The 57,671-nt window shown below is 35.6% G+C and carries 54 protein-coding genes, 1 riboswitch and 1 other annotated feature (1 of these 56 only partly in view); of the genes, 35 read left to right on the forward strand and 19 right to left on the reverse strand.

What is annotated here, in order from left to right; all coding sequences use genetic code 11:
• Window positions 1-189 precede the first annotated feature (189 nt).
• From JNUCC52_RS01660 to JNUCC52_RS01670, 3 genes are all read left to right on the forward strand, one after another.
• Window positions 190-879 (forward strand): FadR/GntR family transcriptional regulator, encoded by a 690-nt coding sequence (locus JNUCC52_RS01660; RefSeq protein WP_337981162.1) that lies wholly within the window; start codon window positions 190-192, stop codon window positions 877-879.
• A gap of 4 nt (window positions 880-883) precedes the next feature.
• On the forward strand, window positions 884-2,104 hold the full coding sequence (locus JNUCC52_RS01665; protein WP_337981163.1) for a CynX/NimT family MFS transporter: 1,221 nt from the start codon (window positions 884-886) through the stop codon (window positions 2,102-2,104).
• A gap of 572 nt (window positions 2,105-2,676) precedes the next feature.
• On the forward strand, window positions 2,677-4,164 hold the full coding sequence (locus JNUCC52_RS01670; protein ID WP_337981164.1) for an MFS transporter: 1,488 nt from the start codon (window positions 2,677-2,679) through the stop codon (window positions 4,162-4,164).
• 222 nt (window positions 4,165-4,386) lie between these two features.
• On the opposite strand, the gene JNUCC52_RS01675 is transcribed toward JNUCC52_RS01670, so the two are convergent.
• Complete coding sequence (locus JNUCC52_RS01675; protein WP_337981165.1) at window positions 4,387-5,007, reverse strand: flavin reductase family protein; 621 nt, start codon at window positions 5,005-5,007, stop codon at window positions 4,387-4,389.
• A gap of 200 nt (window positions 5,008-5,207) precedes the next feature.
• Between JNUCC52_RS01675 and JNUCC52_RS01680 the strand changes: the two genes are divergently transcribed.
• The 4 genes from JNUCC52_RS01680 to JNUCC52_RS01695 all read left to right on the forward strand — a co-directional run bounded on the left by JNUCC52_RS01680 (window position 5,208) and on the right by JNUCC52_RS01695 (window position 7,222).
• A complete protein-coding gene (locus JNUCC52_RS01680) occupies window positions 5,208-5,531 on the forward strand; it encodes a nucleoside triphosphate pyrophosphohydrolase (protein WP_172771569.1) in 324 nt (107 codons plus the stop codon).
• Window positions 5,532-5,612: 81 nt separating this feature from the next.
• Window positions 5,613-5,933, forward strand: coding sequence for a hypothetical protein (locus tag JNUCC52_RS01685; protein WP_172771568.1), 321 nt, complete (start codon window positions 5,613-5,615; stop codon window positions 5,931-5,933).
• A 393-nt stretch (window positions 5,934-6,326) separates the two neighbouring features.
• On the forward strand, window positions 6,327-6,581 hold the full coding sequence (locus tag JNUCC52_RS01690) for a hypothetical protein (RefSeq protein ID WP_172771567.1): 255 nt from the start codon (window positions 6,327-6,329) through the stop codon (window positions 6,579-6,581).
• Window positions 6,582-6,682: 101 nt separating this feature from the next.
• A complete protein-coding gene (locus JNUCC52_RS01695) occupies window positions 6,683-7,222 on the forward strand; it encodes a hypothetical protein (RefSeq protein WP_172771566.1) in 540 nt (179 codons plus the stop codon).
• A 272-nt stretch (window positions 7,223-7,494) separates the two neighbouring features.
• Here the strand turns inward: JNUCC52_RS01695 and JNUCC52_RS01700 are convergent, their stop codons facing one another.
• From JNUCC52_RS01700 to JNUCC52_RS01715, 4 genes are all read right to left on the reverse strand, one after another.
• Window positions 7,495-7,956 carry a nucleoside deaminase gene (locus tag JNUCC52_RS01700; RefSeq protein ID WP_337981166.1) on the reverse strand — a complete coding sequence of 154 codons (462 nt, stop codon included), beginning with the start codon at window positions 7,954-7,956 and terminating at the stop codon, window positions 7,495-7,497.
• Window positions 7,957-8,556: 600 nt separating this feature from the next.
• Window positions 8,557-8,721, reverse strand: coding sequence for a hypothetical protein (locus JNUCC52_RS01705; RefSeq protein WP_337981167.1), 165 nt, complete (start codon window positions 8,719-8,721; stop codon window positions 8,557-8,559).
• Between the two features lie 198 nt (window positions 8,722-8,919).
• The gene (locus tag JNUCC52_RS01710) at window positions 8,920-9,114 is read right to left on the reverse strand and encodes a hypothetical protein (protein WP_337981168.1); all 195 of its coding nucleotides are present in this window, start codon (window positions 9,112-9,114) and stop codon (window positions 8,920-8,922) included.
• Between the two features lie 86 nt (window positions 9,115-9,200).
• Complete coding sequence (locus JNUCC52_RS01715) at window positions 9,201-9,500, reverse strand: hypothetical protein (protein ID WP_228134052.1); 300 nt, start codon at window positions 9,498-9,500, stop codon at window positions 9,201-9,203.
• A 741-nt stretch (window positions 9,501-10,241) separates the two neighbouring features.
• Here JNUCC52_RS01715 and JNUCC52_RS01720 point away from each other — a divergent pair.
• From JNUCC52_RS01720 to JNUCC52_RS01750, 7 genes are all read left to right on the forward strand, one after another.
• Entirely contained in the window at window positions 10,242-10,982 is a 741-nt protein-coding gene (locus tag JNUCC52_RS01720) for an N-acetylmuramoyl-L-alanine amidase (protein WP_337981169.1), read from the forward strand.
• Window positions 10,983-11,348: 366 nt separating this feature from the next.
• Window positions 11,349-12,863, forward strand: coding sequence for a lmo1851 family serine protease (locus tag JNUCC52_RS01725; protein WP_337981170.1), 1,515 nt, complete (start codon window positions 11,349-11,351; stop codon window positions 12,861-12,863).
• Window positions 12,864-12,931: 68 nt separating this feature from the next.
• Window positions 12,932-13,834: a CobW family GTP-binding protein gene (locus JNUCC52_RS01730; RefSeq protein WP_172771559.1), complete on the forward strand. Its 903-nt coding sequence runs from the start codon at window positions 12,932-12,934 to the stop codon at window positions 13,832-13,834.
• A 378-nt stretch (window positions 13,835-14,212) separates the two neighbouring features.
• A complete protein-coding gene (locus JNUCC52_RS01735) occupies window positions 14,213-14,914 on the forward strand; it encodes a CAP domain-containing protein (protein ID WP_337981171.1) in 702 nt (233 codons plus the stop codon).
• 170 nt (window positions 14,915-15,084) lie between these two features.
• Window positions 15,085-16,518, forward strand: a complete 1,434-nt coding sequence (locus tag JNUCC52_RS01740; RefSeq protein WP_337981172.1) for a spore germination protein — start codon at window positions 15,085-15,087, stop codon at window positions 16,516-16,518.
• Window positions 16,515-17,552: a GerAB/ArcD/ProY family transporter gene (locus JNUCC52_RS01745; protein WP_337981173.1), complete on the forward strand. Its 1,038-nt coding sequence runs from the start codon at window positions 16,515-16,517 to the stop codon at window positions 17,550-17,552. Before JNUCC52_RS01740 ends, JNUCC52_RS01745 begins: the two co-directional genes overlap by 4 nt.
• On the forward strand, window positions 17,534-18,613 hold the full coding sequence (locus JNUCC52_RS01750; RefSeq protein ID WP_337981174.1) for a Ger(x)C family spore germination protein: 1,080 nt from the start codon (window positions 17,534-17,536) through the stop codon (window positions 18,611-18,613). The genes JNUCC52_RS01745 and JNUCC52_RS01750 overlap by 19 nt, the downstream gene beginning before the upstream one ends.
• 69 nt (window positions 18,614-18,682) lie before the next feature.
• Here the strand turns inward: JNUCC52_RS01750 and JNUCC52_RS01755 are convergent, their stop codons facing one another.
• Window positions 18,683-20,032 carry an MATE family efflux transporter gene (locus JNUCC52_RS01755; RefSeq protein WP_172771554.1) on the reverse strand — a complete coding sequence of 450 codons (1,350 nt, stop codon included), beginning with the start codon at window positions 20,030-20,032 and terminating at the stop codon, window positions 18,683-18,685.
• A 175-nt stretch (window positions 20,033-20,207) separates the two neighbouring features.
• On the opposite strand from JNUCC52_RS01755, the gene murG reads away from it, so the two are divergent.
• Window positions 20,208-21,284, forward strand: coding sequence for an undecaprenyldiphospho-muramoylpentapeptide beta-N-acetylglucosaminyltransferase (gene murG / locus JNUCC52_RS01760; protein ID WP_337981175.1), 1,077 nt, complete (start codon window positions 20,208-20,210; stop codon window positions 21,282-21,284).
• 53 nt (window positions 21,285-21,337) lie between these two features.
• On the opposite strand, the gene JNUCC52_RS01765 is transcribed toward murG, so the two are convergent.
• Window positions 21,338-21,886, reverse strand: a complete 549-nt coding sequence (locus JNUCC52_RS01765; RefSeq protein ID WP_337981176.1) for a GNAT family N-acetyltransferase — start codon at window positions 21,884-21,886, stop codon at window positions 21,338-21,340.
• A gap of 550 nt (window positions 21,887-22,436) precedes the next feature.
• Here JNUCC52_RS01765 and JNUCC52_RS01770 point away from each other — a divergent pair.
• The 9 genes from JNUCC52_RS01770 (at window position 22,437) to JNUCC52_RS01810 (ending at window position 34,996) form a co-directional block, all read left to right on the forward strand.
• Complete coding sequence (locus JNUCC52_RS01770; protein WP_337981177.1) at window positions 22,437-24,464, forward strand: diguanylate cyclase domain-containing protein; 2,028 nt, start codon at window positions 22,437-22,439, stop codon at window positions 24,462-24,464.
• A 110-nt stretch (window positions 24,465-24,574) separates the two neighbouring features.
• Complete coding sequence (locus JNUCC52_RS01775) at window positions 24,575-25,252, forward strand: response regulator transcription factor (protein ID WP_172771948.1); 678 nt, start codon at window positions 24,575-24,577, stop codon at window positions 25,250-25,252.
• Window positions 25,249-26,634, forward strand: a complete 1,386-nt coding sequence (locus JNUCC52_RS01780) for a sensor histidine kinase (protein ID WP_337981178.1) — start codon at window positions 25,249-25,251, stop codon at window positions 26,632-26,634. The genes JNUCC52_RS01775 and JNUCC52_RS01780 overlap by 4 nt, the downstream gene beginning before the upstream one ends.
• Window positions 26,635-26,866: 232 nt before the next feature.
• Complete coding sequence (locus tag JNUCC52_RS01785; RefSeq protein WP_337981179.1) at window positions 26,867-29,689, forward strand: 2-oxoglutarate dehydrogenase E1 component; 2,823 nt, start codon at window positions 26,867-26,869, stop codon at window positions 29,687-29,689.
• A 96-nt stretch (window positions 29,690-29,785) separates the two neighbouring features.
• Complete coding sequence (gene odhB / locus JNUCC52_RS01790) at window positions 29,786-31,030, forward strand: 2-oxoglutarate dehydrogenase complex dihydrolipoyllysine-residue succinyltransferase (RefSeq protein ID WP_172771548.1); 1,245 nt, start codon at window positions 29,786-29,788, stop codon at window positions 31,028-31,030.
• A 347-nt stretch (window positions 31,031-31,377) separates the two neighbouring features.
• Window positions 31,378-31,563: riboswitch (Lysine riboswitch) on the forward strand.
• Window positions 31,564-31,682: 119 nt separating this feature from the next.
• Window positions 31,683-32,534 carry a transporter substrate-binding domain-containing protein gene (locus tag JNUCC52_RS01795; RefSeq protein ID WP_337981180.1) on the forward strand — a complete coding sequence of 284 codons (852 nt, stop codon included), beginning with the start codon at window positions 31,683-31,685 and terminating at the stop codon, window positions 32,532-32,534.
• Between the two features lie 278 nt (window positions 32,535-32,812).
• Window positions 32,813-33,538, forward strand: coding sequence for an amino acid ABC transporter permease (locus JNUCC52_RS01800; RefSeq protein WP_337981181.1), 726 nt, complete (start codon window positions 32,813-32,815; stop codon window positions 33,536-33,538).
• A gap of 13 nt (window positions 33,539-33,551) precedes the next feature.
• Entirely contained in the window at window positions 33,552-34,283 is a 732-nt protein-coding gene (locus tag JNUCC52_RS01805; RefSeq protein WP_217270077.1) for an amino acid ABC transporter ATP-binding protein, read from the forward strand.
• 515 nt (window positions 34,284-34,798) lie between these two features.
• A complete protein-coding gene (locus JNUCC52_RS01810) occupies window positions 34,799-34,996 on the forward strand; it encodes a DUF6501 family protein (RefSeq protein ID WP_172771545.1) in 198 nt (65 codons plus the stop codon).
• 65 nt (window positions 34,997-35,061) lie between these two features.
• Here JNUCC52_RS01810 and JNUCC52_RS01815 read toward each other — a convergent pair whose 3' ends face one another.
• The 4 genes from JNUCC52_RS01815 to JNUCC52_RS01830 all read right to left on the reverse strand — a co-directional run bounded on the left by JNUCC52_RS01815 (window position 35,062) and on the right by JNUCC52_RS01830 (window position 39,106).
• Window positions 35,062-36,135 carry a toxic anion resistance protein gene (locus JNUCC52_RS01815; protein ID WP_337981182.1) on the reverse strand — a complete coding sequence of 358 codons (1,074 nt, stop codon included), beginning with the start codon at window positions 36,133-36,135 and terminating at the stop codon, window positions 35,062-35,064.
• Window positions 36,132-36,782: a 5-bromo-4-chloroindolyl phosphate hydrolysis family protein gene (locus tag JNUCC52_RS01820; protein WP_172771543.1), complete on the reverse strand. Its 651-nt coding sequence runs from the start codon at window positions 36,780-36,782 to the stop codon at window positions 36,132-36,134. The genes JNUCC52_RS01815 and JNUCC52_RS01820 overlap by 4 nt, the downstream gene beginning before the upstream one ends.
• Before the next feature lie 272 nt (window positions 36,783-37,054).
• Complete coding sequence (locus JNUCC52_RS01825) at window positions 37,055-37,336, reverse strand: acylphosphatase (protein WP_172771542.1); 282 nt, start codon at window positions 37,334-37,336, stop codon at window positions 37,055-37,057.
• Between the two features lie 42 nt (window positions 37,337-37,378).
• The gene (locus tag JNUCC52_RS01830; protein ID WP_337981183.1) at window positions 37,379-39,106 is read right to left on the reverse strand and encodes a globin-coupled sensor protein; all 1,728 of its coding nucleotides are present in this window, start codon (window positions 39,104-39,106) and stop codon (window positions 37,379-37,381) included.
• 128 nt (window positions 39,107-39,234) lie between these two features.
• On the opposite strand from JNUCC52_RS01830, the gene JNUCC52_RS01835 reads away from it, so the two are divergent.
• The 3 genes from JNUCC52_RS01835 (at window position 39,235) to JNUCC52_RS01845 (ending at window position 40,625) form a co-directional block, all read left to right on the forward strand.
• Entirely contained in the window at window positions 39,235-39,516 is a 282-nt protein-coding gene (locus JNUCC52_RS01835; RefSeq protein ID WP_172771946.1) for a DUF1033 family protein, read from the forward strand.
• A 223-nt stretch (window positions 39,517-39,739) separates the two neighbouring features.
• Window positions 39,740-39,940 carry a cold-shock protein gene (locus JNUCC52_RS01840; RefSeq protein WP_004230088.1) on the forward strand — a complete coding sequence of 67 codons (201 nt, stop codon included), beginning with the start codon at window positions 39,740-39,742 and terminating at the stop codon, window positions 39,938-39,940.
• Between the two features lie 205 nt (window positions 39,941-40,145).
• Window positions 40,146-40,625: a YkvA family protein gene (locus JNUCC52_RS01845; protein ID WP_337981184.1), complete on the forward strand. Its 480-nt coding sequence runs from the start codon at window positions 40,146-40,148 to the stop codon at window positions 40,623-40,625.
• A 94-nt stretch (window positions 40,626-40,719) separates the two neighbouring features.
• Here the strand turns inward: JNUCC52_RS01845 and JNUCC52_RS01850 are convergent, their stop codons facing one another.
• The 6 genes from JNUCC52_RS01850 to JNUCC52_RS01875 all read right to left on the reverse strand — a co-directional run bounded on the left by JNUCC52_RS01850 (window position 40,720) and on the right by JNUCC52_RS01875 (window position 44,720).
• On the reverse strand, window positions 40,720-41,001 hold the full coding sequence (locus JNUCC52_RS01850; protein WP_337981185.1) for a hypothetical protein: 282 nt from the start codon (window positions 40,999-41,001) through the stop codon (window positions 40,720-40,722).
• 10 nt (window positions 41,002-41,011) lie between these two features.
• Complete coding sequence (locus JNUCC52_RS01855; protein WP_172771539.1) at window positions 41,012-41,401, reverse strand: SHOCT-like domain-containing protein; 390 nt, start codon at window positions 41,399-41,401, stop codon at window positions 41,012-41,014.
• 13 nt (window positions 41,402-41,414) lie between these two features.
• Window positions 41,415-41,780 carry a DUF2089 domain-containing protein gene (locus JNUCC52_RS01860; RefSeq protein ID WP_337981186.1) on the reverse strand — a complete coding sequence of 122 codons (366 nt, stop codon included), beginning with the start codon at window positions 41,778-41,780 and terminating at the stop codon, window positions 41,415-41,417.
• Between the two features lie 293 nt (window positions 41,781-42,073).
• Complete coding sequence (locus JNUCC52_RS01865) at window positions 42,074-42,952, reverse strand: S1 family peptidase (RefSeq protein WP_337981187.1); 879 nt, start codon at window positions 42,950-42,952, stop codon at window positions 42,074-42,076.
• 59 nt (window positions 42,953-43,011) lie between these two features.
• Complete coding sequence (locus JNUCC52_RS01870) at window positions 43,012-43,683, reverse strand: hypothetical protein (protein WP_172771536.1); 672 nt, start codon at window positions 43,681-43,683, stop codon at window positions 43,012-43,014.
• A 41-nt stretch (window positions 43,684-43,724) separates the two neighbouring features.
• Entirely contained in the window at window positions 43,725-44,720 is a 996-nt protein-coding gene (locus JNUCC52_RS01875; RefSeq protein ID WP_337981188.1) for a S66 family peptidase, read from the reverse strand.
• Between the two features lie 231 nt (window positions 44,721-44,951).
• On the opposite strand from JNUCC52_RS01875, the gene JNUCC52_RS01880 reads away from it, so the two are divergent.
• Window positions 44,952-45,425 (forward strand): DinB family protein, encoded by a 474-nt coding sequence (locus JNUCC52_RS01880; protein WP_337981189.1) that lies wholly within the window; start codon window positions 44,952-44,954, stop codon window positions 45,423-45,425.
• A gap of 96 nt (window positions 45,426-45,521) precedes the next feature.
• Here the strand turns inward: JNUCC52_RS01880 and JNUCC52_RS01885 are convergent, their stop codons facing one another.
• The gene (locus JNUCC52_RS01885; RefSeq protein ID WP_172771533.1) at window positions 45,522-47,126 is read right to left on the reverse strand and encodes an ABC-F family ATP-binding cassette domain-containing protein; all 1,605 of its coding nucleotides are present in this window, start codon (window positions 47,124-47,126) and stop codon (window positions 45,522-45,524) included.
• Window positions 47,127-47,364: 238 nt separating this feature from the next.
• Window positions 47,365-47,581: a binding site (T-box leader), on the forward strand.
• 43 nt (window positions 47,582-47,624) lie between these two features.
• On the opposite strand from JNUCC52_RS01885, the gene argS reads away from it, so the two are divergent.
• The 5 genes from argS to recQ all read left to right on the forward strand — a co-directional run bounded on the left by argS (window position 47,625) and on the right by recQ (window position 54,780).
• Window positions 47,625-49,304, forward strand: coding sequence for an arginine--tRNA ligase (gene argS, locus JNUCC52_RS01890; protein WP_337981190.1), 1,680 nt, complete (start codon window positions 47,625-47,627; stop codon window positions 49,302-49,304).
• Between the two features lie 168 nt (window positions 49,305-49,472).
• Complete coding sequence (locus tag JNUCC52_RS01895) at window positions 49,473-50,657, forward strand: MFS transporter (protein ID WP_337981191.1); 1,185 nt, start codon at window positions 49,473-49,475, stop codon at window positions 50,655-50,657.
• A 420-nt stretch (window positions 50,658-51,077) separates the two neighbouring features.
• Window positions 51,078-51,671 carry a DUF6241 domain-containing protein gene (locus JNUCC52_RS01900; RefSeq protein ID WP_337981192.1) on the forward strand — a complete coding sequence of 198 codons (594 nt, stop codon included), beginning with the start codon at window positions 51,078-51,080 and terminating at the stop codon, window positions 51,669-51,671.
• Window positions 51,672-51,889: 218 nt separating this feature from the next.
• A complete protein-coding gene (locus JNUCC52_RS01905) occupies window positions 51,890-52,993 on the forward strand; it encodes a TcaA NTF2-like domain-containing protein (protein WP_337981193.1) in 1,104 nt (367 codons plus the stop codon).
• Window positions 52,994-53,001: 8 nt separating this feature from the next.
• On the forward strand, window positions 53,002-54,780 hold the full coding sequence (gene recQ, locus JNUCC52_RS01910; RefSeq protein ID WP_172771529.1) for a DNA helicase RecQ: 1,779 nt from the start codon (window positions 53,002-53,004) through the stop codon (window positions 54,778-54,780).
• Between the two features lie 74 nt (window positions 54,781-54,854).
• Here the strand turns inward: recQ and msrA are convergent, their stop codons facing one another.
• Window positions 54,855-55,376: a peptide-methionine (S)-S-oxide reductase MsrA gene (gene msrA / locus JNUCC52_RS01915; RefSeq protein ID WP_172771944.1), complete on the reverse strand. Its 522-nt coding sequence runs from the start codon at window positions 55,374-55,376 to the stop codon at window positions 54,855-54,857.
• Between the two features lie 172 nt (window positions 55,377-55,548).
• On the opposite strand from msrA, the gene JNUCC52_RS01920 reads away from it, so the two are divergent.
• Entirely contained in the window at window positions 55,549-56,499 is a 951-nt protein-coding gene (locus JNUCC52_RS01920; RefSeq protein WP_172771528.1) for an LCP family protein, read from the forward strand.
• Between the two features lie 73 nt (window positions 56,500-56,572).
• Window positions 56,573-57,671: the 5' portion of an AI-2E family transporter gene (locus JNUCC52_RS01925; protein ID WP_172771527.1), read on the forward strand. It continues 101 nt past the right edge of the window; only the first 1,099 of its 1,200 coding nucleotides appear in the window; the start codon lies at window positions 56,573-56,575; its stop codon lies off the right edge, out of view.

The raw sequence follows: 57,671 nt of genomic DNA on the forward strand, positions 1-57,671 counted from the left end.
TAATTTAATTCTACTTTAATTTACAATTCGAATTTTTATTCCTAGCGTCAAGTTAGAAATTCACATGCGCATTTTACCTATATATATCAGCAATGTTAATAAGAATGTATATCGGATTGACAACCCTTTTTATTTATGTTAACTTTACCAACATACCAATCATCCTACAAATTTAAGGAGGGCGTAATTGTGATTCAAAAAACAAACAGAATGAACCTAGTAGAACAGGTTGCTTCTCAAATAGAGCAGTTAATTGAATCTGGAAGCTGGCAAGTAGGAGAAAGAATTCCTCCTGAAATGGAATTGATGGAAAAGTTTGATGTCAGCCGTAATACACTTCGCGAAGCAATTCGTGCCTTAGTACATGCAGGATTACTGGAAACGAAACAAGGCAGCGGAACAACCGTCCGCTCTGCCAATTCTCTTGGAGCAGCACTTAAACGTTATGTAAAAAAATCAGCGTTGCTTGAAATCCTGGATGTGCGCTTAGCTTTAGAAAAACAGGCAGCCCAGTTGGCAGCTGAACATAGGACAGATGCGGATTTAGCAAAACTTGAATCATATATTCAAGATTCGCTTCAAGCTGCTGAAAATAGTAATCGTCAACAATTTATAGAGTTAGATATTTGTTTTCATAAAGCTGTTGTAGTGGCTTCTAACAATCAGCTCTTAGTTGATTTATACGAGCCACTTTTAGAAATCATCTATTCGTTTGTGGAAGATTTACTGACAATGAATGCGCCTTTTAACTTTGAAGAAGAACTGCACAAGGGGTTATATACAGCCATTCGTAGTCAGGATAAAGTAGCTGCTGCAACCTATGTTGAAAACTATATGGAGGCATTAAGAAAAGTAATTGTGAAATTGATGGAGGAATAACAACATGAATAAGGAAGCCATATCATCCACATTAAATAAAAATACAAGAAATAGCTGGTTATTACTAATTGGTATAATCTTAGTAGGGTCTAATTTAAGAGTGCCCTTAACTTCTGCTGGGTCACTTATCCCTTTGATACGAGATGATCTTGGTATCAGTAATGCGCTTATAGGAACGATTACAACAGTGCCTTTACTTGCCTTTGCACTGCTTTCACCGTTTGCTCCAAAAATAGCAAATCGGATTGGCATGGAATTAACGATTACTTTATCCCTTATATTACTTATAATTGGGATTGCAATTCGCTCATTTTCAGGAATTTTCTCTTTATTTTCTGGTACAATTTTAATTGGAGTTGCAATTGCAATGGGTAATGTACTTATTCCAGGCATTGTAAAAATGAATTTTCCACAAAAAATCGGTTTAATGACTGGGATTTATGCTATATTTATGAATCTATTCGGTGCGCTTGGTTCTGGGGTAAGTGCACCTATTGCTTCTATTGGTAATGTTGGATGGCAAGGTGCGCTTGGCATATGGGGAGTGTTGACACTCATTTCTTTATTGCTGTGGTTACCACAGCTTAGTAAACGACAAAAAGGTGAGAAAGTACAAGTTAAAGTAAATATAAAGAAAAAAGGTAGTTTGTGGCGTTCTCCACTCGCTTGGAAGATAACAATATTTATGGGTGGACAATCACTCATGTTTTATACTTTAATCACATGGTTACCAGATATTTTAAATATGAAAGGGTATAACTCAAATGCTGCTGGTTGGATTGTTTTTCTAATGCAGTTCTCACTTATTCCTATAACATTCATTGTTCCAGTACTAGCGGAAAAAATGAAAAATCAAGTTGGTCTAAGTATTACAACAGCCATTCTATTTATTATTGGATTAGCAGGGCTACTGCAAGGAAATTCAGTGCTTGTTCCTTTATGCGCTATCATTCTTGGAATTGCGGGAGGAAGTGCCTTCAGCCTATCCATGATGTTCTTCACACTAAGAACAAGTGATGGAAAAGAAGCCGCAGAAATGTCAGGAATGGCTCAGTCTTTCGGTTACCTTTTAGCGGCAGTTGGACCAGTGTTGGTTGGCACATTGCATGATTTATCAGGTGGATGGTCAATCCCACTTATTTTACTCATTTTTTTATCTTTCGTTCTGTTAATTGTTGGAATTGGGGCAGGAAAAGAAGGACATGTTACAAATGATGTAGATTAACATCATACTATGTTGAAGGAGTAATCCTGACACGAATGTTTGATGGTGAAATTAGCTGTAAAGTTATTGCAGATAAATTATAAAAATAACAATGATTTTTCCATTTGAAAATAATAGTTTAATTGACTCGGGTATATCTTTATTTTTCTATCGATAGAAAGGCGTATGTATTTTGGTCAATTAATCATTAAAATATTGATTACGCTGTTTGGTGCGATTGTAATGATGACAGACTTAAAAGAAAATACTATATGGTTATTTAGCTTTTGGTTCGTACTCACTTTGTATATGATTTTCGAGGGGTTTTTTTCTAAAAAGAAAAATCTGCAAATATATGTTTAGTGAACTTAATAAGGTGTAGGATGATTTGATTTACAAATGTTTTAAAAGCCTTCCACATAATCTGTGGAGGGCTTTTCTTATATAAATAGGAACCAGACACTTTAAAAGAAACATTTTGAATGCTTTTTGATGAAATTTTGTATTTTTGTATGAAAGAAATTAATAATAAATTACATATTGGATAGCTTAACAATAGTATGTATTAATTTTAACAACGAGGAGGCTTTCGATTGGCTGATAATAATAACAATAATAGCCCAAAATTGAAGAGAAAATCGAAACCAAAGTTGAAAAAAGAAGAAATTACTGTAGTTGACACAAGTTCCGCCCGTAAAGCTGTTATAGCAACTGCTGTTGGTAATGGTATGGAGTGGTTTGATTTTGGCATTTACTCTTATTTAGCTGCTACTATTGGACAAGTATTTTTTCCTGAAGTCAGTGGTCCTATGCAATTAGTATTTTCTTTTGCGACATTTGCTGTCGCCTTTGTTGCTCGACCTATCGGAGGAATTTTCTTTGGGATGCTTGGGGACCGATTAGGCCGTAAAAAGGTGTTAGCTATTACCTTAGTTATGATGGCACTGGCGACGTTAAGTATTGGCTTAATTCCATCCCATTCATCTATAGGGTATACTGCCACAGTGCTTTTACTCATAGCACGTTTAATTCAAGGATTTTCATCGGGGGGAGAATATTCAGGTGCTATGACGTTTATTGCTGAATCCACTCCTGATAAGAAAAGAGGATTTATGTCAAGTGGCCTGGAGGTAGGAACTTTAGTTGGTTATATCGCAGGGGCTAGTCTTGTTACTTTACTTACTTATATTTTGGGCCAGGACACAATGTTGGAATGGGGTTGGCGTATTCCATTCTTCTTATCAGCTCCTATTGGTTTAATTGGCTTTTATTTGCGAAATAATTTAGAAGAAACGCCTGCTTTTGAGGCAATGAAAGAGAAGACAGAAGAGGAAAATGCTATATCTGTAAAAAATATTTTACAATTCCACTGGAGAGCAATCGTTGTCGGTATGTTTGTTGTTTTCTTTTATATTGTTGTCAATTATATCGTATTATCGTATATGCCATCTCATTTAACGGCTGTGCTTGGATATGGCGAAGCGGAAGGGCTTTTATTAATTGTCATCGTCATGGTCATCATGATACCGATTGTTCTACTAATGGGGTATTTTAGTGACCGTATAGGAGCGAAAAAGATTATTCAAGGAGGGTTAATTGGGCTAATCCTTTTAAGTATACCTTCGTTTAATTTAATTGGTAGTGGCAATACAATGCATGTATTTTGGGGATTATTGATTCTTGCAGTATTTTCCGCTTCTTTTCAGGGAACAATGCCAGCGCTATTGCCGTCTCTATTTTTCACAAATGTAAGAAATGGGGCATTGGCGATTACATTTAATATCTCTGCGTCATTGTTCGGTGGTACTACACCACTACTTGTATCATGGTTAATTAGTAAAACGATGAATGAAATGGTACCTGCCTACTATGTGATATTTGCATCTGTTGTCGGTATTATTGTTGTTTCCATCTTTCTAAAAGATACTTCTGGCATGGCACTTCGAGGTTCACCACCAGCTGTTGAAGAGAAAGCTGAAATAAAAGAGATTTTAGAAGATCCCGAAGAAGCATTATGGTGGCATGAAGAAAAGAAAGTTATAGAAGAGCGTATTGAAGATCGTTTGGATGATGGAAAGTAAATTTAAACATCAATTTTTAAATCGTCACACTGTGTTGCTAAAGAAGCTAGGATAAAATATAAAGCATAAAAATAAAGCAACCGACTACTTGCGACTATTGAAGAAAATGAAATCATAGTAGTAGGTTGCTTTTTCTGTATATTTTCGGTTACATATCGTATAAGGGATTTTTCGCTTAGGGCAGATTCGCTTATGAGCGTTACTGTTCAAACTTCGAAATGGCTATGCTCGAAAATTGTTACCTAAATGGTCACCAAGAGCAAAATAATGACGGAAATTATAAATAAGTGGGCTCCATTTATTTGGATCAATATGATTTTCTTCAATAACAATTTCCGTATGTGCATGTACTTGTATTGCTTGTGTCTCAACAATGGCAAAATGAGAAGAATAGTCTGGTTTACGAATGTGTGTAACTTTTGCTTCAATTTGAATGGGACACTCCATAATTCGAGTGGGTTTTACTAATGTAGCTTTTATAGGTGTTAAACCACTAATCTTATATTTTTCCTTTTTATAAGTATAGCCATTTTGCTTTTTAAATTCTGGAACTGGATTTTTTCCTGTAAAAGGGGCTAATTGTTCAACATTTTCCCACAGTGAGGGGTCTGGTATATTAATGACACATTCAGGATGACGTTCTAAATTTTCAATGGCCTTCCCATCAATACCGATACCTAATACTATATACTCTCCCAATGCCCAAGAAGAAGATAAAGGGCTAATATTCACTGTTCCATCCTCATTCAAAGTGCTAAGTAAAATAACAGGGAATCCATAATATAAAATTTTCGGATTTATCATTTTTGTATTGGGAATTGTTATTTGCTTGTTTATTTTCATTTTTAGTGCCTCCTACTAAATATTCTTTTTTTCAAAATTCATTGTAAACTCTTAATATTTCGAGATGTATCGAAGTGTCGGTTACATAAATTATTAAACATGCATTTAATTGAAGTTTGGTTATTGGATTAAATAGAGCGGTGAAATAATTTGAAATATATTACAATGAGGTTGTAATGACACTATAAAGGAGAATGCCAATGCCTATTTATAATAAGTTAGTACGAGATCGGATTTTAGAAATTATTGAAGCAGATGGTTTACAGTATAATGCAAGAATTTTAGAACCACAGGAGCTTCTAGTAGAAGTAAAAGCAAAAATAATAGAAGAAGCTAAAGAGTTTCATAAGACCGTAAACGTTCAGGAGGGCATTGAAGAATTAGCTGATCTTTTAGAATTAATACATACAGCTATCAATGCGTTAGGTGTAAGTTTTGAGGATCTAGAAGGAATTCGTGAGCAGAAAAAGGCTAAACGTGGGGGTTTTGACAAGGCGATTTATTTAATGAATGTAGAGGAATGAAAATTGGAACTATTTGTATACTCTAAACGTCTACATGCTAAATAAATGGGCAATATAAAGATAAAGAGGGGGGCTTTAGAAATGATTGGTTTACTGAATGTTGGTAGTCTAGTAATTGGACTAATTGCATGGCTACTTCCTATTGTTGGCCTTATGCAATCTAAAAAGCACGACTATATAATATGGGGATTGCTTTCTAGTTTGAGTTTGAGTGCTTGTGCAATTGCACTTATTTTTCAATTGTATTATCAATATCATCTCGTTAACATAGAGGATTGGAGTGCACTTATGGACACAACAGGCGCTGTAATTTTCGCTGCGACTGTCCTTCTCGTTGTAACTGTTTTATTAAATATTTTAACACTAATTGTATTTCGAAAAAGATTACAAATTGCGAGGTAAAAGTCGATAGGGCAGGATTAGATGTTAAAAATCTTGAAAAAACCTACGACATTGTTCTTTATTCTTTTCCATTTCTTAAATCCCCATTCCAGCAATAGTAACGGTTATTGCACTTTTTCTGGTCCAATGGATCAAGGGGAATATGTCATTTTTCATGCTAAATATGCTGAAACAAAAGTCAATTTTTAATGGATATTTTCATATTGAAAACAAAGGAAAGCAATTGTCCAAATAAGGGCAATCGCTTCTTTTACAATTAAAGCATATATATACACTAAGTCCATGATGAATGTAGCAATTTCTAACTTGCGGGTTTTACGCTTTTATTAATTGTGCATGTGCGTCATAAATGTATTGACTCTGTGAAAGTTGACCACAGAAGGGAATTGAAATATGAAAAAATCGAAATTTGAAAAGATAAAAATCGGTTTTGGTATTGTTCTTTTACTGCTTGCACTACTTGGTTTCATTTTTGAGCATCTTACAAATATTACATTGACCATTGTAGCTATAATAATACTAGTAACTAAAATTCAAGAATTGAAAAAAGGCAAAAAAACAATTTCAAACTATTTGCTAATTGGTGTATGGATATTATTAACCATTGCAATATTTCTAATCACAATTATGGATATGATTAATTCCTAAATTTTAAAATATATTCATTTCACAGTAACGATAAAGGAAGATAGGATAATGAAAAGTTTTTCGGAGAAAATATACCTAAAGATAATTTAGGAGCGATACAATTGAAGAAAAATAAACTGCTTACATTGTTATTTATAAGCGCTTTATTATATGGAACAATGAATGAAACAGTAAAAGCAATATCGAATGATCGTCCCCAACCTTTAGAGGAATTTCTCCCACAAATCGGATACAAAACAATAGAAGCTGCCATAAAAGAATTTGAGCAACATTTTAATCAAGACCTTAAGCTGCCACTTAGAATACCTCCAATAAGCTTTACACATCAGTTCGGAAGGTTTAATTCTAATAATCATTTAGAGGTAATGATGCTAAGTGAGGAATTTCCGCAAAACCATTATAAAATTGATGTTCGGCCGATTGAGCAAAAAATAAAATTTGATAAGTATATGTCAAAAATTTATAAGTTAAAAAATGGTGTGGATGCACTTTTTATAGATAGTCCAAAAATTGGCTTTAATTTGTTAGTTATCGAAAGAGATGATTGGCAATATGTGTTTAGTATCGATAAAGATGTAGCTGATAAAGTAACGCCTGAAATCCTTCTTCAAATAGCCAATACAATAGATTATGAACAATAATAAGCAAAAGAATTGTTAACTTGTTAAGACCGCAAATGGCGGTCTTTTTCGTTTACCAAAGCATTTACTTCTCTTCATACCGCATATCATTCTATTCAAAAGGGTATTGCATTAGCTAAACGATTGGATGTGCAAGATGCAATTCATGACTTTGAAGAATTAGTTGAAAAATTAGAGCAAAAAAATAAACAATAACTTCTTTATTTAAAGGATGCGAGAAGTTATTGTTTATCGCTAATGAACGCAGTATTTTCCTTGCTATTGAGAAAACATTAATGGCTAAATGAGTAGCCTTCAAAAACCTTTAAGCCTTCAGCGTTTAATACTTGCTCAACTAAAATTGGTTTATGCGGACTTTTATCAATTACTTCTTTACTTGAAATCATAATATTGCTACCTGCAATTTTGGCTAATTGATCATGCGATACACTGTACACGATTTTCCCTAATTTAGACCAGACCATCGCACCTGTACACATGACACAAGGCTCACAGCTCGTATATAAAGTATAATCGCTCAAGTCGAATATGTTATTTTCAGAGCAGAACGTCCTAATTAGGCCGATTTCAGCATGATGTGTTGGATCGCAAAAACTATTAATTTTATTTTCACCATACATGACAATTTCATCGTTTTTTACTAAAATAGCGCCAAATGGTTCATTGCCAGCTTCTCTAGCATTTAAAGCCATTTTAATAGCTATTTTAATAAATTGTTCATCAATTTGTGTCATAACTAATACCTCCGATTCAATGCCATTATAACTGAATGTACACCACTTTGAATACATTTTTGAGCGTGTTAGCTTAGCCCATTACTTAAGCTTTCTTTTAGAATAAATCGTGAACCAAATAAAATACAAGATAGTAACAGTTGAAAGACCTAACGAAGCATAGCGGTTATGTTCATAAGGCAAAATAATATAAAGGACTATTGCGATTAAGATTGCTGGGAAAACCGTATAAAACCAAACCCTCACGGCTTTATTTTTAAACGACATGTCAAATCTCTTCATACAAACACCTCTGCAAAGTTTACTACTTATAAATTTTTTCGATTTTTACAAGTTAATATAATCGTGCTACCATCATTAAAAATCCAAAACCTTTATAAGTAATTGTTTTATGTAATATTTAGTAAAAGTGATCCAATAAAAGTAATCACGATATCTATGATGGCATTCGCTATCTTCCCAATCATCTAACTTCTCCAATGCTTTGAAAGTAAGGCCAGTGTATTCATTAGTATATAGTGCTACTTAATAATTATAAGGCTTATAATGTTTTAATTGTTCAGGCGGCAAGATTTTGCCGTAAATTGTTTGGCAATCCGCCTAAATACCACTGGCATTCGATTGATTGTTATCTTCATCTGTATATTTGATTTCTTCTATTAAATAGTTGTGGACTTTATATTCATATATTCGCTTGTTCAGTTGTACAAGGCAATATGGACTTCGCACAAAGAAGAGTAACGTTATCATAATCAATTTTCTCATATAACTTCACCTACCTTGTCGAGTGGGCAAACTTATGTCTAATATGAAATAGAGGGAACATACTGCATGCAATAGAGCTTTGAACTAGGGAATGCACTAAGCTGATTATGGTTGAGTATAAGTTGTTAATTGTCGTGACATCTTCACACTCCCACAACATACTTAATAGATATGTATAAGAAACCGTCTTCGATTCAATTACTCTCCATCGTAAACAATACTGTAAGAAATATTGAGTTTGGTACAGACCCACGATTCAAAGATTTTATCTATCGCCATTTTCGTTTCTACGTTATTCATCTTTTCGTCTATTCCCAATTGTTCAAATGTAAATGTCTCTAGTATCCTTTCTTCATATTTCGTATCCACCGTAAATGTCACTGTTCTGCTCATTATAAGTATTCTCCTTTCAGTATGACAAAACTGGACTTACTTCTAGGGAAATCAGTCCTAAACGCAAGTCCAGTCTAAAAAGTATATTATTGTTTTACTGTTTCGCTTTTTAAAGCTTCTTCATTACTATTTTGTTTCTTTTGGATACTTAAAATAATGAGTGCTTGTACAGTCATCGCAAGTACGATAAAAATTAAATGTGTATTATGAAAGAACCATTTTGATATGAAATAAAATATAGGTGCAGATGATAAATAGGAGATATATTGATTTTTCGTTGCAATAAAAATAATCGTCGCTATACAAGAAGTAACTAATAAAAGTTCTACTATAATACCGATTGAACTACTGTCTAGGTAGTATTGTAATTCGTTCAAATAGGACATGCCAAGTTCACCTCGCTTTGTTATCAAAAGTTTTACAAAAATTGTAACACATCAAAGTGTTATTTGGAAGATAATTGGTAGGGAAAGTATTGCCTTTATAATCGCTTTATCGTTTAGGTCCTCTAAAAAACTAATACTGCTATTATCATGCTCTTCTAAAGGGCTATGTCCGCAATTGTCAATTCTATTCGAATTTAATGTAGAACTTGAATGAGCATCATTTTCTCTCCATGCCAAATTGATAGAATTTCTACGTTGTCCTCTCCCGATACATCTAGTTGAAGTTAAGTAAGTAGTTGCATTAAAAAAGAGGCTTTTTGAGTAGCCACGCAATTTTTTATTCCCACAAAGCAAGTTCATATTTAAATATTGGCGATTTTGTGTAGAAAGGGTATATCATGTAAAAAAAGAGGTCAGAGAAACATAAACGATTTGGAAATTCTAAAAGGGTACTGTAGGAAATAAAACGTAGTGAGTAAATAGAGCAGAAAGAATTTCGCTCAATTAGTCTATGCAATAGTATTATGAGTTTTTTACGTAATAGAGTGTATATAAAAACACAAATGAATTTGGCATTACAACATACTATAAGAATAACTTGGATGCACAAGTGACGAGACAAAGAGCATTACTTGAACACTATTGCTCGTTATGTAGACCGATTACAGTTTAAGTAGTCGGTTTTCTAATGAAAAACAAAAGGGAATTGAAACGCCATTTAATTAGGAAGGGGGTAATTGCGTGGTATCAATAAGACAAAAATTAGTACCTGCAAACCAAGCTGCCAAAATTACAAATGGGAAAAACAATGCAAAAAAATATATCGTTGTCCATGAAACAGATAATACAAGCGTAGGAGCGGATGCGGATGCGCATGCTCGTCTACAATTTAATGGTAATAGTCGTGCGGCAAGTTGGCACTGGCAAGTAGATGATCATGAGGCAGTACAATCTTTTGAACACTATTGGGAATGCTGGGGAGCGGGAACTTATATAGGAAATACGCAAGGAATTCAGGTTGAAATATGTGTTAATAGTGATGGCGATTTTAATAAAGCTGTCGAAAATGCAGCAGCTTTAATAGCAAAAATAATGAAAGATGAACATATTTTAATCCAAAATGTCGTGCAGCATCATTATTTTAGTGGCAAAAACTGTCCAAGAAATATACGTGCAGGGAAAGTTTCCTGGACTAATTTTTTGAAAATGATTACAACTATTGAAACGCCACAGCCCGAAAAACCACCAACCGAATCAATGAAATACCGTATTATTACTGGAACATATAGCACACGAAATGCCGCCGTCAGCGTAGTAGATGTAATGAAGAAACGTTTTGGCTGGGTTGCTTATATTGAGCAGGATGGTGCGCAATATCGTGTAAAAACAGGTACCTTCACAGGGTTAACTGCTGCCAAAAGTGCAGAAATAAAAATAAAAACGGCTAAATTAGCACAAGTAACATATATTGTGGAAGCGTAATCAGTATAATACAAAATCTATGAGTATTTTAGTTGACTGCAAATAGGAAATGAGTAAAATAGAAAAGCAGTACTATTATATTCCATAAACTTAGCAGCTAAGAGCATTCACGTGCCTCAGTAAGGTATCTGAGGCACTTTTTATTTATAAATTGTAAAATAGGTAGTATTTTAAAGACACTATGCTATTTATAGAAAATGGTCTAGGAAAAAGTACCTTATTAATGTGCAATTTTATGAAGTTAATAGAGGGACAAGGGTTGTCATGAAATTTTGACACGCTTTTTCTTTTCGTCTTCTCTATAACCTGTTAAGATGGTAATAGTGTGACAACAAGTTAGTGTATATGAGAGTGGTGACAATCAAGATGGATGAACAGAAAAAAGATGGTTTAGAACAACAAGAGCAAACACAGCAAGTAGAGGTAAAACCAGCGGGACAATTTATTCAGATGAAACCGTTTAAATTTATTATGCTGATGTTCTTTACAATCTTAATTACCGCAGGCTTAACAATTTTTGCGTTAACATTCGGTGAAAAGAAAGTAGTAGAAGTAAAAGTTCCGATAGAACGTGCGGAATTTACAAAATTATACGAAGCATTTGATATGCTAAAAGACAAATACTACAAAGATATTGATGATGAAAAAGTAGTGGATGGTGCTATTAACGGCATGTTTGATGCATTAGAAGATCCGTATTCTGATTTCATGGTGAAAGATGAAGCAGAACAGTTTAACTCTGGATTATCTTCAAGCTTCCAGGGAATCGGCGCTGAAATTCAAGAACGTAATGGTTTCATTACTGTTGTGTCACCTATTAAAAATTCACCTGCTGAAAAAGCAGGACTATTACCAAAAGATATAATTTTAACTGTTGACGGCAAAAGTATTCAAGGATTTAGCGCTTCTGAAGCAGTTGCTCTAATCCGTGGTGAAAAGGGTACACCTGTTAAACTAACAGTGAAACGTGGAGAAAATGCTGAGCCAATTCAAATGACGATTGTACGGGACGATATTCCTGTTGAAACGGTTTATGGTGAGATGCTAGATGGAAATATTGCACATATTCAAATCACATCGTTTAGTGAACAAACAGCAGCAGAGCTAGAAAAAATACTTGCTGAATACGAAGGAAAAGGCATGAAAGGGATTGTCCTTGATTTACGCCAAAATCCTGGTGGTTATTTAAATGCAGCAGTAGAAATTTCGAATTTATTTGTGCCAGAAGGCAAGGCGATTGTACAAGTGCAACAAAAAGACGAAGAGCCTGAAATTACAAATGCTGCATCAGGGAAAAAGTACAATTTACCTGTCACTGTATTAGTTGATAATGGAAGTGCTTCAGCATCAGAAATTTTAGCTGCCGCTTTAAAAGAGTCGGTTGGTGCGAAAATTGTTGGAGAAACTTCTTTCGGTAAAGGGACAGTCCAAAATGTTACACCATTAAAAGATGGTTCTAATTTAAAATTCACTACTGGTAAATGGTTAACACCAAACGGTAACTGGATTAATGAAAAAGGTATTGAACCAGATGTAAAAGTAGCTTATCCTGCTTATGCTTCTTTACCAATTATCGATCCAACAATTGAAATGAAAGATGGCATGCAATCAGACTCCATAAAAGTGGCTGAAGAAATGCTAGAGGTGCTAGGATATGAGCCTGGTAAAGCCGACGGTATTTTTGACAAGTATACAGAACAAGCAGTGAAAAAACTGCAAGCTGATAATAAGCTTGAAGAAACAGGCATTTTGACAAATGAAACTACTTACGCATTAATGGATGCATTACGTGCAAAAATGAAATCAGATGACCCTCAACTTTTAAAAGCAAAAGAACTTATTTCTGATGCAAAAGAACAAACTGAGAAAAAAACAAACTAACACTGTAGCTGTCGCAGAAGTCGTCTCGTACGGCCAATGCGATGGCTTTTTTTATAGGAGGAATATTTGTGAAGGACGTATACTTATTTAGTGGTTTTCTAGGAAGCGGCAAGACTTCTATGCTGACAGACGTAATTCGACAACTAAAAGAAAAGGGGTTAAAGCCAGCTGTTATTATGAATGAGCTTGGAAAGCTTCCTTTTGACTCACAAGCAGTGGAGGAGGATGTTCCTCTAAAAGAGATGCTAGAAGGCTGTATTTGTTGTTCAGGTGCCGAAAAAACAGAGGCTCAAATACAATCTCTACTATTAGATAGTGAATTTGATGTCCTTATTATCGAAACTACTGGAGCTGCTCATCCTGTAGAAGCATTGGATGCCGTCTATTCTCCCATTTTCGCCGAGCAGTTAAATGTTAAAGGGATTGTTACGGTTGCAGACTCAAAGCTATGGTTAAATCGTGAGACACTTACGCCACAAGTTCGTACGTTGTTTATGGAACAAATTCGCCACGCACATTTATTACTGGCGAACAAAACGGATTTACTAAGTGAAGCGGAGCAAGCCAAGGTAGTTTATGAGCTACAAGGTTTTAATCCACATGCTTTTATATTGCAAACTACAAATGGACGTGTGCCATTACATTTACTTGAAAGCTTAAAGGCTACAGCACAAACTGATAAACAAAATATTACGACAGCAACGATTTCATCAATGCATTTAGGCTCCCGTTTAGTAGAATTCGACGGTGTTCACTTTACACAGGAGCAATTTGAGGATTGGGTACGGACATTACCAGATACGGTTTATCGGATGAAAGGGTATGTTCCAATCGAAGGTATTAAAAATCCAATGCTGTTTCAATATGCCTATGGAATGGTGCAATGGCTTCCAGAATACATTAAAATGCCAGCAAAACTTGTTTTAATAGGTGAAAATATTGGAAGTGTCAATGTTATTGGTATGGATTAGATTAAGCTAATAATAGGTTTAATGAGTATTTCTGCGTGTGTTCTTACTAGAAAGCGACAAGCTTTCTAGTAGGAGCGAGCAGATTTTTTTAATTTTATTCGGGTGTTATAAAATTATAGTAATTCTTTAAAGGCCCGCTACTGTCATAAAATGACCTTTTTAATAAAACTCAAAGTCTATAAATAGCTTCATTTTAAGTATTGTCAACCCTATATAAAACGTAAGTATTTCATAGCATGGTGAAACTTGCTAAAAATTATAACAAAAAAACCCCTGTTTCACGGAAACTACTTTTCTATTGGAGAAGCTAGCAGATGTTGGGAAGATTTTTAATAGAATCGTACTTTACGATAGGTTGCAGAGAGGAGAGATTGCAAAATGAAAAAAACACTTACTGCAATTTGTGCAACATTTCTTTTAGCAGCTCCAATTCAGTTGGCTTCTGCTGCTTCTAATACTACAGAGGGGAACTCAGCAAATCAAACAACAAACTGTAAAGTTTACTATAATAATAATTGGTCAAATCACAAGTGGGTTATAACTAAACCACATACGACAACACCATCTAAAGATACTCAAACTAATACTAATCAACAAACAAATCAACAAACAAATCAACAAACAAATCAACAAACAAATCAACAAAATAATACAACAACGACACCACCGACTACTTCTACACCGACGACAACTACTTCGGATGTGAATGCTTTTGAACAAGAGGTAGTAAAATTAACGAATGCTGAGCGTACTAAAGCTGGTTTAAAAGCATTACAAACAGATGATAAATTAATGGCTGCTGCTCGAGAAAAATCTCAAGATATGCAATCAAAAAAATATTTCTCACATACTAGTCCAACTTTTGGTTCACCATTTGATCGTATGAAAGCTTTAGGTATTACTTATAAGAGTGCAGGTGAAAATATCGCTCAAGGTCAACGTACACCACAAGAGGTAGTACAAGCTTGGATGGATTCACCAGGACACCGTGCGAATATTTTAAATGCGAATTACACGCATATTGGTGTTGGTTATGTGAAGTCTGGTAACTACTGGACTCAACAGTTTATTCAAAAATAATAAGTTGAATGTTTCATAGAAACAATACAAAAATAATTAGGATGTCCAATAAGTCTGAGACTTATTTGGGCGTCTTTTTATTTTGCACAGGAAAGAAAACGGGACATTCGTGACATAGCCGTTTGAGAAAAGCCTTTTTTGCCTATACTTCCAAGTATAGGAGGCGTTTTATGGATAAAGTGGAATTAATGATGAAAAGCCTACAAAAAGCATTTAATCATTCATCTGATTTTACAGTGAGACAAGTAGATTGGCGAGAAGGAACGTCTGCTATTTTATGCTTTTATACCTCGCTCGTAGATGCAAAAGAAGTGCAAAGAGTACTCGATACGATTTATGCTCGGTTAGATACAAACAAGCCCTTTTGGAGTGAAACGTTAATCACTACACTTGAGCCATTTTCTCTACCACTAGCGATTGAGCACATTTGTAATGGAGAAACACTAATCGTAATACCTGAAACTGGTGAAATGCTTTCTCTTACTGTTGTGAACCAAGTACAACGAAACCCTGACGAGCCAAATAATGAGCATGTTCTTCGTGGTTCACATGAGGGGCTTGTCGAGAGCCTCGAAACAAATCTGGCATTATTACGGAAACGAATTCATAATCCAGCGCTAGTAGTTAAATCTTTTTCAATCGGTAAAGAGACAAATACGAAAGCGTATTACTTATATATAGATGGGGTCATAAAACCTGAAACTTTGGATGAGATTGAAAAACGTATTGACGCTATTAACATTGAATATTTTTATAGTGTTGGCCAATTAAGTGATGAGTTAGAGGATTCTGTTTGGTCGCCTTTTCCACAATTGCTAAATACGGAGAGACCTGATCGCGTTGTAGCTAATTTAGTAGAAGGTAAAGTCGTATTGTTAACAAATATTTCTCCGACAGCCTTAATAGCACCTGTAACATTTTTTTCCTTTTATCAATCGCCTGATGATTATAATGGTCGTGTGTTGGTCGGTACCTTTTATCGGATAGTTCGGTTAATGTCATTTCTTGCAGCTGTTTTCTTACCTGCATTTTATATTGCTATTATCAGTTTTCACTTTGAAGTACTTCCTTTAGAGTTGAGTAATCAAGTAAAGCATGACGTAAATGAAATACCTTATCGACCGTTAATAGAAGCACTTATTTTAGAAATTATTATGGAGCTTATTCGAGAATCCAGTATACGATTGCCACAATCAGTAGGACAGACGATAGGAATCGTTGGAGGATTAGTAATAGGGGATGCAATTGTAAGTGCTGGCTTAGTCTCAAATTTAATGGTGATAGTAGTCGCTTTAACCGCAATTTCAAGCTATGTAGTGCCTTCCGTAGAACTAAATACATCAATTCGTATGCTTCGATTTCCATTTATGTTGCTCGCCTCATTATTTGGTTTTTTCGGTATTGTCATTGGAGTTGTTGTGTTATTGATTCACTTGATTAATTTAAGTTCTTTAAAACAACCATACTTTGCACCAATTGTGCCTTTTCAGCCAAAGGAAATATACAAAGTGTTTGTACGAGGACCGTATTTCAAACCAACTGTCCAAGTCACAACTTTTAGTCCACCGAAGGATAACAGTGTAAAGAATGGTGATACACCTTGAATTTTTCCCTATCTAAAGGACAATTTTTTTTACTATTATTTTTTATAGAAACAGGATTTATTTATATTTCCTTTCAAACGCCATTAATTAGTGAAAGTAGAAATATGGCTTGGGTGCTATTTATCGTAGCAGCAATATGGCATTATTTTTTATTATTATTTTTTGAACGTTATTATCGTTATTTCTATTTAAATACATTTTTTCAATGGGTATATAAAATTTATTGGTTTTTAATGATCGCGTCATTTATAGCCTATATGGAATTTGTATTAGCATCATGGGTTTTACCTCAAACACCCGAATGGATTGTCATCTTTTTTATTGTGGCACTATCGTTATATGCCAATTTAAGTCGACCAGAAACAGTAATCAATATTGGTGTGATGCTTATTCCACTCGTATTTATTTTTATCATTTTTTTAATGCTCGCGGTACCAGATCTTACTTGGACAAACTTATTTCCGCTTGATTTTACTAATAAAAAACAAATCATTCAGGGCTTTATTCATGGTGCATTCGCATTTATGGGCGCAGAAATGTTTTTAATATTTCGCCCCTTTTTACAAAGGGAGTTAACATTGAAGGGCAAGCCAATATTCCTATATCAGCTTGTGATTTTTGCATTTTATTTTATCTCAGTGCTTTTTTCTCTCATGTTTTTTACTATCGAGGAAATCAAACTAGTACCAGAGCCGATCATTTATATTTTAAAATCGCAAGAAGTGACTTTTGTGAAGCGACTTGATATTTTCTTTGTGTATATTTGGTTATCTTGGTCAATCGTTACTGTAATGATTGTAAATTTCACCTTTAGAATCATTCATTTTGTAAAAGAAAGAAAACGACCTAAGTTACAAATTATGATTTATCATGTGTTGCTAGCGATAGTCCCACTTTTTTTGGTGAAATTTAGAGTGATTGAATTGATGAAAAGTTCTTTCCATTATATATTTTTAATTTTTACCTTTCTATTGCCTATACTCATTATTTTTTGGAATAAATGGAGGGGGAAAGAGTGTATCGAAAAGGGATAATATTACTGTTGATTGTATTCCTTGCTGGTTGTTGGGATGAACGTTTATATAAAAACTCGTCAGTTGTGTCACTCGTTGGAGTTGAAGGGAAAGTAGGCGAATATAAAGGATATTACGCTTACCCTAAGTTAATTGATAATAAAAGTAAAATAATGGTAATAGAAGCGGAAGGTATTTCTCCCCGCGATATCCGTAATAGAGCGGACATGAAAGTGGAACAAACATTAGATTTGTCTGAATTAGCGACACTTCTTATTTCAAGTGATACTGCAAAGGAACCTCTTTATGACATTTTAGATATTTATTTTCGTGATCCCCAAAATCCGATATCTATTAAAGTTGCATTGACTGAAGGGGATGTAAAGCCTTTTATTGAGTTAACTAAGGAAGTAACAGACAATGCAGGAGGGTACTATCAGCGCTTTATTGAAAGCACTGAGAAAAATACAATTTATCCCAAACTTGATTTACAAATGATTGGCTCGACGCTGTTTGATGATGCAATAGATATATCAATTCCCTATATAAAAATGAATGAAGAAAAAAATATAGCAGAAGCAGCAGGGGTTGCTTTGTTTTCTGGTCAGATATTTACAGGGAAAATCTTAAATCCTAAACAATCGTTAAGTATGCTTTTATTAATGGATGAAGCAAGTCAACATGCACGAATTGAATATATGATGAATTTAAATGATAAGGACATACCTGTGACTTCAGAGGTCATTCATTTAAAGAGAAAGTGGACTATCTACGAAGACATGAAAAAAATAACGATGGACTATAAAATCGATTTAGAAATTGATGAGTTTTCACAAGATCATTTGTATAAGAAGGACATATTAAAAACGCTAGAGGAAAATTTTCAACAAAGAATTCAAGCTGACTTTGAGGAAGTGCTTCAAATCCTTCAAGAACAGAAGTCAGATACGTTAGGGATAGGGCGATACATTCGTGCCTATCATCCAAAAATGTTTAAGGATGACTGGCACGAGCAATTTGCTTCACTAACATTAGAGCCGAAAGTGAAAGTTTCGATTATTCGTACTGGCATTCTCCGATAGTAATGGTTTTAGTCTTTTAATACAGAAAACAACGCAAAAATGTCCATATTCAACATTTTTGCGTTGTTTTTATCGTAAAACGAATCTTTTTTGTACGAGCAGTAAGCGAATTAATAGTGTAATTGCACCAGCAGATAGACCAGCTACAAGTCCAAGCCAATAACCAACTGGCCCGAAATCGGTATAGTTAGCTAGTAAATATCCTGTAGGCAATCCGATAATCCAATAGGAAATAATCGCCATAATGAATGTGATAGTTACATCCTTGTATCCTCTTAAAGCGCCTTGCACTGGAGCCTGAATAGAATCTGACAGTTGGAAAATGGCAGCATACACTAAAAATTGTTGCGCATATTTTAATACTAACTGATCCGTTGAATACATTGTTGCGATTTGTTCGCGTAGTAAGTACAGAATACAAGCTGAAAAAAAGCTAAATACAATGGCTGTCCCGACACATAAATAACTATAAATTTTTGCATCACGGAGTCGACCCGCACCAATTTCAAAACCTACTAATATCGTAACACCCATTGAAATACTTAGGGGAACCATGTATAACAACGATGTAAAGTTTATAGCAATTTGATGTGCTGCTATGATTTCTGTACTAAAGCTACTCATCATCATCGTTACGGCAGAAAATATACTTGTTTCCGCGAATAGGGAAATGCCAATTGGTACACCAATAACTAATATCTCTTTCCAGCTTAACCATTCCAGCTTTGGCCATTCTCGGAATATATTAAAGTGTTCAAAAGGCACTCGTTTCGCAATGATCCAAACGGTGATAAAGAACATTAACCAGTAGGTAATAGCTGTAGCGACACCTGCGCCCACACCGCCAAGCTCTGGCGCACCAAACTTGCCGAAAATGAATATATAATTTAGTAAAATGTTAATAGGTGTTGCTAGTAGCGTAATAATCATTGTTACCCGTGTTTGACCTAACGCATCGATAAAGCAACGTAGGACAAAAAATAAAAAAAGTGGAATAAGTCCAACGCACATAGCGTGAATATAGGATTTGGCAATGTTATGTACTGCTTCTTCTAGTTGCATATTTCCAAGTATCCAATCAAGTCCGACAAATAATAAAATAAATATTAAGGCAGAAAGGACAAGGGCAACATATAAGCCTTGCTGAACAGCCTTTTTCGCAGCATGTTCTTTTTTAGCTCCAACTAGCTGGGACACGATCGGTGTTATCGCTAATAAAATGCCAGAAAGTCCCGTATAAATGGGCATCCAAATGGACGAACCTATCGAAACCCCAGCTAAATCGGCTGTTCCGTAGCGGCTAGACATTAAAATGTCGAAAAATGAAATAAGATAAATTGCTACTTGGGTGACTAAAATTGGCAAAATGATTTTTAAAATTAAAGCATACTTCTGTTTTAACGTTGTAGTTTTATCCATAATGAGTAACTTCCTTTATAAGCATAATGAATTAGTATAGCATAGAGTAGACAAAATATGACTGAAAAATTAAAAGCTTCATCTATATCTTTTCTTTCGCATATAGTAAAATAAAAGACTGTAAACAAAAAGTAGCGTTTGGCTACAATGGCTTTTAAGGAATAGGAGAATTTACGTGAAACAACTAACAATCATTTTAACCGGTGGTGGGACAGCAGGCCATGTATCACTTAACCAAGCGATATTACCTTCTTTACTTGAACTAGGTTATGATGTCCACTATATTGGTTCAGAGCAAGGTATTGAAAAAGAATTAATCGGCGAGGCATTTCCTAAAGTCCCTTTTTATGGGATAGCAAGTGGGAAGTTGCGTCGTTATTTCTCTATGAAAAACTTTACAGATCCATTTAAAGTGCTTGCTGGTATTATGCAAGCGTTTAGTATTATAAAAAAAGTGAAGCCAGATGTCATCTTTTCAAAAGGTGGATTTGTCTCTGTCCCTGTTGTGATGGCAGCGAAATTGGCTGGCGTACCCGTTGTTATACATGAATCAGATGTAACGCCTGGCTTGGCAAATAAAATTGCCCTTCCATTTGCATCTCATATCTTCACTATTTTTGAAGAAACGCTACAGCATTTACCAAAGGAAAAGGCAACATGTACTGGTTCTATTATTCGCGAAGAATTATTTAACGGTAACAAAGCAAAGGGTCTTTCTTTTTGTGGTTTTACAGCAGCTAAACCTGTTCTTTTAGTTATGGGAGGAAGCCTTGGCTCAGTTGTATTAAATGATGCATTACGCCAAAATCTCCCTGAACTATTGCAAACGTTCCAAGTTATTCATTTATGTGGAAAAGGGAATAAAGATGAAAGCTTGGAGGGAATGCCTGGCTACAAACAATATGACTATGTAACAACTGAATTACCTGATTTACTGCATGCAGCAGATTTTGTCGTTTCGCGTGCAGGGTCAAACTCTATTTTTGAATTTTTAGCACTTCATAAACCAATGTTATTAATCCCTCTTTCTGCACAAAAAAGTCGAGGCGATCAAATTTTAAATGCGAACTTATTTAAAAAACAAGGATATGCTGAAGTATTACAAGAAGAAGAATTAACAAAGGAATCGTTTATGAAATCGGTCTATACATTAACAAAGCGAAAAGTGGAAATGATTGCGACGATGGAAAAAACACAAAAACCGAAAACGCCAGATGAAATGGCGAAGTTAATATTACAATATAAAAAATAAAAGCAATGTGTACTGTGAGGATAAACAGTACACATTGCTTTTTATTGTTACTATTACATTGCTTGTTCTTCGCCCTCTTGTGTTTGATTGGCAGTTGTCAGATAGAACAAATCGCGAGGGATTTTATATAAATCAAATTGTGCCTCTCCACTATTAACTTGTGCTAATAAAGTAGGGTGACTATCATTTGCACATACTACATAAGGTAACTTTAATGCGGCACGTTGTGATTTTAAATTTTCAACTCGAATACGAAGGAAAACCGTATTGAAATTATAATCAAAAAATAATTCATTCAAAAAAAGCATTTTTGCCTTTTGGTTATAACCTTGCCCTTGATAAGGGAGTCCTATCCACGTTCCGAGGAAGCCTGCACCGTCCTCAACATCATGAATGCTAATGGTGCCGATTGGTTGCCCCCAATCGTCGGTAATTGTCCTTGAGATAGCGAGCCCTCTCGCTTCTTCTTCGATTAGTTGCTTGGTCATAAACCAGTATTCATCCGCCGATTTGGCTTTTTGACGGACGAAGGGAAAAACAGATGGATGCGATAATAGCTCATAAAGCTCTGTACATTCATGTAGGTCTCGATGTTTAAGCATACGAAACGCCTCCTTTACAAGGGTAGTTAAAACAATTCCGTTAAAGCATAAAGAATAAAACTAAAATTCGTACTGGAATTAAAAACCCAAAGAACTAGACGTTATAACTATGATATCCATAATCTCCCGCTGTCTTACTGATTTTGCGACCATACCGAAAAATGGCTAGTTTTATTGATATAATATAACAAGTCTACTGCCTCGTGCAATCAAATTGCTCTTTTAAACAAAAAATAAGTTTAATTGTCAGTTAATTCAGAATAATAGAAGGGGAGTATCATTTTCTTTCTTATGTTATATATGGATAAAAAGTCTTTTATAGTCTTATTTTACATCAAAATGGCGAAATTGGCATTACATTAGTATTGTTTTCCCGTTTTTTAAGTAAAATATCATCAAATTTTTCCTCAAAAAGGATAGAATCTTTCTTAATTCAAGAAAGTTAAACGATTCTAAATATGATATAATATTAGTGTAATTTTTATGTTATAAATATATCCCATTTATAACGAATTTATATATATGTGACTTTATAATGGAGAGTGACATTATGGAATATCTTTTAAGCGAAAAGCTTTTCAATCAACTATTTATTGGAGAAGATTTCGTCTATTTAATGAAAAAAGTAGGAGACGATTATCAATATGTTCGCTTAAATCAGGCTGCCCAAGTTCTGGTATCTGCAAGTGCCATTGGGAGAATGCTGTCTGCTGTTACTTCTCGTCGGAATTTTGTCATTATTCAAGAAAATTATCACCGAGCTATTGAACAGCATCAACAAATCGATTATGTGGATTATGCCTATGTTAAATCTGAAGTTCGAAAATATGAGACCTCTGTCAGACCTATTAAAGACGGGGAAGATTACTATATTTTAGCTATAACAAAAGAAATATTATATGACAGAAGTATTGAAGATAAATTTTTATTTATGCGATCGATGTTTGATCATGCTTTTTTTTCAACAGTTATCTTATCTGAAGAAGGTGCTATATATGAAGTAAATTCAAGCTTCATAGAAGATTTTAATTTAGATAATGATATGGTGAAACATCAGCCGTTCATTAATTTACCTATTATCCCTCAAGAAGAAATTGAAAAAATACAAAACTATTTACAAAGGGCTGCGATGGGCGAAAATATTGGTGAAAAGCTTATTAAGCTTCATACATTGGATAAAAAGGAGCGCATGTATTTAGTATCGTTGTCACCTGTAATGCAAGGTGATAACTCCTTTGCTATTTTTCTTATCATGCAAGATTTCACACAATTTACTGAGCAAAAGGCAGCGTTACGCTCAAAAACCCACGGTCTCGAAGTGTTTAAGGCCGCCTTGAATTTTGCAACTTCTATAGCTATTTTGGATAATGAAGGCACGATTATAGAAGTAAATGATTTATTTTTAAATGCTTCTGGATTTACAGCTGAAGAGCTAATTGGGCAACCTTACAATCTTATCGAGCCACGTAATAATAAAAAAGGAGTTTTTCAAACGATTAACGAGTCCCTTGTTCTGGGGGAGGTATGGCGAGGGGAGCTGTGCTATCGCACCAAATATCATGCAGACTATTGGGTAGAGGCAGCCATTGTGCCATTGAAAAATGAATTTGGCAAAGTGGAACAATATTTATCCATTAACTATGATATTACGGACAAGAAAAGAATGTTAACGGAATTAAAAAATATTGAGCGTACTTTTCGATTAATTACAGAAAATACAAATGATTTAATTGTTATTATCAATGAGGATGGCATTATTATTTATGCCTCACCGTCATATAGGATGTATTTAGGGTATGAGATTGTTGAATTACAGGGACAGTTTTACAATAGTATAATTGACGAGCAAAGTAAGCCTGCCTGGCAAGCATTTTTAAATGATTTTACAGCGAAGTCGGATACACAGTTTGAGCTTTTACTAAAGTCAAAAGATGGTACCCCAGTGTGGACCGAAGGAAATGTGACGGTCGTTCATGATACAGAACGTGCAACGATTTCCCAAATAATTATGGTTTCACGTGAAATTACTCATCGAAAAGAACGAGAAAATGATTTACTCTATTTAGCCTATCACGATAGTCTAACACAGCTACCAAATCGAAGGTTTTTATTGAAAGAATTCCCGAAGATATTGTCAGATGCACAAGCAAAAGACACTTGTATCGCCATGCTGTATATCGATGGAGATGATTTTAAAGATGTGAATGATCGATATGGGCATGATATGGGGGATGATTTTATCCGCAATTTCGGTAATGTGCTTATATCATCTGTACGTAGTCATGATTTAGTGATCCGAATGGGCGGAGATGAGTTTATCATTATTTTAACGGGGTTAACCCGATACCAAGAAGAGAGACAAGTCCAGATAATGCACATTATTAACCGTATCCGCAATGAATTGAAAAATGGCTGGACTATAGAACAGTATTTTTTTGCACCTACTGCATCTATTGGGATTGCTTACTATCCTGATCATGCAATAACTCTTGAGTCGCTTATGGATTTAGCAGACCAAGCTTTATATAAAGCGAAGGAATGCGGAAAAAATAATTTATTTATTACGGGACCACTTTAATAAAAGTCTGTACAAACGAGTATTTACTTGTGGTACAGGCTTTTTAATTGATGTTATGCTAGGACTATGATAGAAAGGATGTCTATATTTTGAAATTAGAAGGTGATCAGATGCCTAAAAAAATACTTTTAGTAGAAGATGAGAAGCATATTGCCCGTTTTGTAGAATTAGAGTTACAACATGAAGGCTATAATGTAACTGTTGCCTTTGATGGGCGAGAAGGGCTAACAATTGCCACAACAGAAAATTATGATGTGCTATTACTAGACGTAATGCTACCTAGTATTAATGGAATTGAAATTTGCCGTAGAATACGTACGCAATCCCAAGTACCCATTATATTACTGACTGCTAGAGACGCAGTAATGGATAGAGTTGCTGGTTTAGATGCTGGGGCTGATGATTACATAGTGAAGCCATTTGCCATTGAAGAATTACTTGCACGCATACGAACTATTTTACGTCGTGTAGAGCCGAACGAAAAAATAGGAGGAGATACACTGCAATTCCGAGATATTGAAATTGACATTGATGCATATGAGGTATTAGTGCAAGGAAAAAAACTTGATCTGACAAAAACAGAATATGATTTATTGAAGCTATTAATAGAACATAAAAATCGTGTTTGTACTCGTGAGCTTATTCTAACTTCTGTTTGGGGATATGATGCTGATATTGAGACCAATGTCGTTGATGTATATATACGCCATTTACGGACAAAACTACCTGGTGATTCGAATGCTTATATCGAAACTGTTCGTGGAGTAGGGTATGTGATGCGCGAATGATCAAAATAAAAGAATATTTCACAAAACTATCATTACAAAGAAAATGGATGCTAACATCTAGTGCGGTTATTTTTATTAGCTATGCGATTATTTGTATAGTCGTTTATGTATCATTGCATACTTGGCTTTTAAATGATGAAGGAAGTAAAGTGAAACGAACAAAAGATGATGTTGTTTCATTTTTAGAGTCCCAAGGGCCAAACATTTCGGTACAACAACTACAGCAAAATACTGGTTTATTAAAATCAATTGTTGACCGTGATCAAACTGTAAGACTTTTTAATAATGATGGAATTGAAATTTTACGTATTAATAATGCCTCACAAGCTGCACCACTTACGCCAATGGGTTCCATTGAACAAATGACCATTGATAAAAAAGACGCATATGTCGTAAATGAACCGTTACAGCTTGGTTTTTTTCAGGTATATATACAGGTGATACATCCGTTAACACGTTTTGAATCATTAATGCGTTATTTGTTAACTGCTATGCTTATTGCAGGTGTTGGTGCACTATTACTTTCAGGTTCCATTGGTTATTATTTAGCAAACTATTTAACAAAGCCCCTTCATGCATTACGTGCATCAATGAAAACCGTAATGGACCAAGGTTTTAATGAACCAATTCAGCTATCCTATACATCACATGATGAAATTGGTGATTTGTTAAAAATGTATAATGCGATGATGAATGAACTGCAAATATCGTTTGCACAACAGCAACAATTTGTCGCAGATGCTTCGCATGAATTAAGGACACCGATTCAAGCGATAGAGGGGCATCTTTCATTGTTAAAACGTTGGGGTAAAGATGATCCAGCTATTCTTGAAGAGTCTATCGAGACGTCATTAACAGAAATTACACGTATGCGGAAAATGATTGAAGAGTTACTGGAGCTTGCCAGACGGGAAGAAAAAGATGAGATGAGTGAAGCGAATCCGATAGATGTAATTGACAGTGTAATAGCAGAAATGGAGTTATTACATCCGACAGCCAAAATAACTTTGTCGAAAATTGGTGAAATAGGTCCAGTTTTTATAACATCCAATGCACTTAGTCAGATCGTTCGCAACATAGTTGAAAATGCAATTCGTTATTGTGAAAAAGTTCCAGAGGTGAATATTTCCCTTTTAACTTTAGATGATAAACTGCAAATTCAAATCGCAGATAACGGCATTGGTATAGCTGAACAAAATCTCCCGTATATTTTTGATCGTTTTTATCGGGTTGATGAGGCGAGAAATCGCCAAATTGGCGGTACTGGCTTAGGGCTTAGCATCTCAAAAATGTTACTTGAAAAATACAATGCATCAGTAGAAGTCAAGAGTGAAGAAAATGTTGGAACCGTTTTCTTGTTGAGGATACCGCTAAAATATTAAGGAAAATGCGCGGTTTATTTAAGATTTTTAGCCTTCGGGAAAAAAATTGCTTAATTTGCTAAAAAGTGTTGTATTTTTTGTGAAGAGTAGTAAGATTGAGATGGAAAAAACGTTCTTTAAAATATGGATAATTTGTGTCGAACGTCCTTTAAAAGAACGGGATAATATTATATAATTAATTGTAATTTAATTAATGGAACTGCCGATAGGCAAAATTTGGAGGTCATTTTTCATGTCGAACAACGTTACAACTGTAAGTTCTCCATGGTCAGCTTTCTCTGGTCCTAACTTAGGATATGTGATGGAGCAATACGACTTATTCTTACAGTCTCCTGAAGAAGTAGAACCGGAGTTAGTATCATTATTCCAACAATTTGGTGCACCAGTAGAAGTAGAAGGTGATGTAGCTGTAGTAAGTGGTTCAGCAGCTCCTGCTGGCGATTATAAAAAGGTATTGGCAGCTGTAAAATTAGCTGATGTAATTCGTACTCAAGGGCATTTAGCAGCAGATATTTATCCTTTAAAAAATCGTGCACTTCAAACAGCACAAATTGAAGAAAGTGCTTTCAACTTAAGTCCTGCGGATTTAGCAGAAATACCTGCTGCTATCTTCTTCAAAGATGTGCCAGCGGGCGTGAAAAATGGTAAGGATGCAATAGACTTTTTAAAATCTGTATATACAGATAAAGTAGCATTTGAATACGGTCATGTTGTAGCAACTGAAGAACGTGAATGGATTCAAGCTCAAGTTGAATCTGGTTCTTTAAAACAAGCTCTAACTTCAGATGAGAAAAAAGCGCTTTTAGATCGTTTAACACGTGTTGAAAACTTTGAAAAATTCATTCACAAAACATTTGTTGGTCAAAAACGTTTCTCTGGTGAAGGATTAGATACTCAAATCGTCCTTTTTGATGAAATTTTAAAAACAGTAGAAGCAAATAATGTTGAAAATGTTCGTATAGGAATGGCTCACCGTGGTCGTCTAAATGTCCTAACACATATTTTAAATAAACCATATGACATGATGTTCTCAGACTTTGCACATGTTTCGAACGATTTATTTATGCCAGAGCATGGTCGACTAGAAATTACAAAAGGTTGGACTGGCGATGTGAAATACCACATGGGTGCTTCATACACTCGTGAATCAGGTATGAACGTAAAACTAGCTTATAACCCTTCTCACTTAGAAGTTGGAAATCCAGTTGTATTAGGTGCTACTCGTGCAACACAGGATGATACATCTAAACCAGGGCAAGCTGTCCACAATCCCGCTAAAGGCCTAGGTATTCTTGTGCACGGTGATGCTGCTTTCCCAGGTCAAGGTATTGTAACGGAAGTATTAAACTATTCGAAAACAGAAGGTTTCTCAACAGGTGGAACAATTCATATCATTGCAAATAATATGATTGGATTCACTACGGAGCTTCAAGACTCTCGTTCTTCTGTTTATTCTTCTGACCCAGCTAAAGGTTATGAAGTACCTGTTGTTCATGTGAACGCAGACAGCCCAGAAGCTGTATCTCAAGTAGGTCGTTTTGCAGCAAGCTACCGTCAAAAATTCGGTAAAGATATTGTTGTTGACTTAATTGGTTACCGTCGACATGGTCATAATGAAACAGATGACCCAACTGTAACAAATCCAGAGACGTACAAACTTGTAGCAAAACATGAGACTATTCGTGCATTATATGGTGCACAATTAGTAGCAGAAGGTTTAGTTACTGCAGAAGAGGTTGCGGCACTTGATTCAGCTATTTATGCGGAAATGCAAGTTGCTTACGATCACGTAAAAGAAATGGCAGAAAAAGATGAACACAAACATGTAGAAATGCCAGAAGAATTAAAAATTAACTTCCCACAAATCGATACAGCAGTAGGTGCTGAACGTTTAGAAACGATTAATGAAGAACTATTAGTATTTGAACAAAACTTCGAGCCACAAAAGAAATTAGGCAAAATTTTAGAAAAACGTCGTGATGCATTTGCGTCTGCAAAAATTGATTGGGGCCATGCTGAAACATTAGCATACGCAACAATAATTCAAGATGGCACTCCAGTACGATTTACTGGTCAAGATGCTCAACGTGGTACATTCTCACAGCGTCATTTAGTATTACATGACAAAAATAATGGTAACGTATTTACACCACTTCACCACATTTCTGGTGCAAGCGCTTCATTTACGGTACACAATTCACCATTAACAGAAGCTGGGGTTGTTGGGTTTGAATACGGTTACAATTTAGAAAAAGGCAACGTACTTTCAGTATGGGAAGCACAATTTGGTGACTTTGCGAATATGGCTCAAGTGATGTTTGATAACTTCATTTCAGGGGCACGTTCTAAATGGGGCCAAAAATCAGGCTTAGTTATTCTTTTACCTCACGGGTATGAAGGCCAAGGTCCTGAACACTCTTCAAGCCGTATGGAGCGTTACTTACAAATGTCTGCTGAAAATAACTGGTTTGTGGCAAACTGCTCAAATGCAGGAAACTACTACCACCTATTACGTCGTCAAGCAGCAATGTTAGAAACAGAAGGTGTGCGTCCATTAGTTGTTGTATCACCAAAATCATTACTTCGTCATCCATTAGCTGCAGCAAATGCTGAACAATTAGCAAATGGCGCATTCCAAGAAGTAATCGAACAACCAGGTTTAGGCTCAAAAACTAAATCTGTTGAACGAATTGTATTAGGTACTGGTAAAGTAATGATTGACTTAGCAGACCGCGTGAAAGATGGAGAAGGCTTCGATCACTTACACATTGTTCGTGTAGAGCAACTTTACCCATTCCCAACGACGCAAGTTGCTGATATTATTGCTAAGTATCCAAATGTTAAAGAAATTGTATGGGTACAAGAAGAACCTAAAAACCAAGGTACTTGGAATTACGCATTGGAAACATTATATGAACTATCTGAAGGTAAAAAGCTTCGTTATGTAGGTCGTCCTGCAATGAGCTCAACTTCAGAAGGTGATGCAGATTCTCATAAAGCAGCTCAATCAGCTCTAATTGAAGAAGCAGTTGCTGAAACGGTAAAAGTAAACTAAACATATCATTATTACTGGAAGCTGGGCTACGTGCCTAAGGCGGTAGCCCTTTATGTGCATGAAACGCATGCACGTTAATCAAAGGAGGAAATGAAAGTGGCTGAAATTAAAGTCCCTGAATTAGCAGAATCGATTACAGAAGGTAGTATTGCACAGTGGGTTAAAAAAGTGGGCGACCGCGTGGAAAAAGGTGAATTCATCGTTGAACTTGAAACAGATAAAGTAAATGCTGAAATCATTTCTGAAGAAGCTGGGGTGTTAACACAAATTTTAGCTGAAGAAGGCGATACTGTTCTTGTAGGCCAAGTAATCGCAGTTGTAGAAGCGGGCGAAGGTGCGGCACCTGCACCAGCAGCAACACCAGTTGCAGAAGCTCCAACACCAGCGGCTGCTCAAGCTGTAGCTGCACCAACACCAGCAGCAGCACCTGTTGTGGAAGAAACTTCTGGCGAACGTGTAATCGCATCTCCTGCAGCACGTAAACTTGCTCGTGAAAAAGGAATCGATCTTGCAGCTGTATCTCCAGTTGATCCACAAGGTCGTGTACGTGTACAAGATGTTGCAGCTCATGGTACAGCACCTGTAGCAGCACCTCAAGCTAAACCAGCTGCAGCGCCACAAGCAGCAGTAGCTGTAGATAATTCACGTGTAACAGTTGAAAAAATGAGCCGTCGTCGTCAAACAATCGCTAAACGTCTATTAGAAGTTAAGCAATCGACTGCTATGCTTACAACATTCAATGAAGTTGATATGACTAATGTTATGGCATTACGTTCTCGTAAAAAAGATCAATTCTTTGAGTCTACAGGCTCTAAACTTGGTTTCATGTCATTCTTCACAAAAGCTGTTGTTGCAGCACTTAAAAAATACCCTTATGTGAATGCTCAAATCGTTGGCGATGAAATTCACTTAAATAACTTCTTTGATATTGGTGTAGCTGTATCAACTGAAGAAGGTTTAGTAGTACCAGTTGTTCGTGATGCAGACCGTAAAAACTTCGCTGAAATTGAGGATTCAATTGCAGACCTAGCTAAAAAAGCACGCGATAAAAAATTAGGTTTAGCTGATCTTCAAGGTGGTTCATTCACTATTACAAATGGCGGTGTATTCGGTTCATTAATGTCAACACCTATTATGAACGGTACACAAGCGGCTATTTTAGGAATGCACTCAATTAAAAAACGTCCAGTAGAAGTAAATGGTGAAGTAGAAATTCGCCCAATGATGTACTTAGCATTATCTTATGACCACCGTATTATCGATGGTAAAGATTCTGTAGGCTTCCTTAAAACTGTTAAAGAGTTACTTGAAAATCCAGAAGATTTATTATTAAATTCTTAATTCAATAAATGACATGCCAAAACCCTACAAAATGAACTGTTTTGTAGGGTTTTTTGTAGTCCGTTTAATTTAAGATGTACTTTCGAAAAAATACTTCATGGTCTAAAGGGCCTTTGTTGAACTTAAAAATAGATTCTTATGGTTTATAATTATTGTTTTTAATAATAAAAATTTGTGAAATAATGCCAAACGTTTTTAATGATATTCTACTTAATTTATGGATTTAAGAAGGATTATAGGCTAATTTTGTCATTAGTCAGAAAAATGATAAAACTATCTTGACGAATATGCTAGCTTTATAGTAATATCTATATAACAATTAAATAAACAAACCTCACTTTTGTTTTTCGTGAGGTAGAGGCGCGGTATTTATTAGTCCATTGCTGAGTTAAAGCAAGCGAAGACGTAATGGAGAAGGAAATATCGCCGAAGTATAAAAGGAGCTCGTACTTTTATGCTGGGTCTGCAGTGAATAAGTGCAGGACTGTCCTAGTAAATATAATTCCAGTTTACTAGGTTGTGCTATCTCGGAAACATGGAAATTATAGTGAGGATTTGGGCAACTGTTAATAAAAGGTAAGACCTAAGTTCAGAACTTAGGTCTTTTTTTGTACAGTTGCTTTATTTTTTTTACAGAAAAGGGGAGTTTTAGATGAAAAGAAAATGGTTGTTATTTATGTTAACAGCAATGACAGCAATCCTGTTAGCGGCTTGTGGTACTAGTGACAAGGATGAAAAAGCAACAGGAGATGGTGCAAAGGATGAAAGCGGTGGAGAATTCCGCATTGGGATGGAAGCAGGTTATCCACCATTTAACTGGACACAGCAAGATGATTCTAACGGCGCAGTAAAAATTGCTGATAATGCAGAGTATGCAGGCGGCTATGATGTACAAATGGCGAAAAAAATCGCTGACGGTTTAGGCAAAAAACTAGTCGTTGTAAAAATGGAATGGGATGGTTTAGTACCTGCGCTTCAATCCAAAAAAATTGATGCAATTGTAGCAGGGATGTCTCCAACAGAAGAACGTAAACAAACAATTGATTTCACTGAAAACTACTATACTTCTGATTTCGTAATGGTTATTAAAAAAGGTAGCAAGTATGAAAATGCCAAATCAATTCAAGATTTCTCAGGTGCAAAAGTTACATCTCAGCTAAATACATCGAACTATAATGTTATCGATCAAATTAAAGGTGTAGAAAAGCAAACAGCGATGGAAAACTTCTCTGCAATGCGTGTAGCTTTAGAAGCTGGCAAAATTGATGGCTATGTAGCTGAACGTCCAGAAGGTATTTCAGCAGCAGCAGCTAATGATAAATTTACATTTGTATCATTTGAAGAAGGATTTGATACAGATATTTCTAATACTTCTATTGCAGTAGGTTTACGTAAAGGTGACGCGAGTCTAGAGAAAATCAATGAAATTTTAAAAGGTATTTCAGAAGATGATCGCCAAAAAATTATGGAAGAAGCTATTTTGCAACAACCAGCAGCACAGTAATATCACTGGAGCTGTCCTAATCGAAAAAATAGTATACTGAGCTGTCTTCTCGTATGCTATTTTTTCATATTCAAGCAGTGTTTTACTTCAAAAGTTTAAGTGACTTTGGGACAGTCTCTATTATAAATTTGTTGATTCAGAGAGAAAGTCAAACTGAATAATGCATGTCTAAGAAGTGTGTCACATAATTTGAATAAAGCTTATTCATTCAAATGAAAAGATGATTTCGCTAAGGCATAATTGATATCAAGCAACAACACGTTGTTAGGAGGAACATCATGAGTTTAGAATGGATTATTTCTATTATAGAAAACAACTGGCAAATGTTTTTACGAGGAGCGTATTATACGTTACTCATTTCAACAATCAGTACAATTATTGGTGCATTCATCGGATTTTTTATTGGGATTATGCATACCATTCCAGTTCGTAAAAAAAGTATAAAACATATTTTATTAAAATGTATTAATTTTATACTGACATGCTATGTTGAATTTTTCCGTGGTACACCAATGATTGTACAAGCAATGGTCGTATATTACGGACTAGATATTGCCTTTGGCATCGATATGCACTTTATTACTGCTGGTATTTTAGTCGTTTCATTGAATACGGGTGCGTATATGGCTGAAATCGTACGTGGTGGGATTGTCTCAATCGATAAAGGACAATACGAGGCTGCTTCTGCGATTGGCATGGGGCATGTGCAAATTATGATGCATGTTGTATTACCGCAAGTTGCACGTAACATTTTACCTGCAACAGGTAACCAATTAATTATGAATATTAAAGATACTGCTGTTTTAAGTGTAATTAGTGTAACAGAATTATTCTTCCAAACAAAATCGATTTCGGGTAATAACTTCCGTTATTTCGAATCTTTCTTTGTCGCATGTGTGCTTTACTTCATCATGACATTTACGGCTTCAAGAATTCTGCTATATGTAGAAAAACGTCTTGATGGACCTGATGCTTATCAAAAAGAACTGAAAGAAATAGACTAGGGGGAACGAACAAATGGCAATCATTCAAATAGATCATTTAAGTAAATCATTTGGTCGTAACCAAGTATTAAAAGATGTGAATTTTAAAGTAGAAAAGGGAGAGGTTGTATGTTTAATCGGTTCATCAGGATCAGGTAAATCAACCCTTCTGCGTTGCATCAATTTACTTGAAACACCAAATGGTGGAGAAATTATTTATAAAGGGGAAAATATTTTACACGAAAAGCATAACATTCAAGCTTATCGGACGCATCTGGGAATGGTTTTCCAACAGTTTAATTTGTTTAATAATCACAATGTGTTAAAAAATTGTACTGTAGGACAGGTTAAAGTTTTAAAACGTTCGAAAGAAGAAGCTGAGAAGACTGCTTTGAAATATCTTAAAATAGTTGGGATGGACCAATATGTTAATGCAAAGCCACGCCAGCTTTCGGGTGGTCAAAAGCAACGGGTGGCAATTGCTCGAGCACTATCTATGAATCCTGATGTGATGTTATTTGATGAACCTACCTCTGCTCTAGATCCAGAAATGGTTGGGGAAGTGTTAAAAGTAATGCGTGAGTTAGCCAATGCAGGAAATACGATGCTGATTGTTACGCATGAAATGGAGTTTGCTAAAGAAGTTGCAGACCGAGTTGTATTTATGGATAAAGGCGTAATTGTTGAAGAAGGGCCACCATCCAAGGTGTTAGTAAGCCCAGAACACGAACGTACAAAAGAATTTTTAAAACGAACACTGAAGTAATTTCAGAGGAGGTTTATCTTCAGTCAGTTTTGTTCAACTACCGTTGATTTCCATTATGTGCGATGCTTTCCGCTGGCACAATCTTCGCTAACATAAGGTCGGTTGTGTCTTACGTATCAACTAGATATGGTGGTAGAGAAACGCCCTGTTTAATTACTAATAAACAGAGGAGAAAAATTGCAATGGGCATCAAGTATATACTGCTTTATTACGTTATGTAGACAAAAATAAGTGAGTCCATCTAAATGGACTCACTTATTTTCTAGAATTCCATTCTGCAAATAAAATAAAGCAAATGGCAAATGCGACTGCGATGATAAAGAACCATTGCGGAACACCACCGAAACTCATAACAACACCTCGAGTATAAATTTTAATAAGTTGAAACAGGTAAACAATTCTTTATTAAGGACAAAATATAGCCTTCTATAGTTTTTTCTCCACAAAACAACCAAAATCGTATAAAATAAACAATAGATGTTAGCTTATGGCTAGTAAAGAGAGGTAGAGAATTTATGTTACATTTAAAATGGAAAGATGCACCAACAATTCGTACGGTTACTTGCAAACATACGAACGCATCAAAATATTTAGTATCAAACGTATTAACAGTTGGGAAAGAATACGAAGTGAAAAATGAAACGGAAGAGTTCGTTTTCATTATTGATAACACTGGTAATATTGGCGGTTACTATAAAGAGTATTTCGCATAATAGGATAAAGGGGTGTCTCACGTAATTGTTGAGACACCCCTTTATATAATTTAGCGCTCATTTTCTTATTCCGTTGTCTTTGATGCTTTCATGCCAGCTACATCCTGTTGTAAATGTTGTTTTTCCTTTTCAGTAGCCGTATGTAAAGCAAAAACGTCTTGAATGGCTATTTTTAGCTCATGTTGTGTTTCTTTAAATTTCGATACTTGTTGTTCAAAAGTGGGGCTTGTAAACCGCTCATTTGTACGTGCAAGTCGTTCTTCTAGCTGTGCATAATGATGATCCATATTCATCGAAAGCATCATAGCTAATTGATTTTTCCAAAGCGGAATAAGTGTGACGATTGAAAACTCGATTTTCTCAGCGAGTGTTTGATTTGCCTGTTGAATCATACGTATTTGCGGTGCTGTTTGTAAAGCTACCTGCTGTGATACTTGTAAATCATATATACGCTGATCAAGACGTTCAAGTTGCGCTGTGAAATCATTGAGTTGCTGAATAGCAAGCGGTTGTTTAGTCGTTTGTACGATGCTAACTTTTGCGGGTAACTCTACTTCAATAGCCTGGTGTTTTTTCATCTGTCCAGCGGCAATCGCAGTTGCTAGCTCTTCAAAAAAACCACGATTATGTGTGTATAATTGCTCGAGCATTTCAACGTCTCTTATTAGCTGTAGCTGTGCACGTTCAAGTTGGACGCCTATTCGTTCAACTTGAATACTAATTCGTTCAAACTCAGTAAGGGTTTGTTTAACAGTTGGTTCTGTTTTACCGAACATTTTTTTTAAGAAGGAAGGTTTTTTAGGCTCCAGTGCAGCAGGGTCAACTCGGTCTAATGTTTGCATTAACGAATCAAGCATCTGTCCAATTTTGGTGACATCTTTGTCCTTCACTTGTGCAAGCATACGATCTGCAAATTGAGAGACAGCACGTTGAGAGTCTTGACCTAATGTTAATACAGACTCAAAATTAGTTAGGTCAATTTGACTTGCATATAAAAGTGCCCGACTTTGAGCAAGCGGTGATAGCGTTTCATAGGTAGTCATTGCCTCTTGATTTGACGATTTTAAATAGTTTTGTACAAGAGGTGAGATGCCTGGCAATGATTCTAATGAATAGATAGAATCTCTGTTAGCTGTCATTTTTCATCGCCTCGCCATTCCAGTTGTTCTTTCCTTCTTAAATTGGAACGGTTCGCGAATTCAATTTCCATTTGAAGATGATCAATATCATTTGAAAGCGCATCTTTCAAATCAATTTGAAATGTAGAATTTAAATCCGATAACGTTTCACGTGTTTTAGATAATGTAACTTGGATTTCTTTATCTTTGACTGGTTGCTTAGATAGCATTGTGTACTTATCTGTTAATTCAACGGCAGAAGGGAGGTGCGCATAAAAAAATGGCTCCACATTGTAAAATTTTTGCGGATCAGTTTTTACAATTTTCACGATATTTTTTGAAATACGAGTCATTTCGAGTAATTGTTTAAAAGCAGAAACTGAACGTACGCGTAAATAGTTTTGACTTAATGTTTGAATATGTTTGTTTGCAGTTGAAAGTTGTAATTCAATATGTTTGTACTCATCCTTTGTAATACCTGCTATGTGCATAACTTTCCTTTTTTGATTATGTTTTAGCAACGCTGTGCTCGTTGCATATGTTCCCGCGAACAATAAACCACCAAGGAAGAATCCTGGATTTACCGCAAATGCTGCGATAGAAACAGTTGATAGAGAAATTAAAAGGCTAGCGGTATGTCTAGAGAAAAACTGTCCGATACTGAGCATGGTTTTCTTCCTCCTTGCTTTTCAATATGTCTATCTTTTAATACGTAATAATCGACATAAAGTTTCAATAATATAATAGTGCTTTCATTAATTTTACTGCTGTTTGCTAAGTTTCTCAATGAATATACTCTTGCGAAAAAAGCTCTAAACTTGCCCAATGGTGTACTTATAACCTTTATAGTATGTTCGATCTATAAAAAGACCATTACCATTAGTCCGTTCATTTTAAGTTTTTCTTGCGTATAAAGGGAAGAGAAAAAAAGAAGCCAGACTTAAACAATGTCCGACTCCATACGTACATAACCTTTTAAATCGTCAAAAAGCTCTAAAGCAAATGAGTTAGAGTCTGCCTGAGGGCTAACACCCTTTTGAACAAAAAGAAGGAATTCATCAATTGCTTTTTTTGAGCCTTCCACTTCTACTTCAATTTGGTCTTGTGCATTTAACTTGCAATAACCCTTTAAGCCAAGCTCAATTGCTTTTTGTTTAATAAAAAAGCGATAGCCTGTCCCGTAAACATCTCCGAAAAATTTAATCAGCGCTCTTTTGTTCACGCTACAACCTCCTAAAAGTAGTAGAAGGGTAGTCCCTCCAACTTACTGCATAACACGTTCTTTTTCCAAATAAGTAATTAAGTTATTAATATAGAATAGAACTCGTTCAGAGGCTTCATCTACCTCTTGCAAATGGTTACTAGCTTTATCGATATTACCAGCTTTAAAGGCTTCTGCAGCCAGCTTAGCCGATTGATGTACTTGTAAATGATATTGGTCTAATTCACGATAATCTGGTAAATGACCAAATCGTTCAATTGTACGGGATGCAGTGTACCATTTACCTAGACGACATTCAGTATGTGAAGATACATCACTTGGTTGCACGTCTTCTAATCCAAGGAACATATTATAAATACGCCATTTCCATAAAATATGATCAGCTTTCGAAAGTTGCAATAGGGCAATGGAGGAAAGCTGGACATTATTATTGGAAATAATGTCATTACGGAAGCGATTAATCTCTTTTCCAAGTAAGTGAATATCGCTAGATGTATTAGAACTATAAATGCGAATATCATCTTGAAGGTTCGAGATTTCAATCATTCTGGCAGATACTTCATCAATGGCGGCTGCTTGCTCCTCAGAAATAGCAGCAGTGTTCGTAACATCAAGATTAATGCCTTCAATTGCAGCAACAATGGCATTTAACAATGGTAAAGATTCTTTTGCTTCAATTGTGGCTTCTTTTATAATTGATGTTGTCTCTGTAATGGAATGTGAAACATCATTTGAGTAACTTTTTAGATGATGAACATTTGTAGAAACCTCGCTTAAAGCAGTAACAGTTCCTTCAGCCAACTTACGTACTTCTTGGGCAACAACTGCGAAACCTTTGCCATGCTCACCTGCACGAGCAGCTTCAATCGAAGCATTCAGTGCTAGTAAATTTGTTTGATCGGCAATTTGGTTTATTAATGTTACAACGTGTTCAATATCATTTACACGTTTTTGTAACTCAGTAAACGATTCAACAATTGTAGTAAACGTTTCTTCTGTTTTAAAAATTTCGGATAATGCATGTTCAATTGCATTTTTTCCTTTAACGGCATGGTCAACGGATTCCGTGGTTTTCTCAGAAATATGAGAAGACATACGGGCTACTTCATTGATTGAAGCGGCAATTTGCTCAGTTGCAGCTGTAGATGATTGAATTTCTTCGTTTTGCTTGTCTAAGCTATATACTAAATCTTTCATGTACATAATTTTTGCGTTGACATCCATAAGAGAAGAAATTTCAGAGACGACGTTTTCAACAATTCGTTCTGTTAGTACTTCCACAAGCAATTCTTGGTCAACATTGACTGCAGATTGGAAAGATTTCATATAGTCGAAAGCTTTGTTTGGTTTTAAACCAAAGTTATGTAAAATATACGTCGTAATATAAAAGGCAAATTGGTTGAAAACAACGATGAGTTTACCAGGTTCATAATGATTTTTTCGAAACAAATTGAAAAACTTGACTGTTTCATCTACATATTCATCATCACGTGTAGCTAGAAAAAATTGAGTTAAATATTGATTTATATTTTCTTCGCTAATCGTTTGTTGGGAGGAGGGAGAGATCTCACTTAAATAATTTTTAAATATTGCATTCATAGAGGGTGTAATATCTTTTAATTTATAAAAGAGTGCTTTTAAATTTTCTTCATCTTGTAAATTAAAGTGATTAAAAGCCAATGTCTTATTGAATCGGCCAGTTGCACTTAAATTAGTACCACGCTTTAATAATTCATCTAGTTCGGCCTTAGGTCGAATACTTGAAAACATAAAAAAAACCTCCAAAATAAATAATGAATAATAAGGTAATAATAGCATATTGCAGGGTGTTTTAATAGACATTTCAGGAGCGTTTGCTAAAATTAGAATATCTTATTACAGCAAGGAATGTGGCAAATATGTATATAATACTTTACATGAAAGCTGATTATGAGCCTTGGTGGAAATTTGAAGGCTGGGAAGCTTTTATTCAAACGAAAGAAACGTTTGAAACAAAAGAACAATTTGAGCAAGCATTACAACGGAAATTAACTCATTTCCGTTCAGCATATCAACATGAGGCGAGTAAGGACGGAGGATATTGGGCTTTTTGGTCTGAAGACGAAAGTTTTTACTGCGAAGCCTGTGATGATGATGCACAAGTATATCATGGCATAATGGCATTTGAAGAGCATAGTTAAAATAATTTTCAAATTAACTAAAAAAACAATTTTCTTTATTTGACAAATTTATGAATGGTGGTATACTTAACTTAACAATTTAATTGCTTCACCGGAAACATGGATTCACATATTACAAAAAGTGATCGCGTTAGTTCGGTACTCTTTGTAATATGTGAATTTTTTTAATTCTGTTGAAGAAATTACATATTGTTCACTTTTATTTTTTTGGAGGTTTTTTCACATGAAACAAGGTACAGTAAAATGGTTTAACTCAGAAAAAGGTTTTGGATTCATCGAAGTGGAAGGCGAAAACGACGTATTCGTACACTTCTCAGCTATCCAAGGCGAAGGTTTCAAAACTCTTGACGAAGGTCAAAAAGTGGAATTCGAAGTTGTAGATGGCAACCGCGGACCACAAGCTGCTAACGTAACTAAACTTTAATTCTCAGTAATTAAAATTACTTTCGTTAAAAAAAAGCACCCTATTTTTATAGGGTGCTTTTTTTCTATACTTTCATCACATGCCGTATTGCAAATGTTGGTATTTTACTATTGACTTACTTTGCAATAACGCCTTTTTACCTACAGTTACGAATAAATTTTTGATTTTTGGGTAATAGGTAAAGAGAGCAGGAGGAGGAAGATTAATGGAAGATTATCGAAACATACCAAGTGAGCAGGAGCAAAAAGATTTTTATCAAAAATTGCGAAAAAAATTAGCACAATTTCTCGTATCAAAAACAGGAATGAAACACAAATATGCTGACTATTTGTTGTTTGTGCCTGATATTTTTCATTTATTAATTAAAATAGTAGCAGATCCTGCTGTTGACTCAAAAAGTAAGTCATTAATTGGGGCTACAATCGCGTACTTTATTTTCCCTATGGATTTTCTACCAGAAGGGATATTTGGCTTTGGAGGCTTTCTCGATGATATGATGTTAGCCACTTTTGTCCTTAATATGACGATTAATAAATTGGGTCCAGAAGTAATTGAAAAACATTGGACAGGGGATGAAAAATTACTGGAGCTTTTACAGAAAACCACTGAAACGAGTAATGAGCTTTTAAGTAAAATACCTGTAAAATCTATATTGACGAAATATATAAAAAATAAATCTAAATAATATAATTATGTTAACTAAAATATTAAATAGACAAAACCCCCATACAATCATGATGGGGGTTTGTTGTCATAATTGAGCTTTTAATATGTTGATTTTATAATTTGACCTTAATTTCGGTCCCATCCTGCGCTTTAACATCTACTAATATAATGCCCTTATAATTTTTTAGTTCTTTGACAACAGGTTTTAGTGTTTCTTTATCTATAAGTGGGATCGTAAAGTCTAATTTTTTTCTTTCGAAGTGCTCTTTTGTCCATTTATTAGCAATTTTATGAACAAACTTTGAAAATAAGATAGAAATAAGGATATTTAACATGGCATATGGAATTGGGATGATAAACTTAAAGCCATTTGTCTTCACTTTTAAATGCATCATAAGCAATTCACTATTCGATAATGACTGAAACGGTATCCCCGTTTGCAGATTTAATATCAACAATTTGACCATCTAATTCATTTTCAATTGCTTCAATAATCAAGTTAATATCAATATCTTTAACGTATTTTTCCGATTGAGGGATACTTGCTGCAATGCTATGGCCAGCCATTAATACTACTTTGACAAGTTTTAGAGGTAAGTTGACCATCACATTATCATTCTCAGAAGAAACTACACGGACTTTTAATGTTTTATCTAAATATTTTGATGACTTTTCTAAAAGGTTGTTTCCTGTATCTTCTTTATCTTTCAACGCTTGAATAAGTTCCGATCCCTTTTCTGCATCAAGCTTTCCTTCTTGAATCATTGTTAACACTCTTGCGATTTCCTCTTTCATTATAAGTTCCTCCTTATTCCTCTTTTAAGAGCTTTATGGCTTCTTCTGGCGTAATTTCGCCATTTTCTAACATAGTGACGATTTTTTTCTCGTCCACTTCATTTTTCTTCTTTTGTACATATCCAAGCGACGAGATGATTTCCGTTAGCTTCCCTCGAACAGTAGGGTACGAGATTCCTAATTCTTTTTCAACTTCTTTAATATTACCTCTACATGTTAAAAATACTTCTACAAAATGAAGCTGATCTTTCGATAGTGAGGCAAGCTTTGATAATTCAAACTCATTTTCAATCGTAGTGTGACAGTGAGAGCAATGGAGCTTGGTAATTTTTAATGTTTTATTACAGACAGGACAATTCGTAATTACTTTATAAGCCATAGTGAAATTCCTTTCTTTAATTTAATTTGATTATACATTAAGGATTTAATAAAATAAACAATTAATTTCAATTTATTTAATCGTTTAATTAATTATTTTAATTTATTGTTTAATATTATTGATTTATTTAAAGAATGTTTTAGTCAAATTAAAGTTTGTAGTTCAATACTAAAAAATGGCTAAATGTAAAAGGGAGAGTGTTAAAATACACCGTATGGGATGTGATTATAATCTCAAAATGTTGTGTGAATAAAAGATGAACCGTGTCATGTTATATCGACACGGTTCATCTTTTAAATAGTGTGTAACCGAAGCGGAGAAGCTTCTTTTAATTCCAATGAGGGATTTTTTGAATTCTGCCTATATTGCTGGAAATAAACCTCTAACACATGTACAGGTACAAACAATCCAACTCGTCCATAGGGTTCCTTTTTCATCGTGGCGAAAATAATGCCGATTACCTCTCCATCGCTATTTAGAACAGGGCTGCCACTATTGCCTTTGTATACAGGTGCTTGCATCATCATGACAGGCTCCTGCCAATTTTCAAGATAAGTTTCTTTAAGTAATGTGCCTTTATTAGCAATACCTGTGAAGGACAGTGGGTTACCGATGAAATAAACAGACTCATCCTTTAGATAACTAGGACTATTTGCGAGAGTTAGTGAGGGAAGATTGCTACCCTTAACTTGCAAAAGTGCTAAATCAACTTCAGGAAAGCTTTGCAGTAACTGAGCTTCCATAAGCCCTTGTTCAGGAAATACAACGGACAATGTAAGGGCGTCTTCTACTACATGAGCATTCGTAACAATTAGACCATCAGGTGAAATAGCAAAGCCTGTACCTTTACTTGAGCCTGTAGAAACCTCTACAATCGCTTTTTTATATGTTTGAATATCTTCTTGTTGCGATAACTGACTGGAGACCTTTATAAATTCGATAGCTGGAATGGAGTAAATTTGAAAAATAAGCGCAAACGTATTAAAAAATAGTACGAATGCCATAACCCACATTATCCATTTTATCATCGGTTTTTGTTTCTTAGTCTTTTTACCACTGAGGTGTTGTGCTCTTTCCTCAGCTAGCGCTTTTTGTTGCTCTGCAAGTACAAGTTCTATGAATTCCTCTTCTGTTAATTCTTCCTCTGTAGAGTGCTTATGTATGTCGCTCATGAATAGCTACCTCCTTACGTAAGAAAAAAGGCGCCAAGCAAGACGCCTGCTCAGTCATTTCATTCGATTTTTTGCAAAGTGGAAGTAATGGTAAATGATTCACCGTTATTTGTTACCATTTCGTCTTTTGTATAGATTAATCCCACACCTTTTGCAAAATAGTTAAAGGTCGTCATATTGTCCTTTGTTTTCTTCAGCTCAATGACATCGTGAAAAGTAGTTAAGCCCGTTGGTATTGAGGCTGTAGTCGAAAGAATTTCCCAACCATCGAAACGGTTTCCAACCTCTAATGGCAGTTGTAAAATGGTTTCAATAACTGGTAATGTTGCTATTTCTTGTGTTGTTGGCAATATTGGCGTTTCATCGACTGCTTCCATATAAACAAGTTCTACAGCAGACTTCGTAATCCGAAAGACCTTTAATAATGTGACACCACCGTTATTTTCTAATTGTGCTATTGTCATATCATCAATATAGGTTGTTTGAAGTGTGTAACTAGCAAACTCGTTCCCTTCCCCTTGAAAATAAGCAGTTGTTCCATCTGGAGGGAAATAGGTAGTGAGAAGACTACTAAATGGTCGATTCGTTGCTTGTTCTTTAACATCTTGTTGATCAGATTTAGTCGAATGGCTAGACTGTGGGTTTGTAGTCGGACTCGTTGTACAGCCGACAAGTATTATTGCTAGAGAAAATAAGAAAAAGATTCGAATATTATCAAACTCCTTTAGCAATTTTCTTTAAGTATACGTGAAGGAGTGCCTATATACGAATATTAAGTGAACCAACTTTCTAACAACAAAATGCGTTTATTTGTTGCATCTACTTTCACACGTAAGCCGATTGGCAATGGGTGCAGGGGATGTGTGTGACAACAATCTACCTCAGCCAAGATTGGTATAGGGTTCCCGTCCAGCAGTTCTACTAAAACATCATAAGGTTTTCGACCAGTTCCTTCATCATCATACTGCTCATGCTTGCCTAAAATAATCGCTGCAATTTTTTCGAAGTAGCCATGTAACTTTAACATAGCAAAGTTTTTTTCCACGACAGCAATTGTTTTGGATGTATCTTCTAATAATAAAATATCGCCTTCTTGAATTTGCGGGAAGTAGGGGGTTCCTATAAAGCCATACATCGTATTAATATTACCTCCGATTAATCGACCTTCGGCACTCCCTCGTTGAACAGTTATCCAAGAATTATCGTGTTGCGTTTTTTCTGCTGTTTTTTCAAGCCAATTAACTCGGTCATCTGTCCAAATAGGGGGAATCGATACTTCATAAGGAATAGGTATAGTTTGCATAAAGAGATCGATGAAATATTGTTCTGTGTAATTCACAAATGGTGGGAATTCACCAAATGTAGATGCAACAGAAGGTCCATAAAATACTGGCACGTCGGTTTTAGCATAGATGGCAAGGAGAATGGCCGTTACATCCGATAAACCAACTAGTATTTTAGGGGATTGTTGAATCGCTTCATAATCTATATAAGGCAACATACTATTGGCATTTGTGCCGCCCATTGTAGGCAAAATCATTTTCACTGTAGGGTCATGTAATAGTTCATTGAGCTCCTGTGCGCGTTCCTTAGGTGAACCAGAACGATAAATATCATGTTTGCCAGTTAATGAACCTTCTTTAATTGAAAAGCCAAGTGCTTGTAATCGTGCCTTACCTCGTTCATATCGAGTATGAGCAATAACGGAAGCTGGTTTTGAAGGCGAGTAAATGCCAATTGTATCGCCTTTTTGTAATGGGGAAAACATAAAATACCTCTTTCTATTAGTTTAAGATGTAGCCCATTATACATGATTTAACAAAAATATGGGCAAAGTCTTTAACTTGAGGAAAGAGAGGTAAAAATCAACTGAAATTTAGAACAAGCGTAGTAAAGTTGGAATCTAATAATATTTTTATGTAAACTAATAGCGCAAACTTGCGATACAGTTAGGATTTTACTATGATAATAAAGAGTTAAAATTTGGGGGGGCGATAATATGTATCGACATGTAGATGATTTTTTAAGCGAATGGACGGTTGCAGCGGAAGGTACTGCTAAAGTGCTAAAAGCAATGTCAGATGAATCACTAAGTCAAAGCATTGTTGAAGGTCACAATTCTCTTGGCTGGTTAGGTTGGCATTTAGTTGGCGCTGCAGGCTATTTTAGTTATTTAGCAGGTTTAAAGGTACCTATGATTCGACAAGAAGATCCTATTCCAGCATCAGCAGGTGAAATTGCTGCGACATATGAAAAGACAGCTACAAGTATTAAAGAAGAAGCGGCTAAGCTGTCAAATGAAGAATTACTGGAGGAAGTGAGAGGTTTTAAAGGACCGATTACTCGAGGCGCATTATTACGTGCACTAATTGACCACCAAACACATCATCGTGGTCAAATGACCGTATTATTACGTCAAGCTGGCTTACCAGTTCCAGGTGTACTTGGACCAACAAAAGAAATGCAAAAATAGCAACAGGCAGCAAATACGAAAAGTATTTGCTGTTTTTTCATTCCTCTTAGAAAAAAGTTCCCCCAAGTGAATGGGGGAGCTTAATTGACGATTGGATTAGTTTAAGCCTTGGCTATCTTTCCACTCTAAAAACTCATCATATGTTAATTGTTTGTCTAAAATTGAACCATCTTCACGGATTTCAATGACACGGTTTGCAATTGTTTGAATGAACTGATGGTCATGAGATGTGAAAATCATCGCCCCTTTAAAGCGGATTAAGCCTTCATTTAGTGCTTGAATTGATTCAAGATCAAGGTGGTTTGTTGGTTCATCTAGTAAAATGACGTTGGCTGTTGCTAGCATCATTTTTGAAAGCATACAACGCACTTTTTCTCCCCCAGATAATACAGATGGAGATTTTTTCACTTCTTCACCAGAGAATAGCATACGACCTAAGAAACCACGTAGGAAGCTTTCTGTTTCATCGTCAGGTGAATATTGACGTAGCCATTCTACTAAAGACTTTTCTGAACCTTCAAAGTATTTATCATGATCGTTTTCGAAATAGCTTTGAGATGTTGTAACACCCCATTTAAATGTACCAGCATCAGCTTCTTTATCTTCCATTAAGATATCAAGAAGAGCTGTTTTAGCCATGGGGCTACCAAGTAAAACGATTTTATCATCTTTATTCATTGAGAAACGAATGTCTTTAAATAAAGTTTGACCGTCTTGACTTGCTGTAAGACCATCAACTGTTAATACATCATTACCGATTTCGCGGCCGATTTGGAAGTTGATGAATGGATATTTACGGCTAGAAGGTTTAATGTCATCAAGCTCGATTTTATCCAACATTTTTTTACGTGATGTTGCTTGTTTTGACTTTGATGCATTGGCAGAGAAACGAGCGATAAACGCTTGTAATTCTTTAATTTTTTCTTCTTTTTTAGAATTTTGGTCTTGCGCCATTTTTTGCGCTAATTGAGAAGATTCATACCAGAAATCATAGTTCCCTACATATAATTGGATTTTTGAGAAATCAAGATCCGCAATATGTGTACACACTTTGTTTAAGAAGTGACGGTCATGGGATACGACGATAACTGTATTTTCAAAGTTAATTAGGAATTCTTCTAACCATTGAATCGCTTTTAAGTCAAGGTGGTTGGTAGGCTCATCCAGTAATAGTACATCTGGTTGACCGAATAATGCTTGTGCTAATAATACTTTGACTTTGTCAGAACCTTCAAGATCACCCATTAACATGTAGTGAAGATCATCTGAGATGCCTAAACCGTTTAATAATGTTGCAGCTTCTGATTCTGCTTCCCAACCGTTTAGCTCTGCAAATTCACCTTCTAATTCAGCAGCACGCATGCCATCTTCATCAGAGAAATCTTCTTTTGCATAAATTGCATCTTTTTCATTTTTCACGTCATATAGGCGTTTGTTACCCATAATCACCGTATCAAGCACTGTATGCTCATCGTATTCGAAGTGATTTTGTTTAAGGACAGATAAGCGTTCGTCCTTACCCATTGATACATTACCTTCTTGTGCTTCAATTTCACCAGAAAGTATTTTTAGGAATGTTGATTTTCCTGCACCGTTTGCCCCGATTAAACCGTAGCAATTCCCCGGTGTGAATTTTATATTTACGTCTTCAAATAGTTTACGATCGCCATAGCGAAGACCTACATTACTTACTTGAATCATGCAAGTTCCTCCTTTTTTCACAATGGCTCTAGTATATCATGAAATATGTTCCATAGTCTATAAACATTATGACATCAACGTTTACCGCTCATAGTTCAGTACTATATAGCACAATTAATAGTACAAATTACTTGTTTTTCATTGAATAAAGATACAATTAATCACTTTTTAAGAAAATATATAGTTGTAGTTGACTTTCAAGATTGGATAATATAGAATATTCCAAAATCATTAGTTGTTAAATTCTGTGAAAAAGAAAGTAGTTCATTTTGTGCTGCCAAGCGAATTAGGGATGGTGTGAGCCTAATGCAGACTATTTGAATGAAACGCACTTTGGAGAAATTTCCCGAAATAGTAGTAGGGAATATCGGGGAGTCACCTCGTTATCAACAGAAAGTGGTCATAATTTTGGCAACTAGAGTGGTACCACGGGAATCTATGCTCTCGTCTCTTAATTGAGACGAGGGCTTTTTTTTATATAAAAGGGGGAATAAGTACATGAATTTACAAATTGCAAAAAGTATTGCTAGTGCGTTAAATAATCAAGTGGAAGTAGAAGAGATTGAAAAATTACTTGAAAAACCTAAACATGTAGACCTTGGTGATTTTTCATTACCATGTTTTAAACTGGCTAAAAAGCTCGGGCAATCTCCTCAACTAATTGCATCTAATATTCAAAAAAACTTAACGTGTGATGTGATTCAGTCGGTTGAAATAGTCGGCGGATATGTCAATTTATTTTTAAATCAACACATCATTACACAACAAGTATTAAAGCAAATTGTGAAAGAGCAACATTTATATGGCACAAGTTTAACGAGAAAAGGGAATGTTGTGTTCGATTTTTCTTCTCCTAATATTGCGAAGCCCTTTTCCATGGGGCATTTACGTTCAACTGTTATTGGTAATGCACTCGCCAATATCGCTGAGAAAAATGGCTATAACGCTATTCGTATTAATCATTTAGGTGATTGGGGAACACAGTTTGGAAAATTAATTGTTGCGTATAAACGATGGGGACATCAGCAAACAATTGAAGCTGCACCGATTGAGGAATTATTGAAAATCTATGTGAAGTTTCATGAAGAGGCAGAGCGAGATACTACTTTAATTGAGCAAGCGCGTGTTGCATTTAAAGCGTTAGAGGATAAGGACGAAGAAGCACTTGCGCTATGGCATTGGTTTAGAGAAGTATCGTTAGAAGAATTCAAAACACTATATCAGCTTCTTGGCATTCAATTTGATGCATACGATGGTGAAGCTTTCTATAATGATAAAATGCACACGGTAGTAAATGAATTACAAGAAAAAGGATTACTTACACTTTCTGAAGGTGCGTATGTTGTTGAATTAGAGAAAGAGGAAATGCCTCCTTGTATTATTACTAAAACAGACGGTGCTACACTATATGCTACGCGTGACTTAGCAGCAGCTTTTTATCGTATTCAACAATATCATCCTGAAAAAATAGTTTATGTTGTAGGACATGAACAAACGCTTCATTTCAAACAGTTATTTAATGTAGTGGAGAAAATGGGTTACGATTGGGCAAGTAATTTAAGTCATGTAGCTTTTGGGATGATTCTAAAAGAGGGCAAAAAAATGTCAACGCGTAAAGGCAAGATTGTGTTACTCAATGATGTGTTGACTGAAGCAATTGCTACAGCAAAACAAAATATTGAAATGAAAAATCCCAATTTACAAAATAAAGAAGAAGTAGCGAAGCAAGTTGGTGTCGGTGCTGTGATTTTCAACGACTTAAAAAATTATCGCTTACATGATATTGAGTTTTCAATTGAGCAAATGATGCAATTTGAAGGCGAGACAGGACCATATATTCAATACACATATGCTCGTATTTTTTCTATTTTAGAAAAAGCGAATGGGCAACTGGGGGAGATGACTTATCAACCATTAGGCGTGCAGGCATGGCCAGTCATTCTGTTACTAGAACAATATCCTCGCGTTATTACAATTGCTTATGAACAAGCTGATCCGTCAATAGTTGCTAAATATGCTTTACATTTAGCACGATCGTTCAATAAATATTATGCAACTAATAAGATATTATCGAATGATGATAGACAAAATTCTCGTTTAGCTTTATGTCATTGTGTAGCAATGATTCTAGAAGATTCGTTAGCCCTTCTAGGCATTAACGCGCCTAAAAATATGTAATGTCTGATTTTAGCAATTTAATAAGGAATTCCCCGAAATATTGACGTTATGTAGAAAAAATGGTAAAAATAAATATAAGAAATCAGATGTCTGACAACGATAGTAGTGAATCAAGTGCAGGTTGAATGACGAATAATGAAATTGGCATGAAGAAAGGTATTAAATGTTATGAATAATAAACAATGGACGGCTTCAATAGTATTCGCTGTTGTTAGTATATTTTTCGTTGCCCTCAATATGCGACCTGCTGTAACGGGCATTGGCCCCTTGTTTAATGTATTAATGGAGTCGCTACAAGTATCCAATACACAAATGAGTCTACTAACATCCATTCCAGTGTTCTGTATGGGCCTGTTTGCACCAGTGGCTGTCCCGTTACAAAAACGTCTTGGTACGAAGTCTGCTATTGCATTGCTTTTAGCCCTGCTTGTATTTGCTAATGGATTACGGTTGTTAAAAGAAAGCTATGCATTGCTAGTCGTGACAAGTTTTATAGCAGGGTTTGCTATTGCCATTATCGGTCCGATGTTAAATGCATTTATAAAAGAAAAATTCCCGAGTCGCTTTACTACAGTTGTTGGGGTGTATTCTTTTGGTATTGGAACAGGTGCCACATTAAGCGCGGCATTAACAGTATCATTTTACAATGGCTTTCATCAAAATTGGACAGTTGCACTTGGTAGTTGGTCAGTGCTTGCAGTAATTGCTCTTATGATTTGGTTGCTTGTTATCCAAAACAAACAAGGTCATCATCAGTCTGTACAAGGAGAATATCCTATAAAGGAAACTGCACGTAATCCGTGGAAAAACGGTCGAGCATGGACGATTTTACTTTATTTTGGTCTGCAAACATCGCTCTTTTTCTCTATGATGTCGTGGTTAACACCAATGCTACAAGATAAAGGCTTCTCACTTGTGACTGCTAGTTCGATGCTTACATTTCTATCTATTGTACAAATGATCGGAAATATTGTCGTACCGATGCTAATGGAAAAATGGCGAAGTCGCATTCGTTGGCTTCTAACATTAGCCATTATGGGGGTTATCGGCTTTGCATTATTATGGGTAGCAACAGGTTTAATGTTATGGGTGGCTGTCCTCATTATAGGGGTAGTACTTAGCGGATTGTTTCCTATCGGGTTATTATTACCGTTGGATGAAGCACGGAATAACGAAGAAGCAAACAGTTGGTCATCGATGGTAATGTCAGGTGGATTTATGATGAGCGCTATTATTCCAACATTAATCGGTTATTGCTATGATTTAACGGGCAATCATTCGTTTACCTATGCAATATTTTTAGTTTTAATGTTAGGTATTATAGGTACATCACTCGTATTAAAGAAAAAATAAATACATGACGGGCATGCTTGAATAATAGGGCATGCCTTTTTTTAATAAATCATATTACAAAATGCATCCAGTAGTTCTCTCATGATGTCTAAATTATTCAGTTGATTGCAGTGGAGGGCGGCGACTCCTGCGGGAACACCACAAAATGTAAGCCACAACAGACCGCGCGTTAGCGAGGGTTGTGGCTTACATTGTGCCCGCGGAAAGCGTCCGCCCGTAACGGAAATCAACGGCATTCAAATGTAAAAATGCTATAAATAAAGTCAATAAGTATACTTTTAAAGGTAATTTTATGAGAAATTTGGTTCCAAAGAACAGGATTCTATTGTTTAGTCGAATGACTTGTTTGATGTTGAATTTTAGGAAACGATGTGATAATTTTTGGGTAAATTATTAATTAATAAAGAAAGGTGGCAAAAAATGAAGTTGAGTCATGTTTTAGTTGTAGTTGTTTTAACGGCGTTTCTGAGTATATATGGTACTTTTTTGATAATAAAAATGTACTATGCAAACGAAGAATCTGAAAGTGACAGAAGTCAACTCGAAAACAGTCAAGCAATTTCAAAAGTAGATGAAGTGGAAGCGTTTGTATCGACAGTGGATATATACTTCGGTTGGGAAAATCCAACTTATTCCAAGATGATTGATGAATGGAAATCTGGAGATGAACCCTTTGTCGATAACCTAGTGCAAGAAGTTATTCAACAAATGACACATCAAAAGATAATTGCAGATGAGAAAGAATCATCGATTATGATTACTCCCGAACGAATAAGTACATTGTTGCAAATGGTAGAGGAAAATAAAGATAGTTTCGATTATAGCGAGAAATATGTAGAGATATTAAAGCGGTGGAAACAAGATGATTTTTCAACGGTAGATCAAGACCATAACGAGATGTGGTTTATTCAAGGAACAAAACAAGGTGGTATAGCCACAGGTATTGCGTCAAAAGAACAAGAGCAAGACTACATATTCCGAGTTTTTGGTATTCCAAAAGAAAAACAGAATTAAATTCTGTTTTTCTTTTTTTATGTAGTATACGAAGAATGAATGAAAAAAATCAGTTCGTTTTTACTATTAATAAATAATAGGTTTTTCTTTTTTTTTGATAAAAGCGTTTCTTCTAAAGAAAATAAATAAATAATAATATTATGTAAACTTGAAACGAATGACATCCTTGTTTATGATAGAATAGGAAAGAAGATGAGAAAGAAAGTACTGGTGAATGTATGCGAAACAAAATGCTAATTGTTGGAGCGGCAACCTTCCTATTAACAGGCTGTGGTGATCAGTCCGTTGCAGAAATGTTTAACAAGGAAAAGGCTGAAGTGAAATCGGAAAAGCCTGTGGAGAAGCAGGAGGAAAAGCTTGTTCCAGAGGTAAAGGTTGTAGGAGAGAACGGTATTGGTGCAGGCATTATCGTGAAAAAAGAGCCAAAGATGCTCTATATTGTAACGAATGGAGCACTCGTATCCTCAAAGCCAACAGCACTTGTGCAATTTAGTAACGATAAGCTTGTAGAAGCTGATGTACGTTATATGTCGACAGCCTATAATATAGCCGTGCTACAAGTGAAGTATAACGCTACGGTCAACGTTCCAACCGTTTATAATGGGAATTTGGATAACCTAGCCGTGTATGTCGATGGTTTGCCACACACAATCAAAAAATATAATGACAAGGTAGCTGCGTATTATATAGATGGAGAGGAAGCATTACCACCTGGTAGCCCTGTAATGGAGGCAGAGAAAGGTCAAATCGTGGGCATTTATTTTAATCGACAGCAACAAGGTGTTTCACAACCATACATATTGCCATTGCAAGATATAGTACAGTTACTTGATGAATGGATTACAGACGGCATGAAGGCAAAAGATCGTTTGTCTCAATCAAAAAATCTATTTAAGTATAGTGAAAACGGAGACAAAGAAGCAGTGCAACAAGCTATCGAAAAATATGGTAAGGATGTTTTTGCGTATAATGAGGACGAGGTAAAAATATTTATTGACACCTTCCATGAGCATCTAAAAGCAGCTGTTGCGATTAATGATGCAAGCGTAATGAAGACTGTTACAGGAGCAGAGGATTTACAGAGTACGCTTGATGACATGGTTGCCTATTATGCGTCTAAGCAAGCAAAAATTCATTTTTCTAATACGACTATTAAACGTATAGAGAAAGTTGGACAAAATATTGTTGTGCGTGCAAAAACAGAATATGTGCTGACTAATTCAGCGGGCCAGGAGGCACTGGCCAATTCCATCATGACATATGAAATTTTTAAAAATGCTCAAGGCGAGTATAAGTTAATTCGTCTAACAGCAGAGGAGTGAGAAATAATATGGAGCAAGCAAGACAAATGCTACAGCACCACTTTGGGTACGATTCGTTTCGCAACGGACAAGCCCAAATTATAGAGCAAACGTTAAGTGGACAGTCGAGCCTATGTGTCATGCCAACAGGTGGAGGAAAATCAATTTGTTATCAAATCCCTGCACTAATGCTAGATGGCTTAACGATTGTTATCTCACCGTTAATATCACTCATGCAGGATCAGGTAGAATCATTGCGAGCAGCCAATATACCTGCAGCCTATATTAATAGTACGCTATCGTCTCAAGAAGTAGATGAAACAATGCAGCTAGCGAGTGCAGGCTATTTAAAGCTTCTGTATATTGCCCCTGAAAGATTAGAAAGTGCATCCTTTTTACAGGCGTTATCACAATTATACGTTCCATTGTTAGCGGTCGATGAGGCGCACTGTATCTCACAATGGGGACATGATTTTAGACCAAGTTATCGTGCGATTCAAAAATTGTTTACACTATGGCCACAAAAACCAACTGTTCTCGCATTAACGGCTACTGCGACACCTGCCGTTTGCGAGGATATTCGTCAATTATTAACGATTGATGAAGAGGCAACACTTATTACTGGCTTTGAACGTGAAAACTTAGCTTTTACAGTATTAATCGGTGAAAATAAAGAACGATATATAAAAAATTATATTGAAAAAAATAAAAGCGAAGTAGGTATTATTTACGCCGCGACACGTAAATCAGTCGACGGTTTGTATGAAGTTCTCGCACGTGCAGGTGTGTCGGTAGCCAAATATCATGCAGGGCTATCAGAGGATATGCGCGTGTCTGAGCAGGAACGTTTTTTAAAGGATGAGGCTCGTATTATGATTGCGACGAATGCGTTCGGTATGGGTATAGATAAAAGTAATGTGCGCTTCGTTATCCATTATCAAATGCCGCGCAATATGGAGAGCTACTATCAAGAAGCGGGCCGTGCAGGACGAGATGGACTGCCAAGTGCTTGTATATTGCTTTATGCTTCAGGAGATGTTCAAACACAACGATTTTTAATTGAGCAAACACGTGATGAAACACGTATTGCACAGGAATTAGAGAAATTACAAACAATGGTTGATTATTGTCATACAGAAGGTTGCCTTCAAAATGCAATCTTAACGTATTTTGGCGAAGAAGCCGACGAACCGTGTAATCGATGCAGTAATTGTAATGATAGCCGTGAAGTAAAGGATGTCACAGTAGACGCGCAAAAGGTTTTAGCTTGTGTCGTACGGATGGGGCAAAAATTCGGTAAAACGATGGTAGCACAAGTATTAATTGGCTCTAAAAACCAAAAGGTTCTTGAATTTGGGTTTTCCAAACTATCAACATACGGTATTTTAAAAGGTCAATCTTCAAAAGAGGTATCAAATTTTATAGAATTTTTAATTGCGGAAGGATTACTAGCAGTGAAGCACGGAACATTCCCAACGATTTATGTTTCAGAGGAAGGAAAGTCCGTACTGTTAGGCAGTCGAATAGTTATGCGAAAAGAAGCGATTACTGTTCGAGTACTTGCAGAAAATGATCCGCTATTTGAACACTTACGATTATTACGTAAAGAGATTGCAGATGAAGAAAAGGTGCCACCATTTGTTGTGTTCTCTGATAAAACATTGCGTGAGCTATGTGATAAAAAGCCTTTAGAACTCGAAGGACTTAGACAAATAGGTGGTATCGGTGAAGTGAAATTTGAGAAATATGGTAAGCGTTTCTTTGAGGCAATGCAGTCATTTTCCCTTACTTCTAAAATAAACGATTAAATGTAAAAATCCATTGTGTGAAAAACACAATGGATTTTTTGTTGTAAAGGAAAACTATACCGTTACATAGACGCTTATTTCTTCCAATGGTCAGCAATAAATTCATCTCGCCCTGAAATTGCGCGATCTTGCTTATAATGCTCCGATTCCTTTTGATAATAATCTTGATGGTAATCTTCTGCTGGATAAAAGTGTTGAGCATCACGAATAATGGTTACAATAGGTTTATCGAAGCGCCCACTGTTTGCAAGTTTTTCTTTCGATGCCTCAGCAATTCTTTTTTGTTCTTCAGAATAAGTAAAAATTGCTGTGGAGTAGGATTCACCTCTGTCGTGAAATTGACCATAGGCATCTGTTGGATCAATTTGCATCCAATAAATATCTAGTAATTGTTCATAGCTAAATATCGAAGAATCAAATTCGATTTCTACTACTTCTAAATGACCAGAGTCGCCCTTTTTAACATCTTCATATGTTGGATTTTCTAAATGGCCACCCATATAGCCAGATGTGACTTTATGTATACCGTCCCACTCAACAAATGGCTTTACCATACACCAAAAACAGCCACCTGCAAATGTCGCTTTTTCAATCATGTTCATCATCCTTTCTTTCGTGAAAATATTATAGCATTATTTTACTCATAACTGGCAAATAGGGTGTAAAATAACGAATAGAGAGATGTGGATGAAGTTAGAAAGAAAAATGAAACTTTCCTTACTAGCAATCGTTACATTAACTATAAAAAAATAGAGGAGTTATATTGATATGGAAGAGCAAGAGTATACAAGACGCTCGCAACGACCGAAAAAACGTCGATTGCGTAAAGGGAGAGCATTGTTTACGTTTTTATTACTCTGTGTCATTGTAATTGCAGGATATAGCATTATGCAATATCGCAGTGGTTTACAATTAGCAACTGACACAAAGGTAGCACAAGAAGATTTTAATGGAGATCAAATAAATGGTGATATTGAAAACTATTTATTACTAGGAATTGATACACGTGGTGAAGAAAAATCACGAACAGATACAATGATGGTATTATCTTGGAATAAGAAAAACAATGATATCAAGCTTGTTTCATTTATGCGAGATATTTATGCAGACATTCCTGGTTACCAATCCTATAAACTAAATACCGCATACTATTTAGGTGGCGTTCAACTGTTAAAAGATACATTAAGTAATATGTTTGGATTACCAATTCATCATTATGCACTTGTAGATTTTAAAAATTTTGAATCACTTGTTGATATTTTAGCACCGAATGGTGTGGAAATAGATGTAGAAAAAGATATGTCTGAAAAAATTGGCGTTACGCTTACTAAAGGTACACATAACCTTAATGGTCAAGAATTATTAGGCTATGCGCGGTTCCGTCATGATGCGGAAGGTGACTTTGGTCGTGTAGCACGCCAGCAAAAAGTAATTGAAGCATTAAAAAATGAAATAGTAGCACCCCAAAATGTATTGAACTTACCAAAATTCGTCGGTGCAGCCCAAGGCTATGTGACTACGGATTATTCGTCTGCAGGTGAAATACAACAAGTTTTAAAAATGGTGTCTAAAGGGAAAATATCAATAGAGAAAGCGACAGTACCAATTGAAGGCAGCTATGATTTCCAAAACTTTAGCCATGCAGGGTCAGCAATTGTTATTGATGAACAGAAAAATAAAGAGTTTTTAAGTAAATTTTTAGGGATTTCCTTAGAGTGATGTTTCGCAAAAGCCAACATTATCCTGTAAAATATAGGTGAGCGTTGGTGAGCATTTGGATTGGGGTGTGAATATGAAAGAACAAAGACCAAGGGAGCATTCAAACTTTTTTTCGACAAAGTTTATCCGCTTTTTAGGTGGTAAAAATTTATTATTTACGTTGATTATTTTATTATTACTCGCATGTGTGATTTTTATGTTTGGAAAAGTTTCCTTCATATTTACCCCGCTACAAGTATTATTCGAAGTTGTTATTTTACCAGGGGTGCTTGCCGTAATAGGATATTATTTATTACGACCATTATTAGGAATACTTGAAAAATGGCGTATCCCAAGAGCATGGGGCATCTTAATTTTATATATCGGTGTCATTGGCGTCATTACGTTACTCGTCGTGCTCGTTTATCCTTTTTTACGGGATCAATTTACGAATTTAGCACAAGAATTCCCTGTGTATTTTATGGCACTAACTCAAAATATTGTAGAATACTTGAATAACTCACGCGTAAATGAGTATTTAGCCAATATGGATTTTAACTATGAAAAAGTTGTGATGAATTTCACGACAGATATTATCGAAACAGTAAAAGATACTGCGGCAAATTTAGCCCAAGGTGTTGCTACTGGTATAACAGGATTTCTATCAACATTAACGGGCATTATATTGTCGCTCGTTACAGTACCGTTTATTTTATTTTATTTACTGAAAGATGGAGAAAAACTACCGAGATTTGTCATGAAAATTTGCCCTCCGCGCATGCGCGACGGTTTACATGATGTTTTACACGATATGGACAAGCAAATTAGTTCTTACATACAAGGGCAAATTTTAGTTTCAATGTGTATCGGTGCAATGGTGACAATTGGCTTCTTAATTATCGGCATGAAATATGCTTTGCTACTTGGCTTCCTAGCGATGATTACTAGTGTCGTTCCATACTTAGGACCAGTAATCGCTATTACACCAGCAGCCATTATCGCGCTTGTAAATTCGCCATTTATGCTTGTAAAACTAGCCATCGTTTGGACAGTTGTGCAGTTGATTGAAGGGAAGTTTATTTCTCCTCAAATAATGGGGAAATCATTGAGTATCCACCCAGTATCCATCATTTTCGTATTACTAACAGCAGGTTCGCTATTTGGTGTACCAGGTGTTATTTTAGGGATTCCAG

The organism is Lysinibacillus sp. JNUCC-52 (genome assembly GCF_015999545.1).
GTDB lineage: Bacteria > Bacillota > Bacilli > Bacillales_A > Planococcaceae > Lysinibacillus.

What these genes read in the sequence shown, in the direction of transcription:
- JNUCC52_RS01665 (WP_337981163.1), top strand. Translation starts at nt 884, where the DNA reads ATGAATAAGGAAGCCATATCATCCACATTAAATAAAAATACAAGAAAT.
- JNUCC52_RS01675 (WP_337981165.1), bottom strand. Translation starts at nt 5,007, where the DNA reads ATGAAAATAAACAAGCAAATAACAATTCCCAATACAAAAATGATAAAT.
- JNUCC52_RS01680 (WP_172771569.1), top strand. Translation starts at nt 5,208, where the DNA reads ATGCCTATTTATAATAAGTTAGTACGAGATCGGATTTTAGAAATTATT.
- JNUCC52_RS01685 (WP_172771568.1), top strand. Translation starts at nt 5,613, where the DNA reads ATGATTGGTTTACTGAATGTTGGTAGTCTAGTAATTGGACTAATTGCA.
- JNUCC52_RS01690 (WP_172771567.1), top strand. Translation starts at nt 6,327, where the DNA reads ATGAAAAAATCGAAATTTGAAAAGATAAAAATCGGTTTTGGTATTGTT.
- JNUCC52_RS01700 (WP_337981166.1), bottom strand. Translation starts at nt 7,956, where the DNA reads ATGACACAAATTGATGAACAATTTATTAAAATAGCTATTAAAATGGCT.
- JNUCC52_RS01705 (WP_337981167.1), bottom strand. Translation starts at nt 8,721, where the DNA reads ATGAGAAAATTGATTATGATAACGTTACTCTTCTTTGTGCGAAGTCCA.
- JNUCC52_RS01710 (WP_337981168.1), bottom strand. Translation starts at nt 9,114, where the DNA reads ATGAGCAGAACAGTGACATTTACGGTGGATACGAAATATGAAGAAAGG.
- JNUCC52_RS01715 (WP_228134052.1), bottom strand. Translation starts at nt 9,500, where the DNA reads ATGTCCTATTTGAACGAATTACAATACTACCTAGACAGTAGTTCAATC.
- JNUCC52_RS01725 (WP_337981170.1), top strand. Translation starts at nt 11,349, where the DNA reads ATGGATGAACAGAAAAAAGATGGTTTAGAACAACAAGAGCAAACACAG.
- JNUCC52_RS01735 (WP_337981171.1), top strand. Translation starts at nt 14,213, where the DNA reads ATGAAAAAAACACTTACTGCAATTTGTGCAACATTTCTTTTAGCAGCT.
- JNUCC52_RS01740 (WP_337981172.1), top strand. Translation starts at nt 15,085, where the DNA reads ATGGATAAAGTGGAATTAATGATGAAAAGCCTACAAAAAGCATTTAAT.
- JNUCC52_RS01755 (WP_172771554.1), bottom strand. Translation starts at nt 20,032, where the DNA reads ATGGATAAAACTACAACGTTAAAACAGAAGTATGCTTTAATTTTAAAA.
- JNUCC52_RS01765 (WP_337981176.1), bottom strand. Translation starts at nt 21,886, where the DNA reads ATGCTTAAACATCGAGACCTACATGAATGTACAGAGCTTTATGAGCTA.
- JNUCC52_RS01770 (WP_337981177.1), top strand. Translation starts at nt 22,437, where the DNA reads ATGGAATATCTTTTAAGCGAAAAGCTTTTCAATCAACTATTTATTGGA.
- JNUCC52_RS01775 (WP_172771948.1), top strand. Translation starts at nt 24,575, where the DNA reads ATGCCTAAAAAAATACTTTTAGTAGAAGATGAGAAGCATATTGCCCGT.
- JNUCC52_RS01780 (WP_337981178.1), top strand. Translation starts at nt 25,249, where the DNA reads ATGATCAAAATAAAAGAATATTTCACAAAACTATCATTACAAAGAAAA.
- JNUCC52_RS01785 (WP_337981179.1), top strand. Translation starts at nt 26,867, where the DNA reads ATGTCGAACAACGTTACAACTGTAAGTTCTCCATGGTCAGCTTTCTCT.
- JNUCC52_RS01795 (WP_337981180.1), top strand. Translation starts at nt 31,683, where the DNA reads ATGAAAAGAAAATGGTTGTTATTTATGTTAACAGCAATGACAGCAATC.
- JNUCC52_RS01800 (WP_337981181.1), top strand. Translation starts at nt 32,813, where the DNA reads ATGAGTTTAGAATGGATTATTTCTATTATAGAAAACAACTGGCAAATG.
- JNUCC52_RS01805 (WP_217270077.1), top strand. Translation starts at nt 33,552, where the DNA reads ATGGCAATCATTCAAATAGATCATTTAAGTAAATCATTTGGTCGTAAC.
- JNUCC52_RS01810 (WP_172771545.1), top strand. Translation starts at nt 34,799, where the DNA reads ATGTTACATTTAAAATGGAAAGATGCACCAACAATTCGTACGGTTACT.
- JNUCC52_RS01815 (WP_337981182.1), bottom strand. Translation starts at nt 36,135, where the DNA reads ATGACAGCTAACAGAGATTCTATCTATTCATTAGAATCATTGCCAGGC.
- JNUCC52_RS01820 (WP_172771543.1), bottom strand. Translation starts at nt 36,782, where the DNA reads ATGCTCAGTATCGGACAGTTTTTCTCTAGACATACCGCTAGCCTTTTA.
- JNUCC52_RS01830 (WP_337981183.1), bottom strand. Translation starts at nt 39,106, where the DNA reads ATGTTTTCAAGTATTCGACCTAAGGCCGAACTAGATGAATTATTAAAG.
- JNUCC52_RS01835 (WP_172771946.1), top strand. Translation starts at nt 39,235, where the DNA reads ATGTATATAATACTTTACATGAAAGCTGATTATGAGCCTTGGTGGAAA.
- JNUCC52_RS01840 (WP_004230088.1), top strand. Translation starts at nt 39,740, where the DNA reads ATGAAACAAGGTACAGTAAAATGGTTTAACTCAGAAAAAGGTTTTGGA.
- JNUCC52_RS01845 (WP_337981184.1), top strand. Translation starts at nt 40,146, where the DNA reads ATGGAAGATTATCGAAACATACCAAGTGAGCAGGAGCAAAAAGATTTT.
- JNUCC52_RS01850 (WP_337981185.1), bottom strand. Translation starts at nt 41,001, where the DNA reads ATGATGCATTTAAAAGTGAAGACAAATGGCTTTAAGTTTATCATCCCA.
- JNUCC52_RS01855 (WP_172771539.1), bottom strand. Translation starts at nt 41,401, where the DNA reads ATGAAAGAGGAAATCGCAAGAGTGTTAACAATGATTCAAGAAGGAAAG.
- JNUCC52_RS01860 (WP_337981186.1), bottom strand. Translation starts at nt 41,780, where the DNA reads ATGGCTTATAAAGTAATTACGAATTGTCCTGTCTGTAATAAAACATTA.
- JNUCC52_RS01865 (WP_337981187.1), bottom strand. Translation starts at nt 42,952, where the DNA reads ATGAGCGACATACATAAGCACTCTACAGAGGAAGAATTAACAGAAGAG.
- JNUCC52_RS01875 (WP_337981188.1), bottom strand. Translation starts at nt 44,720, where the DNA reads ATGTTTTCCCCATTACAAAAAGGCGATACAATTGGCATTTACTCGCCT.
- JNUCC52_RS01880 (WP_337981189.1), top strand. Translation starts at nt 44,952, where the DNA reads ATGTATCGACATGTAGATGATTTTTTAAGCGAATGGACGGTTGCAGCG.
- JNUCC52_RS01885 (WP_172771533.1), bottom strand. Translation starts at nt 47,126, where the DNA reads ATGATTCAAGTAAGTAATGTAGGTCTTCGCTATGGCGATCGTAAACTA.
- argS (WP_337981190.1), top strand. Translation starts at nt 47,625, where the DNA reads ATGAATTTACAAATTGCAAAAAGTATTGCTAGTGCGTTAAATAATCAA.
- JNUCC52_RS01895 (WP_337981191.1), top strand. Translation starts at nt 49,473, where the DNA reads ATGAATAATAAACAATGGACGGCTTCAATAGTATTCGCTGTTGTTAGT.
- JNUCC52_RS01900 (WP_337981192.1), top strand. Translation starts at nt 51,078, where the DNA reads ATGAAGTTGAGTCATGTTTTAGTTGTAGTTGTTTTAACGGCGTTTCTG.
- JNUCC52_RS01905 (WP_337981193.1), top strand. Translation starts at nt 51,890, where the DNA reads ATGCGAAACAAAATGCTAATTGTTGGAGCGGCAACCTTCCTATTAACA.
- recQ (WP_172771529.1), top strand. Translation starts at nt 53,002, where the DNA reads ATGGAGCAAGCAAGACAAATGCTACAGCACCACTTTGGGTACGATTCG.
- msrA (WP_172771944.1), bottom strand. Translation starts at nt 55,376, where the DNA reads ATGATTGAAAAAGCGACATTTGCAGGTGGCTGTTTTTGGTGTATGGTA.
- JNUCC52_RS01920 (WP_172771528.1), top strand. Translation starts at nt 55,549, where the DNA reads ATGGAAGAGCAAGAGTATACAAGACGCTCGCAACGACCGAAAAAACGT.